Source organism: Gordonia sp. SL306 (genome assembly GCF_026625785.1).
In the GTDB taxonomy this organism is placed as follows: domain Bacteria; phylum Actinomycetota; class Actinomycetes; order Mycobacteriales; family Mycobacteriaceae; genus Gordonia.
In genome coordinates, this window is the sequence record NZ_CP113063.1 from 57672 (window position 1) to 115342 (window position 57671).

At 66.4% G+C, this 57671-nt stretch carries 54 protein-coding genes and 1 tRNA gene (1 of these 55 only partly in view); 10 read left to right on the top strand and 45 right to left on the bottom strand.

The window, feature by feature from the left end; genetic code table 11:
• Positions 1–20: 20 nt before the first annotated feature.
• The 6 genes from OVA31_RS00250 to OVA31_RS00275 form a co-directional block, all read right to left on the bottom strand.
• The gene (locus OVA31_RS00250; protein ID WP_267629168.1) at positions 21–800 is read right to left on the bottom strand and encodes an ABC transporter ATP-binding protein; all 780 of its coding nucleotides are present in this window, start codon (positions 798–800) and stop codon (positions 21–23) included.
• Complete coding sequence (locus OVA31_RS00255) at positions 784–1758, bottom strand: ABC transporter ATP-binding protein (RefSeq protein WP_267629169.1); 975 nt, start codon at positions 1756–1758, stop codon at positions 784–786. Before OVA31_RS00255 ends, OVA31_RS00250 begins: the two co-directional genes overlap by 17 nt.
• Positions 1755–2984: a branched-chain amino acid ABC transporter permease gene (locus tag OVA31_RS00260; RefSeq protein WP_267629170.1), complete on the bottom strand. Its 1230-nt coding sequence runs from the start codon at positions 2982–2984 to the stop codon at positions 1755–1757. The genes OVA31_RS00255 and OVA31_RS00260 overlap by 4 nt, the downstream gene beginning before the upstream one ends.
• Positions 2981–4021: a branched-chain amino acid ABC transporter permease gene (locus OVA31_RS00265; protein ID WP_267629171.1), complete on the bottom strand. Its 1041-nt coding sequence runs from the start codon at positions 4019–4021 to the stop codon at positions 2981–2983. Before OVA31_RS00265 ends, OVA31_RS00260 begins: the two co-directional genes overlap by 4 nt.
• An 83-nt stretch (positions 4022–4104) precedes the next feature.
• Positions 4105–5337 carry a branched-chain amino acid ABC transporter substrate-binding protein gene (locus tag OVA31_RS00270; RefSeq protein ID WP_267629172.1) on the bottom strand — a complete coding sequence of 411 codons (1233 nt, stop codon included), beginning with the start codon at positions 5335–5337 and terminating at the stop codon, positions 4105–4107.
• Positions 5338–5531: 194 nt separating this feature from the next.
• Complete coding sequence (locus OVA31_RS00275; RefSeq protein ID WP_267629173.1) at positions 5532–6158, bottom strand: ANTAR domain-containing response regulator; 627 nt, start codon at positions 6156–6158, stop codon at positions 5532–5534.
• A gap of 141 nt (positions 6159–6299) precedes the next feature.
• Here OVA31_RS00275 and OVA31_RS00280 point away from each other — a divergent pair.
• Both OVA31_RS00280 and OVA31_RS00285 read left to right on the top strand, forming a co-directional pair.
• Positions 6300–6376: transfer RNA gene (locus tag OVA31_RS00280), tRNA-Leu, on the top strand.
• Positions 6377–6738: 362 nt separating this feature from the next.
• A complete protein-coding gene (locus OVA31_RS00285) occupies positions 6739–7434 on the top strand; it encodes a M23 family metallopeptidase (protein WP_420714120.1) in 696 nt (231 codons plus the stop codon).
• A 162-nt stretch (positions 7435–7596) separates the two neighbouring features.
• Here OVA31_RS00285 and OVA31_RS00290 read toward each other — a convergent pair whose 3' ends face one another.
• From OVA31_RS00290 to OVA31_RS00310, 5 genes are all read right to left on the bottom strand, one after another.
• Positions 7597–8343: a succinate dehydrogenase/fumarate reductase iron-sulfur subunit gene (locus tag OVA31_RS00290; RefSeq protein WP_267629175.1), complete on the bottom strand. Its 747-nt coding sequence runs from the start codon at positions 8341–8343 to the stop codon at positions 7597–7599.
• Position 8344: 1 nt separating this feature from the next.
• Entirely contained in the window at positions 8345–10273 is a 1929-nt protein-coding gene (locus tag OVA31_RS00295; protein WP_267629176.1) for a fumarate reductase/succinate dehydrogenase flavoprotein subunit, read from the bottom strand.
• 61 nt (positions 10274–10334) lie between these two features.
• Complete coding sequence (locus OVA31_RS00300) at positions 10335–11159, bottom strand: hypothetical protein (protein WP_267629177.1); 825 nt, start codon at positions 11157–11159, stop codon at positions 10335–10337.
• A complete protein-coding gene (locus OVA31_RS00305) occupies positions 11156–11449 on the bottom strand; it encodes a hypothetical protein (RefSeq protein ID WP_267629178.1) in 294 nt (97 codons plus the stop codon). Before OVA31_RS00305 ends, OVA31_RS00300 begins: the two co-directional genes overlap by 4 nt.
• Before the next feature lie 167 nt (positions 11450–11616).
• A complete protein-coding gene (locus OVA31_RS00310; RefSeq protein ID WP_267629179.1) occupies positions 11617–12093 on the bottom strand; it encodes a MarR family winged helix-turn-helix transcriptional regulator in 477 nt (158 codons plus the stop codon).
• A 60-nt stretch (positions 12094–12153) separates the two neighbouring features.
• On the opposite strand from OVA31_RS00310, the gene OVA31_RS00315 reads away from it, so the two are divergent.
• Entirely contained in the window at positions 12154–12804 is a 651-nt protein-coding gene (locus OVA31_RS00315) for an MBL fold metallo-hydrolase (RefSeq protein ID WP_267629180.1), read from the top strand.
• 106 nt (positions 12805–12910) lie between these two features.
• Complete coding sequence (locus tag OVA31_RS00320) at positions 12911–13543, top strand: DUF2461 domain-containing protein (RefSeq protein WP_267629181.1); 633 nt, start codon at positions 12911–12913, stop codon at positions 13541–13543.
• Here the strand turns inward: OVA31_RS00320 and OVA31_RS00325 are convergent.
• The 4 genes from OVA31_RS00325 to OVA31_RS00340 form a co-directional block, all read right to left on the bottom strand.
• Positions 13540–15105 carry an HD domain-containing phosphohydrolase gene (locus OVA31_RS00325; protein ID WP_267629182.1) on the bottom strand — a complete coding sequence of 522 codons (1566 nt, stop codon included), beginning with the start codon at positions 15103–15105 and terminating at the stop codon, positions 13540–13542. The genes OVA31_RS00320 and OVA31_RS00325 overlap by 4 nt on opposite strands.
• Before the next feature lie 66 nt (positions 15106–15171).
• Positions 15172–15978, bottom strand: coding sequence for a methanethiol S-methyltransferase (gene mddA / locus OVA31_RS00330; RefSeq protein ID WP_267629183.1), 807 nt, complete (start codon positions 15976–15978; stop codon positions 15172–15174).
• Positions 15978–16718 (bottom strand): hypothetical protein, encoded by a 741-nt coding sequence (locus OVA31_RS00335; protein ID WP_267629184.1) that lies wholly within the window; start codon positions 16716–16718, stop codon positions 15978–15980. Before OVA31_RS00335 ends, mddA begins: the two co-directional genes overlap by 1 nt.
• A 90-nt stretch (positions 16719–16808) precedes the next feature.
• The gene (locus tag OVA31_RS00340) at positions 16809–17219 is read right to left on the bottom strand and encodes a YchJ family protein (protein ID WP_267629185.1); all 411 of its coding nucleotides are present in this window, start codon (positions 17217–17219) and stop codon (positions 16809–16811) included.
• An 86-nt stretch (positions 17220–17305) separates the two neighbouring features.
• On the opposite strand from OVA31_RS00340, the gene OVA31_RS00345 reads away from it, so the two are divergent.
• From OVA31_RS00345 to OVA31_RS00355, 3 genes are all read left to right on the top strand, one after another.
• On the top strand, positions 17306–17626 hold the full coding sequence (locus tag OVA31_RS00345) for a hypothetical protein (protein WP_267629186.1): 321 nt from the start codon (positions 17306–17308) through the stop codon (positions 17624–17626).
• 64 nt (positions 17627–17690) lie between these two features.
• Positions 17691–19082 carry a pyridoxal phosphate-dependent decarboxylase family protein gene (locus OVA31_RS00350; RefSeq protein WP_267629187.1) on the top strand — a complete coding sequence of 464 codons (1392 nt, stop codon included), beginning with the start codon at positions 17691–17693 and terminating at the stop codon, positions 19080–19082.
• Between the two features lie 263 nt (positions 19083–19345).
• Positions 19346–21430: a glucose PTS transporter subunit IIA gene (locus OVA31_RS00355; RefSeq protein WP_267629188.1), complete on the top strand. Its 2085-nt coding sequence runs from the start codon at positions 19346–19348 to the stop codon at positions 21428–21430.
• 24 nt (positions 21431–21454) lie between these two features.
• Here the strand turns inward: OVA31_RS00355 and OVA31_RS00360 are convergent, their stop codons facing one another.
• From OVA31_RS00360 to OVA31_RS00370, 3 genes are read right to left on the bottom strand one after another with little or no spacing between them, the layout of a single operon-like run.
• Positions 21455–22300: a sucrase ferredoxin gene (locus OVA31_RS00360; protein ID WP_267629189.1), complete on the bottom strand. Its 846-nt coding sequence runs from the start codon at positions 22298–22300 to the stop codon at positions 21455–21457.
• A 47-nt stretch (positions 22301–22347) separates the two neighbouring features.
• A complete protein-coding gene (locus OVA31_RS00365; protein WP_267631342.1) occupies positions 22348–23580 on the bottom strand; it encodes a cupin domain-containing protein in 1233 nt (410 codons plus the stop codon).
• 10 nt (positions 23581–23590) lie between these two features.
• Positions 23591–23842 (bottom strand): BatC protein, encoded by a 252-nt coding sequence (locus OVA31_RS00370; protein ID WP_267629190.1) that lies wholly within the window; start codon positions 23840–23842, stop codon positions 23591–23593.
• A 181-nt stretch (positions 23843–24023) separates the two neighbouring features.
• On the opposite strand from OVA31_RS00370, the gene OVA31_RS00375 reads away from it, so the two are divergent.
• Entirely contained in the window at positions 24024–25664 is a 1641-nt protein-coding gene (locus OVA31_RS00375; protein ID WP_267629191.1) for an MFS transporter, read from the top strand.
• A gap of 101 nt (positions 25665–25765) precedes the next feature.
• Here the strand turns inward: OVA31_RS00375 and OVA31_RS00380 are convergent, their stop codons facing one another.
• Both OVA31_RS00380 and OVA31_RS00385 read right to left on the bottom strand, forming a co-directional pair.
• On the bottom strand, positions 25766–26062 hold the full coding sequence (locus tag OVA31_RS00380; protein ID WP_267629192.1) for an SHOCT domain-containing protein: 297 nt from the start codon (positions 26060–26062) through the stop codon (positions 25766–25768).
• A 46-nt stretch (positions 26063–26108) separates the two neighbouring features.
• Entirely contained in the window at positions 26109–26537 is a 429-nt protein-coding gene (locus tag OVA31_RS00385) for a DUF6325 family protein (RefSeq protein ID WP_267629193.1), read from the bottom strand.
• Positions 26538–26726: 189 nt separating this feature from the next.
• On the opposite strand from OVA31_RS00385, the gene OVA31_RS00390 reads away from it, so the two are divergent.
• Positions 26727–27461 (top strand): DUF998 domain-containing protein, encoded by a 735-nt coding sequence (locus tag OVA31_RS00390; protein WP_267629194.1) that lies wholly within the window; start codon positions 26727–26729, stop codon positions 27459–27461.
• Here OVA31_RS00390 and OVA31_RS00395 read toward each other — a convergent pair.
• From OVA31_RS00395 to nadA, 25 genes are all read right to left on the bottom strand, one after another.
• Positions 27445–29280 (bottom strand): AMP-dependent synthetase/ligase, encoded by a 1836-nt coding sequence (locus OVA31_RS00395; protein ID WP_267629195.1) that lies wholly within the window; start codon positions 29278–29280, stop codon positions 27445–27447. The genes OVA31_RS00390 and OVA31_RS00395 overlap by 17 nt on opposite strands.
• A gap of 142 nt (positions 29281–29422) precedes the next feature.
• Positions 29423–31333, bottom strand: coding sequence for an ABC transporter ATP-binding protein/permease (locus tag OVA31_RS00400; RefSeq protein WP_324290160.1), 1911 nt, complete (start codon positions 31331–31333; stop codon positions 29423–29425).
• 118 nt (positions 31334–31451) lie between these two features.
• Positions 31452–31994 (bottom strand): hypothetical protein, encoded by a 543-nt coding sequence (locus tag OVA31_RS00405; RefSeq protein ID WP_267629196.1) that lies wholly within the window; start codon positions 31992–31994, stop codon positions 31452–31454.
• A 142-nt stretch (positions 31995–32136) separates the two neighbouring features.
• Positions 32137–33012, bottom strand: coding sequence for an acyl-CoA thioesterase (locus OVA31_RS00410; protein WP_267629197.1), 876 nt, complete (start codon positions 33010–33012; stop codon positions 32137–32139).
• 108 nt (positions 33013–33120) lie between these two features.
• Positions 33121–34554, bottom strand: a complete 1434-nt coding sequence (gene pyk, locus OVA31_RS00415; protein WP_164309484.1) for a pyruvate kinase — start codon at positions 34552–34554, stop codon at positions 33121–33123.
• A 174-nt stretch (positions 34555–34728) separates the two neighbouring features.
• On the bottom strand, positions 34729–36234 hold the full coding sequence (locus OVA31_RS00420) for a glutamate synthase subunit beta (protein ID WP_267629198.1): 1506 nt from the start codon (positions 36232–36234) through the stop codon (positions 34729–34731).
• A complete protein-coding gene (gene gltB / locus OVA31_RS00425; protein WP_267629199.1) occupies positions 36227–40798 on the bottom strand; it encodes a glutamate synthase large subunit in 4572 nt (1523 codons plus the stop codon). Before gltB ends, OVA31_RS00420 begins: the two co-directional genes overlap by 8 nt.
• A gap of 220 nt (positions 40799–41018) precedes the next feature.
• On the bottom strand, positions 41019–42464 hold the full coding sequence (lgt, locus tag OVA31_RS00430; protein ID WP_324290161.1) for a prolipoprotein diacylglyceryl transferase: 1446 nt from the start codon (positions 42462–42464) through the stop codon (positions 41019–41021).
• A gap of 53 nt (positions 42465–42517) precedes the next feature.
• Positions 42518–43366, bottom strand: coding sequence for a tryptophan synthase subunit alpha (gene trpA, locus OVA31_RS00435; protein WP_267629200.1), 849 nt, complete (start codon positions 43364–43366; stop codon positions 42518–42520).
• Positions 43363–44637 carry a tryptophan synthase subunit beta gene (trpB, locus tag OVA31_RS00440; RefSeq protein WP_267629201.1) on the bottom strand — a complete coding sequence of 425 codons (1275 nt, stop codon included), beginning with the start codon at positions 44635–44637 and terminating at the stop codon, positions 43363–43365. Before trpB ends, trpA begins: the two co-directional genes overlap by 4 nt.
• A gap of 87 nt (positions 44638–44724) precedes the next feature.
• A complete protein-coding gene (trpC, locus tag OVA31_RS00445) occupies positions 44725–45543 on the bottom strand; it encodes an indole-3-glycerol phosphate synthase TrpC (protein ID WP_164309489.1) in 819 nt (272 codons plus the stop codon).
• Between the two features lie 34 nt (positions 45544–45577).
• Positions 45578–46387, bottom strand: coding sequence for a TIGR02234 family membrane protein (locus OVA31_RS00450; protein WP_267629202.1), 810 nt, complete (start codon positions 46385–46387; stop codon positions 45578–45580).
• Positions 46384–47946 (bottom strand): anthranilate synthase component I, encoded by a 1563-nt coding sequence (locus OVA31_RS00455; RefSeq protein WP_267629203.1) that lies wholly within the window; start codon positions 47944–47946, stop codon positions 46384–46386. The genes OVA31_RS00450 and OVA31_RS00455 overlap by 4 nt, the downstream gene beginning before the upstream one ends.
• Positions 47943–48122 (bottom strand): tautomerase family protein, encoded by a 180-nt coding sequence (locus tag OVA31_RS00460; protein WP_161058808.1) that lies wholly within the window; start codon positions 48120–48122, stop codon positions 47943–47945. The genes OVA31_RS00455 and OVA31_RS00460 overlap by 4 nt, the downstream gene beginning before the upstream one ends.
• A gap of 38 nt (positions 48123–48160) precedes the next feature.
• Complete coding sequence (gene hisI / locus OVA31_RS00465; RefSeq protein ID WP_267629204.1) at positions 48161–48553, bottom strand: phosphoribosyl-AMP cyclohydrolase; 393 nt, start codon at positions 48551–48553, stop codon at positions 48161–48163.
• Positions 48554–48599: 46 nt separating this feature from the next.
• Positions 48600–49373, bottom strand: a complete 774-nt coding sequence (hisF, locus tag OVA31_RS00470; RefSeq protein WP_267629205.1) for an imidazole glycerol phosphate synthase subunit HisF — start codon at positions 49371–49373, stop codon at positions 48600–48602.
• A gap of 70 nt (positions 49374–49443) precedes the next feature.
• The gene (locus tag OVA31_RS00475; protein ID WP_267629206.1) at positions 49444–50292 is read right to left on the bottom strand and encodes an inositol monophosphatase family protein; all 849 of its coding nucleotides are present in this window, start codon (positions 50290–50292) and stop codon (positions 49444–49446) included.
• Entirely contained in the window at positions 50292–51035 is a 744-nt protein-coding gene (gene priA / locus OVA31_RS00480) for a bifunctional 1-(5-phosphoribosyl)-5-((5-phosphoribosylamino)methylideneamino)imidazole-4-carboxamide isomerase/phosphoribosylanthranilate isomerase PriA (protein WP_164309496.1), read from the bottom strand. Before priA ends, OVA31_RS00475 begins: the two co-directional genes overlap by 1 nt.
• Positions 51028–51315, bottom strand: coding sequence for a hypothetical protein (locus OVA31_RS00485; RefSeq protein WP_267629207.1), 288 nt, complete (start codon positions 51313–51315; stop codon positions 51028–51030). The genes priA and OVA31_RS00485 overlap by 8 nt, the downstream gene beginning before the upstream one ends.
• Positions 51312–51956 (bottom strand): imidazole glycerol phosphate synthase subunit HisH, encoded by a 645-nt coding sequence (hisH, locus tag OVA31_RS00490; protein ID WP_267629208.1) that lies wholly within the window; start codon positions 51954–51956, stop codon positions 51312–51314. Before hisH ends, OVA31_RS00485 begins: the two co-directional genes overlap by 4 nt.
• A gap of 13 nt (positions 51957–51969) precedes the next feature.
• The gene (gene hisB, locus OVA31_RS00495; protein ID WP_267629209.1) at positions 51970–52620 is read right to left on the bottom strand and encodes an imidazoleglycerol-phosphate dehydratase HisB; all 651 of its coding nucleotides are present in this window, start codon (positions 52618–52620) and stop codon (positions 51970–51972) included.
• On the bottom strand, positions 52621–53757 hold the full coding sequence (locus tag OVA31_RS00500; RefSeq protein ID WP_267629210.1) for a histidinol-phosphate transaminase: 1137 nt from the start codon (positions 53755–53757) through the stop codon (positions 52621–52623).
• Positions 53754–55094: a histidinol dehydrogenase gene (gene hisD, locus OVA31_RS00505; RefSeq protein WP_267631344.1), complete on the bottom strand. Its 1341-nt coding sequence runs from the start codon at positions 55092–55094 to the stop codon at positions 53754–53756. Before hisD ends, OVA31_RS00500 begins: the two co-directional genes overlap by 4 nt.
• Positions 55095–55226: 132 nt before the next feature.
• Entirely contained in the window at positions 55227–56129 is a 903-nt protein-coding gene (gene nadC / locus OVA31_RS00510; protein WP_267629211.1) for a carboxylating nicotinate-nucleotide diphosphorylase, read from the bottom strand.
• The gene (nadA, locus tag OVA31_RS00515) at positions 56122–57195 is read right to left on the bottom strand and encodes a quinolinate synthase NadA (RefSeq protein ID WP_267629212.1); all 1074 of its coding nucleotides are present in this window, start codon (positions 57193–57195) and stop codon (positions 56122–56124) included. Before nadA ends, nadC begins: the two co-directional genes overlap by 8 nt.
• Before the next feature lie 237 nt (positions 57196–57432).
• Here nadA and OVA31_RS00520 point away from each other — a divergent pair, with 237 nt between their 5' ends.
• On the top strand, positions 57433–57671 hold the start of the coding sequence (locus tag OVA31_RS00520) for a helix-turn-helix transcriptional regulator (RefSeq protein WP_267629213.1). It continues 364 nt past the right edge of the window; the window shows 239 of its 603 coding nt (coding positions 1–239); its start codon is at positions 57433–57435; its stop codon lies off the right edge, out of view.

The following is a 57671-nucleotide window of genomic DNA, read 5'->3' on the forward strand; positions in this document are numbered from 1 at the left end:
TGTCACGATCCCCGACAGTGTCAGGCGACACCCAGGTACGCCTCGCGCACCGCGTCGTCGACGAGGAGGTCCTTGCCCGCGCCCTCTTTGGTGATCACGCCGGTCTCCAGGATGTAACCGCGCGTCGACCGACTGAGGGCCTGCTGGGCGTTCTGCTCGACGAGCAGGATGGTGGTGCCCTCGGAGTTGATCTGCGCGATGATGCGGAAGATCTGTTGGATCACCATGGGCGCCAAACCCATCGACGGCTCGTCGAGCAGCAGCAGTTTGGGCCGGGCCATCAGCGCACGCCCGATCGCCAGCATCTGCTGCTCACCGCCGGACATGGTTCCGCCGAATTGCTTCCGACGCTCCCCGAGCCTCGGGAAGAGATCGAAGACGTGCTCGAGCGACTCCTGATAGGCGGCTTTGGAAGTGAACTTCCGGCCATAGCAACCCATGTCGAGGTTCTCCAGCACCGTCATCCCGGGGAAGATCCGACGTCCCTCGGGCACCTGGATGATGCCGCGCTTGACCCGCTGGTGTGCTGCGAGGCCGGCGATCGACTCACCGTCGAAGAGGATGTCGCCCTCGGTCAGTCGATTGAGTCCGGAGATGCCCCGCATCGTCGTCGACTTGCCTGCACCGTTGGCACCCAGCAACGTGACCAACTCCCCCGCACCCACCTGCAGCGAGATGCCGTGCAAGGCCCGGATCCGTCCGTAGTGGATCACCACGTCGCGCAGTTCGAGAACCGGGGTCGACGTCGACGGTGCGTCCGGGGTGTCCCCCGGCGCGGCGGACTCAGGCGGATTCGTCATCGGGAACTCCCAGGTAGGCGGCAACGACGGCCGGGTTGTCGCGGACATCTCGCGGTGACCCGTCGGCGATCTTGCGACCGAACTCCAAGACGACGATGCGGTCGGTCACGCCCATCACCAGACGCATGTCGTGCTCGATGAGGAGCACGGTGTACCCGTCGTCACGGATCTTCTGGATCAGCCTCATCAAGGCGGTCTTCTCGCTGGGGTTGAACCCCGCGGCCGGTTCGTCGAGGCACAGCAGTTTGGGTTCGGTCGCCATCGCGCGGGCGATCTCGAGGCGCCGCTGATCGCCGTAGGGCAGATTGGATGCCTTCTCCGCGGCCCGCGGTCCGATGCCGACGAACTCGAGCAGCGCCATGCCCCGGTCGACGGCGTCGCGTTCCTCCCGATAGTGGCGCGGGGTGCGGAAGATGCCACCGAACACCGACGTCTTGTGCCGTGCATCGGTGCCGACACAGACGTTCTCCAGAGCGGTCATCTCCCCCCACAGCCGCACGTTCTGGAAGGTGCGGGCGATGCCTCGCCGAGTGATCTTGTGCTGCTTGATCTTCCCGAGTGGCGCGCCGTCGAAGGTGACGGTGCCACGGGTCGGCCGATAGACCCCGGTGATGGCGTTGAAGCAGGTGGTCTTCCCGGCACCGTTCGGCCCGATCAGGCCCAGGATCTCACCGCGCTTGATGTCGAAGGTGACGTCGTCGAGGGCAGCGAGACCACCGAACTCGACGGTCAGACCGTTGACCTCGAGCAATGATTCGCCGGTCGCGGTGGCGATGTCACGTTGGGGCGCAACGGCCTCGGCGACCGCCTCCGGATCGGCGAGGTCGGGGTCGATGGCTGCCGGATCGACGATGGCGGTGGCCGACGGGTCGGCGACGGCCTCGGCGATCTGCTCGTCATGGCCCGGGACAGCGCCCGCGCCGGTCCCCGGGTCGTCGGGCTCACGATGCCTACTCACGCCTCCACCTCCTCACCGCGGGTCCGCCCACTGCTCGGCGCACGTTTCACCGCTCCGTAGATCCGTCTGCCGAACGTGATCAAGCGGGCTCTGGCCGGGAACAGGCCCTGCGGACGGAAGATCATCAACACCACGAGGGCGATCCCGAAGAACAGGTACTTGAACTCGCTGAGCGACTGGCCGCCGATCTCGACCCCCTGGACTCGTGCAGGGAGATAGACGATCAGGAAGGCCCCGGCGATCACGCCCAGTTTGTTGCCCTGCCCACCCAGCACGACCGCACACAGGAAGAGCATCGAGTTGATGACGGTGAACGCCTTGGGGTCGACGTACTGGACCTGGCCTGCATAGACGGCACCCGACAGGCCACCGATCCCCGCACCGATGACGAACGCCCAGAGCTTGTACTTGAAGGTCGGCACGCCCATGATCTCGGCGGCGTCCTCGTCCTCGCGAATCGCCACCCACGACCGGCCGACCCTGCTGCGTTCGAGATTGCCGATGATGATGAGGACCAGGATCACCAACGCGATACCGAGCCAGTACCACCACACCCCGTAGTTCAGGGTGCCGGCGTTGTTGGCGCTGGAGAACACTCCGTCGGGGTGTGCGTCGTTCTGTCCGACCTCGGGGAACAGCACACCCTGCAGGCCCGAGGCCCCATTGGTGACGTCACCGAGATTGTCGGCAAGGAGTCGGACGATCTCACCGAATCCGAGAGTGACGATGGCGAGATAGTCACCGCGGACCCGCAGGGTCGGGGTGCCCAGGATGACACCGGTGATCCCGGTGATGATGATGGCCAGCGGCACACACGCCAGCCATCCCCACGGCCCGGAGAAGACCCCGTGGTCGGTGCTGTTCCACAGCGGGCTCGCGGGACTGGTCATCAATGCCACGACGTAGGCACCGACCGCATAGAAGCCGACATATCCGAGATCGAGCAGGCCGGTTTGGCCGACCACCACGTTCAGCCCGATGGCGATCAGTGCGGTCATCGCGAAAGTCGCCATGACCACGCCGAAATCGGTTGCCGTGGTGGTGATCAGCGGTGGATTGACGACGGGGAGCAGGCCGACCACGATGATCGCGGGCACGCCCACGAGCCACTGCATCACGCGAGGTAAGCCGTTCCACCAGGTCCGGATCGCATCGCCGACGCCCCGAGGTGGGGGCGCATTCGGGTCGTCGGGTACCGCGGCGCCTGCGGGCTGCTGAGTCGTCATACCCGTGCCTTCCCGAGCTTCTCACCGAGGATGCCCGTCGGGCGGAACATCAGCACCAGGATGAGCAGGACGAAGGCGACGACGTCCCGCCACTGGTTGCCGAGCACCACCGATCCATAGTTTTCCATGACACCGAGCAGAAGTCCGCCGAGCAGCGCACCCCGAACGTTGCCGATGCCGCCGAGGACGGCGGCACAGAACGCTTTGATACCGAGGATGAAACCGCCGTAGTAGACGATGTTCGTCGGGACGCGCAGCGTGTAGAGCAACGCAGCCGCACCCGCGAGCAGGCCACCGATCAGGAAGGTCACCGTGATGATGCGTTCACGCGACACACCCATAAGCAATGCGGCGTCGGGGTCCTGCGCAACCGACTGGATTCCGCGGCCCAGTCGCGTGCGGTTGATCATGTAGTCGGTCCCGAGTGCCAACACCAACGCCGAGATGATGATGATCAGCGTCAGGTTGTAGACGGGCGCCCCGAAGAGGCTGAACTCTTTGACCGGCTGCACCAGCCGGATCGTCGGTTGCGCACTGGAACCGCCCAGCGGCGGGTCGATCGGCAGCTTCGGCAGCACATAGTGCACGAACTCCTGCAACACGAACGACATACCGATCGCCGTGATCAGAAAGGCGAGCGGTTTCGCTTTCCGTTTACGCAGCGGACGGTAGGCCACGAACTCCAAACCGACCGCGGCGCCACCCGATACGGCCATCCCGCAGAGCCCCGCCAACAGGAGGTAGAGGACGGTCATCACGGTGCCCTCGGAGTAGGTGTTCCCCGACGGTGTGAAGCCGAGCAGCAGCAGCCCGATGTACTGGCCGAACATACCCAGCATGAAGACTTCGGAATGTGCGAAGTTGATCAGCCGCAGCACACCGTAGACGAGGGTGTAACCCACCGCGACGAGCGCGTAGATCGCACCGTAGGTGAGCCCCTCGATCGTCAGTCCCCAGAAGCCGTTCTTGAGCGCGCCGAGATCGAAGTTGATGGTCGCTGCCACCGACGCCGTCTCGGCCATCGAGTACACGATCATGCGTGCCTTTCAGCCACGAGAATCCCCCACAGACCACGGTGCGTCCGGGCTGGTGTGCCCGGACGCACCGTGATGGTTGTGCCTTATTTGACGTCGTATACCCAGATCAGCGAGGAGGTCAGCTCGCCGGTGGGGCTCCACTGATACTCGCGCGCCAGGCCCGGACCCTTGTAGCTGCGGACGAACGACAGCAACTCGGGGCGGGTGCGCTTGCCCTCGTTGATCCCCTTCATCAGGATCGAGGCGAGGTCGTAGGCCTCGACCGAGTAGACGCCGGGTGCCTGGTTGAAGGCTGCCTGGTAGTCCTTCTTGAACTGCGACGGTGCCGGACCGCACGGGCACGAGAGGATGGCGCCCTTGGCGCTGTCTCCGGCCTGCGCGGTGAACTGCGGGTCGTTGGCGCCGTCGCCCGAGACGAAGGTGGCCTGTGAGCCCGCGGTCTTCAACTGTTGCGCCAGCGGAGCTGCCTCGGCGTAGTAGCCCGAGTAGAAGATCGCGTCCGGGTTGGCGGCGGTGACCTTCGAGATGATCGCCGAGAACTCACGATCACCCTTCTTGACGTCGCCGGAGCAGGAGGCGTCGGCGGCCGATCCGAGCGATTGGGTCATCGCCTTCGCCAGTCCGACACCGTAGTCGGTGTCGTCCTTGATGACACAGACCTTCTTCTTGCCCATCGTGCCGGTCAGGTACTTCGCGACCGCCGGGCCTTGCACATCGTCGTTGGCGAGACCGCGGAAGAAGGTCTTCCAGCCGTTGTCGGTCAGGGTCGGGTTGGTGGCAGAAGCGGTCACCGAGACCAGTCCGGCCTGGTTGAAGATACCGCCGGTCGCCTTGGTCTCACCGGAGAAGGCGGGACCGATCAGACCCACGATGGCGTCGTCATTGGCGATCTGAGGTGCGACCTGGGTGGCCTTCTGGGGGTCACCCTCGGTGTCGTAGGGCTTCAGAGTGATCTGGCAGTTGGGGTTCGCCTTGTTGTGCTCGTCGACCGCGAGTTGCGCACCGTTCTTGATGTTGATGCCCAGCGCGGCATCCGCGCCGGTCAGTGCGCCCGCCATCGCGATCGTCGTCTGAGGGCATTGAGCCTGGCCGTCACCGGCCGGATTGAGGGCCGCCGACTCCGCGGCGCCCTGGACCTCGTTGCCCTGGGTGTCGATCTGAGCCAGGGGCGCGATCTCGAGACCGGAACTCGCGGCAGCCGAACCGCTGGAACCGGATTCGGTCCCGGAGTCACTGGATTTGCTGCTACACGCTGACACGGCGAGCACGCTCACCATTGCCAGCGCGAGAGCACCTGTCGCCACTCGACGATGCATTCTCTTACCTCTTCACTTCCCACCCACCCGGCGTACGTCGATCTGTTGAGGACCGATCTGCGCCAAGAGGTCTGCTGAGGAGACCTTGAGAAAACATAGTCCGAAACAACGGCGCCCGCGATGGATTGGACCCAAACGCGCATGATGCCCCGCGGCGTGTTTTCACAGATTTAACGGCGCAGGCGCCGCGACCGTCAGCTGTCGGGGTCCAGAGTCTCGACGACCACCTGGGCGACAGCCTTCATCGTCGTGCGACGGTCCATCGCGGCGCGCTGAATCCACTTGAACGCCTCGGGCTCTGAGAGTGACTGCTTTTCCATCAGGAGTCCCTTGGCGCGTTCGACCAGTTTCCGGGTCTCCAGACGGTCGGATATCGTGGCGACCTCTTTCTCGAGCGCGGCCACCTCGTTGTAGCGGCTCACCGCCACCTCGATCGCCGGGACCAGATCGGCCTTGGTGAACGGTTTGACCAGATAGGCCATCGCACCGGCGTCACGCGCCTTCTCGATGAACTCGCGCTGGCTGAACGCGGTCAGCATCACCACGGCAGCCAACTTCTTCTGCGCGATCTCGGACGCCGCATCGATACCATCGCGAACCGGCATCTTCACGTCCATGATCACCAGGTCGGGTGTCAGGCTCTCGGTCAGCTCGACCGCGACCTGTCCGTTGGGGGCCTCTCCGACGACCTCGTAGCCCTCTTCGCGGAGCATCTCGATGAGATCCATCCGGATCAGCGAGTCGTCCTCGGCGACGAGCACCCGATGGGTAGTCGCCTGTTCGCCGGTCCGAGACGCAGCACTGTCTACCACCGTCACCATCCCCTCCTCCGCTTCGATTCAGCCGTGACCTGCACTGTCCCATCACCAGCTGATGGGTGCAGAGTACCGGTTGGCAGGTGTGTCGGCCGGTCATCTAATGTGGACTGTCGCAGCCGCCACACCAGTTGGCAGCTGCGGGACGCCCCCGTAGCCCAATTGGCAGAGGCAACGGATTCAAAACCCGTCCAGTGTCAGTTCGAGTCTGACCGGGGGCACCATCACACATTCCCTGACTCCGGTCCTGTCAACGACTCGCCCGGATGCGTCAGTTGCCGGCAGCCATCCTGGCCGAGCCATGCGGCCCAGACCGTCCGCACCTGATCATCGACGGCCTGACGAACCTACGGTTCGACGTCGCTTGCGACCGATATATCGGCACCCAGGTGCAGATGGATCCGCGCACTGAGCCTCGATCTGCTCACTGACCTGCTCTTTACGCTCGATCGTGACGCTCGTCGCCCCGCGTCGATGGTGGCCCTCCTCACTCGCAGCCCCTTTCTCAGCCTTCGTTTATGTCTCGTCGGTAACCTCGCCGTGTCCTTGACGATACCCAACTGTTACCAAACGAATGGACATAAACGTGCCGCGACATCGACCGAACGCACAGACATCGACACCCGTTGCCTGCGTCCTGCCCGACGCCGGGCCACGCACCGACCAGCGCGGCCGGCATCGCGCAATCATCCGCAGCGCCTGGACCACCAAGATGAAGGTCGGCGCGGTGGCAACCTTTGCCGGCGCCATCGGCCTGACGGTCGGCGGCACATCTCATGCGATGGCACAGCCCGCTCCACAGAAGCCCGCCCTCCCGGCGAATCTGACACTTCCGCCCCACCTCGATGACCTGGCGCGCGACATCCTTCCCCCGCACATGTTCGTGCCCGGTGCGGGCCGCGCAGTGGCGCCGGTCAGCGGCACCGTCACCTCGGGCTACGGCCACCGCTGGGGCGCCAACCACAACGGCGTCGACATCGCCAACAAGATCGGGACCCCGGTCTATGCGGTGACCGATGGAGTCGTCCTCGAGTCCGGCCCGGCATCAGGCTTCGGCCAGTGGATCCGTGTCCGGCAGGACGACGGTACGACCGGCGTCTTCGGCCATGTCGACCAGAGCTTCGTCCACGCCGGCCAGCAGGTCCGCGCCGGCCAGCAGATCGGCACCGTCGGCAACCGCGGCGAATCCACCGGCCCTCACCTGCACTACGAGGTCTGGGACAAGAATGATAAGAAGATCAACCCGCAGGCGTGGTTGAACAAGCGCAACGTCCACCCGTGACCTCCTGCCCCCGGGTGACTCAACTGGCGGGGCACCGCGGGCAGCATCAACCCGGGTGACCCGACTACATCCGCGCTTGGGTTGGTGACGGCCAGACCCGGACCGATCCCCGCCCGTCCGCTGAACGTCGGTGGGTCTGGTGGAGACCCGGACGGTTCACGGTCACCGCCGAAACAGTTTGTTGCCCAACCACACCAACGGGTCGTAATGACGATCCACCACCCGTTCCTTCATCGGGATCAGTGCGTTGTCGGTGATCTTGATGTTCTCGGGACACACATCCGTACAACACTTGGTGATGTTGCACAGCCCCAGACCGTGCTCGGACTGCGCAGAATCGCGGCGCTCGGCCACGTCGAGCGGATGCATGTCGAGTTCGGCGACACGCATCAGGAAACGCGGCCCGGCAAAGTTCTCCTTGTTCTCCTCGTGGTCGCGGACCACATGGCAGGTGTCCTGGCAGAGGAAGCACTCGATGCACTTGCGGAACTCCTGTGACCGCTGCACGTCGACCTGCTTCATCCGGTACTCCCCCGCCTTCAGACCTTCGGGCGGCGTGAACGACTGGATCTCTCGGGCCTTCTCGTAGTTGAACGAAACGTCGGCGACCAGGTCGCGGATGACCGGGAACGTCCGCATCGGCGTGACGGTGATGACCTCGTCTTCGGTGAATGTGGACATCCGGGTCATACACAGCAGCTTCGGGCGGCCGTTGACCTCTGCCGAGCACGACCCGCATTTGCCTGCCTTGCAGTTCCAGCGCACGGCCAGGTCGGGAGCCTGAGTCGCCTGGAGCCGGTGGATGATGTCGAGCACCACCTCGCCGTCGTTGACGAGCACGGTGTAGTCCTGCAGATCACCGCCATCGGTGTCTCCACGCCATACCCGGAACTTCGCGTCGTAGCCCATTTCAGCCCTCCTTCTCGCCCCCGGCGTCGGGATGACCGGCGATCTCACCGGCGGTGTAGTACTTCTCGATCTCGGAGAAATCGAAGAGTTCCAGCAACTCTGGACGCATCGGGATCTGTTCTTCCTTGACCACCGTCACCTCGGGGACCGGCGAATCGTCACCCGCATCGGCCGTGCAGACCAGCAGTGTGTTGCGCCAATTCGCATCCATCGCAGGATGATCGTCACGGGTGTGACCACCCCGGCTCTCGGTGCGCAGAAGGGCGGCCTTGGCCACACATTCGCAGACCAGCAGCATGTTTCGCAGGTCGACGGCGAGATGCCAGCCCGGGTTGAACTGCCGGTGGCCTTCCACCTGCATGCCGGGCAGACGGCTTCGGATCTGGTCGAGCACACTGATCGCCTCCTGCACCTCCGCCTCCTTCCGGATGATGCCGACCAGGTCGTTCATCGATTGCTGCAGGTCGGTGTGGAGGGTGTACGGATTTTCGGGCTTACCGGGGCTCTTCGACTCGAACGGCGCCAAGGCGAATGCCGCTGCCCGGTCGACGTCGGCGGCGGCGACGGTGGGCCGGGTCGAGAGTGACTCGATGTACGACGCCGCGCCTAGCCCGGCACGTCGTCCGAACACCAGCAGATCGGACAACGAGTTGCCGCCCAACCGATTCGATCCGTGCATGCCACCGGAGCATTCACCTGCCGCGAACAACCCGGGCACTCGTGCGGCACCGGTGTCCGGATCGACCTCGATCCCGCCCATCACGTAGTGACAGGTGGGACCCACCTCCATCGGCTCGGCCGTGATGTCGACGTCGGCAAGCTCTTTGAACTGGTGATGCATCGACGGCAGCCGGCGGACGATCTCGTCGGCAGGCATGCGCGAGGCGATGTCGAGATAGACACCGCCGTGCTCGGTGCCGCGACCCGCCTTGACCTCTTCGTTGATCGCCCGGGCGACCTCGTCGCGCGGCAGCAGATCGGGTGTGCGGCGGGCGCTGTCGTTGTCGGCGAGCCATTTGTCCGCTTCCTCTTCGGTCTCGGCGTATTGACCCTTGAAGACGGGAGGGATGTAGTCGAACATGAACCGCTTGCCGTCGGTGTTCTTGAGGACACCGCCGTCACCGCGAACGCCTTCGGTCACCAGGATGCCCTTGACGCTGGGTGGCCAGACCATGCCGGTCGGGTGGAACTGGACGAACTCCATGTTGATCAGGCTGGCACCGGCACGCAGCGCGAGTGCGTGACCGTCGCCGGTGTATTCCCACGAGTTGGACGTCACCTTGAAGGACTTGCCGATCCCACCGGTCGCCAGCACCACCGCCGGCGCCTCGAACAGCACGAATCGGCCGGATTCACGCCAATATCCGAACGCTCCCGCGATGGCGTCGCCGTCCTTGAGCAACTCGGTGATGGTGCACTCCGCGAACACCTTGATACGCGCTTCGTAGTCGCCGGTGGCCGCGTAGTCCTCCTGCTGCAGCGAGACGATCTTCTGCTGCATGGTCCTGATCAGTTCGAGACCAGTACGGTCTCCGACGTGCGCGAGCCTGGGATAGGTGTGACCACCGAAGTTGCGCTGGGCAATTCGTCCGTCAGCCGTCCGATCGAACAGCGCGCCATAGGTTTCCAACTCCCAGACCCGGTCCGGCGCTTCCTTGGCGTGTAGTTCCGCCATCCGCCAGTTGTTCAGGAACTTGCCACCACGCATGGTGTCCTTGAAATGCGTCTGCCAGCTGTCTTTGGAGTTGGCGTTGCCCATCGATGCGGCACAACCACCTTCGGCCATGACCGTGTGCGCCTTGCCGAACAATGACTTGCACACCACGGCGACGGAGTAGCCCTTCTCGCGGGCCTCGATGACTGCGCGCAGACCTGCGCCACCGGCACCGATCACAACTACGTCGTATTGGTGGCGTTCGGTTTCGGTCATCTAGCGATAGCTCCCAGCGTCGAATCGATTGCGCAACAATCGTTGCGCACATGGCAACGGGTCAACCCACGAATCGAAGGTCAGAGATCGTGTTACTGGCCACCAACATGACGTAGAAGTCGGTGAGCACCAACGTGCCGAGGGTGATCCAGGCGAACTGCATGTGTCGGGTGTTGAGCTTGGAGACCTGGCTCCACATCCAGTATCGGACCGGATGCGCCGAGAAGTGCTTGAGTCGACCACCCGTGACATGCCGACACGAATGACAGGACACCGTGTAGGTCCACAGCAGGACCACATTGACCACCAGGATCACGTTGCCCAATCCGAACCCGAAACCTCCGCCCTTGCCGTGGAATGCGGTGATGGCGTCGTAGGTGTTGATCAACGAAACGATCACCGCCGCATAGAAGAAGTAGCGGTGTGCGTTCTGGATGATCAATGGAAGACGGGTCTCTCCCGTGTACCGGGAGTGCGGTTCTGCCACCGCACAGGCCGGCGGCGAGAACCAGACCGAACGGTAGTAGGCCTTGCGGTAGTAGTAGCAGGTCACTCGAAAGCCGAGGAGGAACGGAAGGACGACGAACCCGAGTGGAATCCACATCGGGAGTTCGGGGAACGGGGTCCCGAAGTGGCTCGACCCCGGCACACACGACTCGCTCAGACATGGCGAGTAGAACGGCGTCAGGTAGTGGTAGTCGGCAACCCAATAGGCACTGCGCACGAATGACCGCACGGTGGCATAGATGATGAACGCCGACAGACCCAGCACGGTCAACAGTGGCGACAACCACCATCTGTCCACTCGAAGGGTTCGCGCCAGAATGCGCGCCCGTCCCGGAGAAAAAACCCCGGTTGCCTCCCGCTCAGCCGCGGGGGCGCTCACTTCGTTCGCTCACGCGAGTGGAAGCCCAGCCCTTCGTCTTGAGCACCGAGCCACGCTGCCTCGTCTGATTTGCTGTCGGGTACGTAGACCACTTCGTCCTTGCTCACGGCCGCCCGGACCACCGGTGGCGGCGCGTGTTCGAAGTCGTGCAGGTCGATCTCGAGCCGGTCGAGGTCGTTGGTCATCCGCCGGACGGCATCGACATCCCCGTAATGCGACTTCAGCGTCAGAATGTGATGGCGCAGCACTCCGATACTGCGATGGAGTTCCTTCATCTCGGCCGTTATCATGGCGATCCCTCCAAGACCCGTGTGATATGTAACACAGTACTGGCAGGGCACAGTCAGTCAACGGTTTTGACCGAACGTGTCGGGCGACGCGAGACAACTCGACAACGCGTCGCACGCAACCCGCGTGACCGCGAACGCTGACGCGTGCCGGTTCGAACAAGCGCAGGTCATCCAGCTTTTCGGTTCGCGCCCACGCGCACGGACGCCGCCATGAGGTCGAGGATCTCGGGCATCTGATCGAGCAACGCACGCTGACGTGAGTTGAGCGCGGTATCCGCGGCGACCGCAACGATCTCGCGCCGCCGAGTCCGATCTCGCTCCAGGACATCTCCTCCCCTGGCGGTCACGGAGACGAGCGCACTGCGCGCATCGTCGGGGTCGGCAGCACGCGAGACCAGACCCGCGGCCTCCAGGTCACGGACCGTGATCCGCATGCTCTGATGCCGGACTCCCCGCTTCCGCGCCAATGCTGCAACCGACTGCGGCCCGTCGCGGTCGAGTGCGCCGAGCACCTCGCCGTGGCCGGCCGGAAGCGAATCGCTGATCGACCGCACCGCGCGTACGAAGCTCCCCACCGCCCGGCGGAGATCCTCGGCAAGATCGAGTCCCGTTGCGCCGTCGGCATTGTCCGAGTCGACAACCATATCCCAAAGCGTACAGTCGAACTGTATTCATCGACAGCCCAACTGTGCGCCGGAGGTCCCATGCGTCTCACCAAATACACCCACGCCACCGTCACCCTGTCCAAGGATGACAACACGCTGCTGATCGACCCGGGAACGTTCACCCCCGATGCTGCGGAGTTGCTCGCCGCCGCCGACGCCGTCCTCATCACCCACGAGCACTTCGATCATTTCGACGCCGAGAAGATCGTGGCCGCCATGAAGGAGCGGGACGGGCTGCATCTGTACGGTCCCGCGTCTATCGCCGGCGCGCTGTCGGAGGTCGCGGACCGTGTGCATGCGGTCTCGACCGGGGAGTCCTTCGAGATCGCCGGGTTCACGGTCGAGACCTTCGTCGCCGACCACGCGGTGATCCATCCGGAGATCCCCCTGGTCGACAACGTCGGATTCCTGATCGATCACAGCGTCTTCCACCCCGGCGACGCGTACCTGAATCCGGGCCGCCCGATCGAGACGCTGTTGCTTCCCGTCAGCGGACCCTGGATCTCCACCGAACAGGCCATCGACTTCGTGCGGGCGGTAGCGCCGAAGCTCAGTATCGCCATCCACGACGTCATGCTCAGTGACACCGGAAAGGCGTCGACCGGTATGTTCCTCGGCGCGGATTCGCTGACCGGGACACCGTTGGAGGTGCTCGCCGTCGGCGAGGATCGGGAGCTGGCGGGCGCGTGAGTCTGGTCGGGGTCTCGATACGCCACTCACTCCGTTCGCGGCTACTCGACCGGCAGAGGGTAGGCGGGCCCCTCGACCGTCAGCAGGCCCGCGTAATCTCACCTGCATGACGTTCGAGGGCTTTCCCGAGGCCGCACTCGACTTCTACGACGACCTCGAGATGGACAACACCAAGACTTTCTGGGAGGCGAACAAGGAGGTCTATCGTTCGGCTGTCGCGGACCCGATGCGTGCCCTGACGGACGCCCTCGCCGACGAATTCGGCCCGGCCAAGATCTTTCGCCCCTACCGCGACGTGCGGTTCTCCAAGGACAAGACGCCGTACAAAACCCACCAGGGAGCATTCGTCGGGCTCGGTCCGGCGACCGGATATTACGTGCAGATCGGTGCACCGGGCGTACGCGTCGGTGCGGGCTTCTACGAGGCGTCCGGCGAGCGCCTCGCCGCACTGCGGGCCGCAATCGACCATGACCGCCACGGTCGCGACCTGGAACGGCTGCTGAAGAAGCTCGCGAAGGCCGGCTGGGAGGTCGGCGGCGACAAGCTCAAGACCTCCCCACGCGGGTGGGACGCCGACCACCCGCGCATCGACCTGCTGCGCCACAAATCACTCACCGTCGGCCGGGACTACGGATTCGAGAAGGTGATCCACACCGCCGCCCTGGTCGATCGCATCCGCACGGACTGGCGCGCCACGGCCCCGCTCGTCGACTGGGTCGTGCGGCACGGATCTCCTTAGCCGGAAAGGTCTTCGGCGGCCGGACCGACGAGCCCGTGTCGTAAGGCGTAGAGGCTCGCGCCCACCCGGTTGGCGGCGCCGATCTTGGTGTACGTCCGCTCGACGTGATTGCGTACGGTCTTCTCACTCAGTACGAGCCGAGTTGCGATCTCCCGGTTGGACATTCCGCGCGCCACCAGGCCGAGGATCTCGGTCTCGCGGGGAGTGAGCGCATCGTCGCGGCGGATCCGGACCCGCTTGTGTCCGGCGGCAGCCAGAACCGCCTCGACACAATCGCCGTCGAGCGCTCCACGGTCGGCACGTCGCTTGATCCGGGCGTCCGCCTCCTCGTCGGACAGCGCCGCACGGTACGGCCGGGGCTCGACCGCCGACCGGAAGGCGACCGCAGCAGCCACCAACCGCTGTCCGCGGCCGAGTGCGGCGCCGCCGATCCCGAGCGGATAGCCAGTGCCGTCGAGGTGTTCGTGATGCGAACGCGCGATTGCCGCGATGTCGTCAAAACCGGGAATCCGCATGAGGACTCGGTCGGTGAGGTACGGGTGCATCCTGACCCGCTCCCACTCGGCCCCGGTCAACTCTCCCGGTTTCGACCAGATCTGACTCGACACACCGATTCGGCCGACGTCGTGGAGGTACCCTGCGCGCCGCACGCTGTCGATCTCGACCGCGGACATCCCGAGATGTCCGGCAGCGGTGTCCACGATCTCGGCCACCACGCGCGAATGACCGAGCGCAAAGGGACATTTGAGGTCACCGAAGTCACCGATCGCCCTCACCAGCGCATCCAGGCCGGGCTCGTCGAGAGCGATCTCCGAGTCGGGGGCGAGGCTCATCGCACTACTCCACGGATCATCTCCGACCACCGACAGCACACCCTCGGGGTCGGTGACGAACGCGTCGACGACCGCGGGATCGAAATGACCGCCGCGGCGGCTGCGCGCCATCGCGACCGCACCGTCGACCCCGTACGTCCGGTGGTGCACCTCCACCATGTCGGCCAGTTGCGCCACGCGCATCTCGATCGGGATGCTCTCCGCCGACACGCCGTTCGGCAGTCCTCCGCCGTCGTACCGCTCATAGGTGAAGGCAATCGCATGCTCCACGTCCGAGCCCAGCCCGATGTGCCGTGCCAGGGCCGCCGCCGACATACAGTGCGAATGCACCAAGGTCGCGATCTGCCCGCGCGCGTCACGGAACAACGTCGCCATCGTCTTCACGCGGTAGCCGATCGGCTCCCCACGCGCCACATTGCCGAGCAGGAATCGGAAGTACGGAATCCCCGACCAGTCAACGAGATACGCGTCGCTTCGCACCGCGATGTCGTCGCCGAACCACCGTGCGTACTCCTGCGAATCCGCATGACACCCGATCCACATCAGCAGGGTCGCATAGTAGGTCGTGTCGCGCTGGGTCCGGTCCAGCCCGAGCCGATCGGACAACCGGCAGGCGATGACCGCCGAGCGCAACATGTGCTCGGCGGGCTGGCCGAGCCCGAGGTCGATGGCGACCGAGAGCCCGGCCAACACCTCCACGCGCCGCGGCAGCGGGGATCGCCCGGTCATGAGCCCATTGTCGACCTGTTGCCGGTGCGATGTCAGCCGTCTGCGGTGCATTGGGTGACCGGCCGATCAGGCACGGTGACGCAGGCCGGGGAGGAGCATGGGCACCCGCTTGCGGTACGCCAGGTAATCGGCACCGAACGCGCGGACCAGGTCCCGCTCCTCCAACTGGATACCGAGGAGGACGAATCCGGTGGTCGCGATGGCGAAGACGAGGTGTCCGACGGTCATCGTCGGTGCCACCCAGAACGCGATGAGGAAGCCGAGATAGATGGGATGGCGCACTATTCCGTACCAGAGCGGTGTGACGAACCGGTACGTCGGCGCCGGACGACCTCGCGCATCGGCGATCACCTGCCGCAGTCCGAAGAGATCGAAGTGGTCGATGAGGATTGTCGACGCCAAGACGAGTAGCCAACCCGCCAGCGACACCGCGACCAGGACGCTCGACAATCGCGTTCCGGACACGTCCCAGAGCTCGGCCGTCATCGGACACCACCACCACATCAGTGCGGCGAGGCACAACGAGGCGGCGAGCACATAGGTGCTGCGCTCTACCGTGGCCGGCACGATGCGCGTCCACCACCGTTTGAAGCCTGCGCGGGCCATCACGCTGTGCTGCGCGGCGAAGAGCGTCAGCAACAAGACATTCACCAGCAGCGCGATCTCCGCTGGGACGGTCGGGCCGCCACGATCGATGGTCCGGGGAACGAGATCAGTGTCGCCGATCGACATGCGGATGTCCTCGACGAAAGCGATGGCCCAGGAGAACACCAGCAGGAAAAGGACATACGCGGTTGCGCCGTATCCGACGGCGGCGATCCGCGCGGCAAACGCGCCGGCCCCGGGGGCCCGGCGACGCATCGTCGTCGTCATCACGCCATCTCCGATCGGGCCGCGACCACGTCGTCAGCCGAGGGGATCGGCGATGTGAAACTCGCCTGTCCGACAAAGAACAACCCGCGCTGGGGTAACCAGAAATCCCCGAGGGCCGCCTGGACGTCGAGCGGGCCGGGGGCGCCGAGATCCTGCCCCCGATGGGTGGCCTCGGCGGTCGCCACCCGCCAGACCTGAAGCGGGGTGGCCCGGAACCGATGCCCGTTCGGCGTCCGGCCACACAATCGCATGCGGCCGGCGCCCAGCACGGCCCCTGCCATCGGACCCATGGCAGTCAAGACCGACGGGCTGGTCAGTGCCCGCAGGGGCATCATGGCACCCATCGCGGTCAAGATCCTCGTGGCAGGAGACGACGCCAGACCGATCCGCCAGTGCAGGGCGTCGCCGAGAGTCACCTCGACATCGGACTCGCCGGTCCAGGCGATGTCGATGGAGGGAACCCGCCGAACGTCCGCGGCCGCGCCGAAGTAGCGGGGACAGCTCGCCTCCGGATCGGTTGTCGTGTGGATTGTCCACCTGCCCTGCGGGTCTCGGTGCCAGATCGTCCGGTAGGGAGCGCCGAGCGAACTGGCGACCATCTCGCGCAGCGCGAGATAGTGGCCTGATGCGAAGGGCATCCCCATGATGCCGTAACCGGCGAACCGTTCGTCGGTTCCACCCGGCAGTTCGGGACGTGCGCGCAGGGCGGTGACCGCCTCGTGAGGAGTGTGGGTGCTCATGGGGTTCAGTTTGTGCCGCACCCCGCCGTCGGCGCGTGGGGCAAATGCCTCAGATGCAGATCAGGAGCGCAGACGCATGAGCCGAATTCCCTAGGAGACAACTCCGTCGACGTACACCCACTGCCCGTCGAGACGTTCGAACCGGCTGCGCTCGTGAAGTGAGCCGCGGATCCCGCCCTGCCGATGGTGCGCGGTGAACACCACCTCGCCGGTGGTGTCGAACGGCGTTCCACCAGTAGTCGATTCGATGTCGAGTCGGTACCACTGCAAGGTGCCGTCGAGGTCGAGGATGCGGGGCCGCGTGCGCGGATGCCAGCTCGCCAGCAGGTGATCGCGGTCGCCGACCGCGAACGCCGTGAACCGTGACCGCATCAGCGCCTCGGCGGTTCCGGCCTGCCGCTCGCCGGCAAGGATCGGACCGCAGCATTCGTCGAGGGTCAGGCCCGACAGACACGGGCACCGCTCGCTTCCCGACCGGACGTTCCTCGAAATGCTCACCATCGTGAGCCTAGGCCCTCGAAACCGTCGACAGCGGATTGACAGCGTGCGCACACGCCGACCGCAGCACCGAACGGTGTGATGACATCATGATCACCACCGAAAACACCTCGACCGACACAGTTCTCGTCGTCATGGACGGCAGTACCCGCGCACACGCCATCGTTCACCAGGTCCTCCGATCGGGGCGCAACGTCGTTCTGACGGGCCCGTCGTCGCACGATGTCGTCCCGTTTGTCGATGCCGCCGTACGCGATCGCGTGTGGGCCGTCGTCTCCGATCCGTCGGATCCCGACCAGGTCGCCGCGGTCATCGAGCGCGCCATCGACATCGTCGGGCCGGTCATCATGATCGTCGACCCGAGCGGCCTGCTGTCCGACGTCCGATCCGCCGACCGACTGATCGCCTGACCCGACCGAACCGGTCGACGCTGAACCGCCGTACTGATTGCCGGGGTCGAGTAGCTTCTGATTCGTGTCCGGCAACGCCACCGACCCCGAGCCCACCGACGACGAGCTGGTCCTGCTCGCAGATGCCGACCGGCGTGCGCGGACATGGACCGCCGGTATCGGATCGTCGGCTCGCCGCGTCTTCCCGTCCGCAGAGTCGCTGGCCGGATTGAGCCGTCTCGACGAGCCGCTCACCGCAGCGGGCAGGCCGGCAGGCGAGACGATCGCGATGCTCGACGAGGTGGCCGGTGACTGCGTTGTCGCCTCCAACGATCCGCGCTACTTCGGGTTCGTCGTCGGGTCGACACTCCCGGTGGCCGCAGCGGCAGAACGCATCGCTCTCGCATGGGACCAGTGCGCGTCGTCGTTCGACAACTCCCCCGCCGCGCACGTCCTGGAGAAGCAGGCGGGCCGATGGGTACTCGATGCACTTGATCTACCGCGCTCGTCGGCCGTCGGCTTCACCACCAGCGCCACCGCAGGCGCCGTCACCGCAATAACCGCGGCGCGGCGGGCGCTCCTGCTCCGGCACGGATGGGACGTCGATCAGCGCGGTTTGCACGGTGCACCGACCGTCCGGGTCGTCATTGGCGAGTTGGCCCATATCACCGTCGTCCGGGCGCTGCGCATCCTCGGATTCGGGCTCGAGAACATCGAGCGAGCACCGGTCGACGAGTACGGGCGAGTCACCGCGGCGGCGGTGCCCGATCTGGACGACATGACCCTCGTGATCCTGCAGGCCGGGGAGGTGAACACCGGCGAGTTCGATCCGTTCGCCGACATCATCCCCGCGGCGCGCCGGGCAGGTGCCTGGGTCCACGTCGACGGCGCGTTCGGACTGTGGGCACGGGCGTCGGGGACGCATCGAGTTCTCACCACCGGGATCGACGCCGCCGACAGTTGGACGACCGACGGGCACAAGTGGCTCAACACGCCGTACGACAGCGCCATGGTGATCGTCCGGGACGCCGACGCGTTGTCGTCGGCGATGAACTCCGATGCCGTATATCTGGCCGGCCCGCCAGATGCGCAGAAGAACCTGACGCTCGAGTTCTCGCGTCGAGCGCGTGGGATACCGATCTGGGCCGTATTGCGCACACTGGGCGCCGGTGGTGTCGAGGAGCTGGTCGACCGCTGCGTCGCCCTGGCGGGGCATGCCGCGGAAGGACTGCGCGCCAACGGCTTCACGGTGCTCAACCGATGCGTGCTGAATCAGGTCCTGGTCCGGGCCGACACCCCGGACCGGACCCAGACTGTCCGGGAGCAACTGCAACAGAGTGGACGGGTGTGGTTCGGCCCGACAGTGTGGCAGGGCGAACCGGCATTTCGCATCTCGGTGTCGTCGTGGCGCACGCGACGGGAGCACATCGACGAACTCGTCGAGCTTCTCACCGCGGAGCTCGCGCGTTCGCGGTGAGTGCGGATCTCGATACGCCCCGGGCTCGCTACGCTCGCACGTGGCTACTCGATCAGCGGGAAGGGCAGCGGGATGAGCGCGCGACCACTCGCCGGGAAGGGCGTCGCGTCACGGTTGGCTACCGCCTTTGTCATCTCTCCGCGCCCGCGTCGTCGATCGATATAGCATCGCCAGACGCCGGGCACCTGTCGACCTCGTCGTGACGGGCTTGGGGCAACAACTCAATGGTCGAACCCAGGTACGGGCATTCTCAAGGGAGAGTCATGTCTACGAACTCGGCGAACCAGATCGTCCAGGGTGTCGGTGGACCCGGCAACATCGAGAGTCTCACCCACTGCGCCACCCGGTTGCGGTTCCAGCTCCACGATGCGTCGGGAGTCGAACAGTCCGCGCTCGAGGCGATCGACGGTGTGATGGGGGCCGTCCCGCAGGGCGGTGACCGCTACCAGGTGGTCATCGGCGGCGGTGTACAGACCGTCTACAACGAGATCATGGCGCTGCCCGGGATGGGTGGCGGTGGCGCCCCTGTGGACGCGGCCGCCATCAAGGCCGCGGAGCGCGCCAAGGGACCGCGAGGCAAGTCCGCCTGGCTCGACTCTCTTTTCGAGTACCTCTCCGACTCGTTCCGACCGATCCTCGGGGCTCTGCTCGGCGCCTCACTGTTCATCACGTTCATGTCCCTGATGAGCACGCTCGGAGTGATCGGCAACTGGGCCGATCCGCGAACCGAACTGTCGCCGTCGTGGCAGTTCGTCAACCTCTGCTGGCAGTGTGTGTTCGTCTTCCTGCCGCTGATGATCGCGTACAACGCCTCGAAGAAGCTCGACGCCGACCCGTGGGTGGGGTTCGCGATCATGGCCGTCCTGATGCTGCCGACCTATACGAGCTTCGGCGAGAACGCCCAACAGCACACCATTTTCGGATTCGACGTCCAGACGATCGACATCTTCGGCGTTCCGCTGACGGTCTTCGACTACAGCTCGCAGGTGTTCCCGCCGCTGCTGATGGCCGCCGTCCTCGGACCACTGTACAAATTGCTCAAGAAGGTCATCCCGGAGAACGTCCAACTGATCTTCGTGCCGTTCCTGGCGATGCTGATCATGATCCCGTTGACGGCGTTCCTCATCGGCCCCATCGGCGTCTACGTCGGCGCCGGCCTGGCCGACATCCTCAAGTCCATCAACGACTTCTCGCCCTTCATCTTCGCGATCGTGATCCCGCTCGCGTACCCGTTCATGGTGCCGTTGGGGCTGCACTGGCCGATCAACGCGATCATGCTCCTCAACATCCAGACCCTCGGGTACGACTTCATCCAAGGCCCGATGGGCGCATGGAACTTCGCCTGTTTCGGTGCCACCGCAGGCGTCCTTCTCATCGCCTGGCGCGAACGCGACGCACAGATGCGACAAACCGCGACCGGCGCTCTCGCCGCCGGTCTGCTCGGCGGCATCTCGGAGCCATCCCTGTACGGCATCCACCTCCGATTCAAACGGATCTATCCACGAATGCTCGTGGGCTGCTTCGTCGGCGGCCTCATCATCGGCATCGGCGGTGGCGTCACCACGAACGCGTTCGTCTTCACCTCGCTGCTGACCATCCCGGCGTTCGACAGTGTCATCCTGTACTCGATCGCGGTGGCCGCAGCATTCTTCACGGCGATGGTCCTGGTGGTCCTGTCCGGCTACCGCACACCCGAACAGCAAGCCGAGTTCGAGGCCGCGCGGGATGCCGGATTGGAATCCCCTGGCCCGATCCCCTTGGACGATTCGGCACACGGGGTCGCGACGGCGGCCGCCCTGGCGGATGCGGAGACCACCTCGGCGACGGCCGGTGGGGTCGCGGTCGCCGAGGCCCCGACCACCACGGGCACGGTTCGTGGCGCGATCACGAAGATTCCGTCCCCGCTCGACGGCACCGTGGTGCCGCTGAGCGAGGTCCCGGATCCGGTGTTCGCGAAAGGCACGATGGGTGGCGGCGTGGCAATCGTGCCGTCCGGCGACACCGTCTACGCCCCGGCGGTCGCGACGATCGTGGCGGCACAGCCGACCGGCCACGCCCTCGGTATGGTCCTCGACGGCGGCATCGAACTGTTGATCCACATCGGCATCGACACCGTCCAACTGAAGGGCGAAGGCTTCGACGTCAAGGTCAAGGCCGGTCAGAAGGTGGAGGTCGGGACCCCGTTGGTCACCTTCGATCGCAAGGTCATCGAGGCCGCAGGATATCCGCTGATAACACCGGTGGTCGTGATGAACACGAAGAAGTTCGCCTCGGTCGAGCAGATCGCCGAGGGTGAGACGACGGTGGGAACCCCGGTCATCGCCGTCGAGGCGAAACCCGCGACGTGATGGCCCCTTGGTCACGCCGGCTCGTCAGGGACCGGGCCGGAGGACGTTCATCGACACGAGGACGAACTGACGCACCCGGCCCGACACCTGCGAACCACACGTCGACAGCAGCGGGTCGGACATCTGCTCGGCGAGGATCACCTCGACCGGGCCGTCGTGGCCGTCGAGTACGACGCGGATCCGGTGATCGCCTCGCTGTACGTCCAGCGGTGCCAGCGCGTCGATCCGGTCCTCGCCGGTCTCCTGCCGCACGAAATGCTGGGCCGCCTGCACCGGATGCGGCAACGAGGTCCGTCCCCGCAGGTGTGCATCATCCAGTCTCCCCGCGTTGTACAACCGGATGAGGGCAGCGGGGTCGTCGCTCGAATCGACCCGCCCGTAGCTCAGGCCGTGCGGTAGCACGAGCATCGTCGCAGCGAATCGATCACCGCCCAGATGTGAACATTCCCAGGTCCATTCGGGGAACTCGGTGGCGATGGCGGTGGTCGCCGCCCGGCCGCGCACCGCGCAGCACTGGTCGTGTTTGCCGTGGGCGCAGATCGCGATCACCGGGTCCGGTGACGATGTGCCGTCGGAGCCGTCCAACGCGAGATCCAGATAGCCCGTCGGGTCGTCGACCTCTCCATGACGGATCGACTCCTCGCCCGGATTCGAGTGCACGACGAACCACCGCCAGCGCGGCGTCGGGGCACGCTTGCCCGGTCGGCGAATGGCGACTATGCGCATCCCGGTCGCCTCCACTCGACGAACGATGGATCGGCCGAGTGCGGGATCGATGATCTTGGGTGAGTTGAGGAACACCGACGGTCCCCATGGGCCTGAGAGCTCCAGGAGCAGCCAGGAGAATCCGGCCGAGGCCGTGCCGTACATCGGGTCACCGCGCTCCAGCGACTGATCGCTGCACGGGAGACCACCCGTCACACCGTCGCCCCGGGTGTCGGCGGCTCGGCGGGAACCACAACGGCCTCGCGCAGCAGCCGCCGTATCAGGACGAGGCCGTCGGCGGTATCGAGTCCGGGCAGTGCGTCCGCGTGCACCACGTCTCCGCGGGCCACCGTGTACAGGGCGTCAGCGCAGTACCCGGGAAAACCGATCGTCCGGCCGTGCAGTCGCAGCTCGACACGCTCCCCTGCCCGCGACACCGATCCCACCAGCCCGTGCCGCCAGCACACCGGCGTCGCGGCGTCCAGGTCGGCGATGATGCCGGCCGTGCGCAACGGTCGCACCGAGACCGGTCGAGTCTGTTCGGCGAACCGCGCGCGCAATCGCGTGGCGGTGGCGGCACCGAGATCGGCGCTCCGGTCCCGCAGCACGGCGACGAGGGCCGCCATCGTCTTCGCCGCCATCGCCTCGGTCTCGTCGGGGTCGGTCAGGTCGATGGCCATCGGTAGCGAGGAGCGGAACTCCTCGATGTGACCGAGTTCGTCGACGACCGCCCGTGCCAGGTCGACGACGGTGGTCGCGGACACCCCGATGGTGAGATGAATCGACGTCTCAGCCTGTGCCTGCGCGGAGTGAATCCACCCACGGGGCAGGTACAGCACGTCACCCGGGGTCAGCACCGTGTCGATGACCGGGTCGTCAGTCGTCCGCGCCTCGATGGCCGCGCGATGATCGGTCCACGGCTGTGAGGCGAGCGGATCCCGGTGCACCGGCTCATGGACCGTCCATCGCTTGCGCCCGCCGGTTTGCAGGATGAACACGTCGTGGACGTCGTAGTGCGCGTCGAAACCACGGTTGCTCGCCGGCGTGACGTACGCGTTGGCCTGCACCGGATGGCCGAGGTCGTCGACCATGGCCCGTCCGAAGTCGATCACCGGCGGCCACAGTCGGTGCAGCCCCTGCAGCACGATCGTCGCACCGGCCGCGAACTGGGCGAGCACCTGCGCGGAATCGACCTGGTCGGGCATCTCCGCACCGAACCCGGCCGGCCCCGTGTAGCAGTCGCGACCGACGAGGCCACCGTCCCTGGCCATCCGGATGAACGGTGCCCTAAGGCCGCGTTGGGAGATCAGTTCGTCGACATCCGATGCCGACAGCAGATCACCGAAATCGCTGGGCAGCGAGTCCGAACGGCTGAGCAGCGGCCGCCTGCCCCAGTATTCGCGCCCGAATGTCGCGGGATCGACCGAGATACAGCGACTGAGCATGGTGCGCCGGTCAGGCGGTTCCGTCGGCACCGCCGTCGTGGCCGTCCGGATTCGTGCCGCCGTCGGCCGGTCCCTCACCGGCACCAGCGGTTCCATCGGCACCGCCATCGTGGCCATCCGGATTCGAGCCGCCGTCGGCCGGTCCCTCACCGGCACCAGCAGTTCCATCGGCACCGCCATCGTGGCCGTCCGGATTCGAGCCGCCGTCGGCCACACCTTCGCCGCCTCCGGAGGTGGTGATGTCATCGTCGTCGAGTGCCATCGGATTCCTTTCGTCGTCGGAGCTGTACGTGGGCTCCTCTCCCACTATGAAGAGATCTCACGGCAGTGTCCCGTCATTGAGCGGATCGATCCGCGACCGCCGCTCATCCGATCCGAATGATTTCCTCTCACCAGGGACGACATCCGACGTCAGCAGGTGTTTGACGGCGTAATCTTGCCCGGTGCAACACTGGCGCGTCCTGATCATTCTGTGCGCTGCGCAGTTCATCATGGTGCTCGACACCACGGTCATGAATGTGTCCGTGTCCAGCGTCGTGGTCGACCTCGACACGACCATCACCCAGGTGCAGTTGGCGATCACGCTCTACACCCTGGTGATGGGTTCGTTCATGCTGTTCGGCGGTCGACTCGGCGACATGTTCGGACGTCGTCGGGTGTTCTCGATCGGCCTGATCGTCTACGGCATCGGGTCATTGATCACCGCGTTCAGCCCCAACATCGGAGTTCTGCTGTTCGGCTGGTCGTTTGTCGAGGGCGCCGGCGCGGTGTTGGTGATGCCGGCGATCATCTCGCTCACCGCAACCAATTACGACGGCAAGGACCGCGCCACCGCGTACAGCGCATTGGGTGGGATCGCCGCCGCCGGTGCGGCGGCCGGCCCGCTGATAGGCGGATGGGTCACCGAGGTACTGACGTGGCGGGTCGTCTTCGCAGCCGAGACAGTGGTGTGTCTGGCCGTGATCGCGTGTGTGCGGGTCATCTCGGACACCGACCGGTCGACCTCGCGTCGGATGGATTGGGGCGGCACTTTCCTCTCGGCTGCAGGTCTTGGCCTCATCGTGTTGGCGTTCCTGCAGTCCGGCACCTGGGGCTTCGTCCGGCCATCCGGGGCATTGACCATCGCGGGCAAGGAGATCACGCCGTTCGGGCTCTCGGTGGTGCCGTTCATGATCGCGGCCGGGGTGTTCGTCCTCATCGGATTCTTCCGCTGGGAACGTCACGTCATCTCGCGCGGTGAGACGCCCTTGATGCACCCCGACCTGCTGCGAAAACTCCAGTTGCGCAACGGGCTCGTCATGATGGTCGCGCAGCAGACGATCATCGGCGGGATCTTCTTCGTGATCCCGATCTACCTCCAGTACGTTCTGCTGAAGAATGCGTTCGAGACGGGTGTGAAGCTGGCTCCCATGTCGGTCGCCATGCTGGTCGCCGCCTTTGCGAGCCCGAAACTCGCTGCGACACAATCGCCACGGCGTATGGTCCGCCTCGGTCTGATACTCGTCATCGTCGGATCGTCCGTGCTGGTGACCACGATCGAGCCGCAACTCAACGGGGTGTTGTTCGCGATCGGGATGGCGATTTTCGGAGCCGGATTCGGGTTCATCGCCTCACAACTCGGCAACGTCATCATGTCATCGGTCGGCGACCGCGACCGAGGTGAGGCCGGCGGCCTCCAGGGCACGGCGCAGAACATCGGGACGTCTGTCGGGGTCGCCCTCCTCGGCGCGCTGCTCATCGCATCGCTCAGCAGCGGATTCAACAATGCCGCCCAAGCCGATCCGAATCTGTCCGAGCAGAGCAAGACCCGGGTCGCCGAGCTCTCCGCCGACGGGGTCGAGATCGTGACCGGAGATCAGCTCACCGAGGCGGCCGAGGCGAACGGCTTGTCGCCCCAGGACGTCGAGCAACTCTCGCAGCATTACGGGGAGGCTCAGATCCAGTCGATCAAGGACTCGATCCTGCTCGCCATCCTGCTTGCCGGGCTGGGTCTCGTCGTCGCACAGCGCCTCCCCCGACAACCTGGTGCGGAACTCGGTTCGACCGCGATGGTCGGCGCCGAACCCGAACCCGAGAATCCCTGACGGCCCGCGGCCGGACACAGGCCAGAGACGCAAAGACCTCACCTCTTGTCCGGGACCCTGCGCGCGCAATGTCGCTGACAAGAGGTGAGGTCTTTGGAGATTCAGCTGCCGAGGATCTTCGCCTTCTGAGCGGCGAACTCCTGCTCGGTCAGGATGCCTTGCTGATAGAGCGCACCGAGTTCCTTGAGCTGTTCGATGGTGTCCGGGGCAGGCGACGCGGCAGGCGGGGCCGGAGGTGCTGCTTGCGGCACCGGTTGGGGCTGCGCATAGCGCTGCTGATTGTCGTATTCCTGTTGCGCCCACCGGTTCGACTGACGGCGGGACACACGGTTGCTCACCGACGTCGCAGTTCCGGCGATGACGGCGGTACGCGCGGCCGCGCGGATGAGTCCGGGCATGATGATCTCCTTCTGAGGGTCGGACGTGATCGCCGAAACTGGGCCGTCAGGCCTCCGCGGCGTCCAGGGTTTCGAGGAATTCGTCCATCGGGATACGACCGGCGGACACCATCTGGCCACCGTTTCGTCGCAGTGCTGCAGCAAAGCCTGCAGCCCAGGCATTTTCGTACACGATGATCGCCGCCGCGGTCCCCGGCTGCAGCACCGATGCCGCTTCGGAGACGTCGTCGGTCGAGATCAGATCGGTGGAGACACCGTCGAAAACCTCGAAATCGGCGCCCAGCTGGTCGAGTTCGATCTGGGTGATCGAGCCGTCCTCGTCCTTCATCACGAAGGCGAGATCGATGATGCGGATGACTCCGCGATCCACCAGGTCGATCAGGTAGGGAATCGCCTCTCCGTTCGGCTGCTTGTCTGGCCATTCCAATACGACGTAGTCGATGGGTCCGAGCTCTTGGGCGGCTTCTTCGGTCATGAAAACCTCGCTGCATCGCGATTGACAGGTGGTGATCGCCCCTCCCGCATCGCGCGGAAACGACGACCCTGCGACCGATCCTAGTGCGAAGAGGCCGCTGTGCCGCTGCGTTCGACCGCATTTTCACCCCGGCCGGGTGAGACGTGGATCCACCACGGGATCGGGGCAGGTCATCGCTAGGCTGTCTGGGTGACGTCCGCCGCGCCCCGAACTCGGCCGGGGCGTGTCGTCGCGGCGGGACTCCTGGTGGCGCTCGCCGGCGTCTGCTATTCGTCCTGGGTTCTGGAGTTCCTGTGGCCCAGTCCGCTCGATCCGTTCCGCAGTTTCCTGAGCGAACTGGACGCCGCCCACCGCCCTCATCGTGAGGTGTACGTCGCGGGCGACATCACCACCGCGTGTTGCGCGATGCTCGCCGCCGTCGTACTGCTCGTGCCGCGACCCGTGTTCCACGGGTTTCCGGCGATCACCGCGGTGGTGGCGCTCGGCACATTCGGGATGTCGACGATTGCCGACGCACTCATGCCGATCGAGTGCATTCCCGGGGTCGACGCCGGCTGCCCGAGCCAGCCAAGCGGAATCCTCCCGCAGTTACACCACATTCACGCCCTGACGAGCACGCTGGCGGTCTTCTCGATCTTCACCGCGATGATCGCGGCGACGGTCGCCGCCTACCGGTCGGGCACGTGGCCCGAACTGCGGGTGGTCGGGAGCATCGTGCTGTTCGTGGTCGTGGTCTCGACGGTGTGGATGCTGGCCGCCGACAACCTGTCGGGCGATTTTCGTCTCGGTCTCGCCCAGCGCATCCAGGTCGGCGGGATGACGGTGTGGTTGATGATCTGGGGCTGGGCGATCGTCGCGGCGCGGCACGGCCGTGGAGGAGCCACACACGAATGTCGGACGGGTGACGTCAACGCAGATCGATGACGTCGCTCCCCGGCGACTCCCCGTACATCCCGCCGATTCGATCCGCGTATTTCGTCGCAATCGGCTTACGCCGCAACTTCATCGTCGGCGTCAATTCGTCACCACCCGGGTCCCAGGCGGCCGGCACCATGGTGAACCGCTTGACCTGTTCGACCCTCGACAGTTTGCCGTTCCCCTCCCGGATGGCGGCGGTGACCTCCTCGATCACCTCGCGCCGACGTGACAGCGTGGCGACGTCCGCATCCGGGATGTTCAGGTTCTTCGCTCGTGCCGCGGCCGCGTCGGGATCCAGGACGACGAGCGCGGCGATGTACGGCTTGCCGTCCCCGATCGCCACCACCTGTCCGATCAGTGACGACGCCGCCTTCATCGCGTTCTCGATGTTCGTGGGCGACATGTTCTTGCCGGCCTCGTTGATGATCAGTTCCTTCTTGCGATCGACGATGGTCACGTTGCCCTGGTCGTCGATGGTGGCGATGTCGCCGGTCGCGAGCCAGCCGTCCGCATCGATGGTGTCCGCGGTCTTCTCCGGTTCCTTGCGATAGCCGCGCATCACCACCGGACCACGGATGAGGAGCTCACCGTCAGCGGCGAGTTTCGTCTCCACACCGGCGACCGGCTTGCCGACGGTACCGATCTTGAGATTCTCCGCAGTGGTCATCGTGGACACCCCGGTGGTCTCCGACATCCCCCAGACCTCCAACACCGGAACACCGAGACCGAGGAAGAACTGCAGCACCTCGGGCGGAATCGCCGCCGCGCCGGAACCGGCGAACGTGACCTGGTCCATCCCGATGGCGGCACGGATCTTGTGCAACACCAGCTTGTCGGCGAGCCCGTGCTGGACGCCACCGACCAATCCGTCGCCTCGTCCCTCGAGATGCGCCTTCGCGGAGGCGGCTCCGGCCCCGAGTGCCCAGGCCGCCAGGTTCTTCTTCACGGGGCTCGATTCCTCGGCCATCTTCGCCTCGATCCCCGCACGGATCTTCTGCCACACCCGCGGCACACCGAAGAAGAACGTTGGCCGCACCTCCGGTAGTGCAGCGGCGATCTCGCGCGGGTCCGGAACGGTCGTCACCTGGATTCCGCGGACCATGTTCGCCGCATGCGAGGACACGCGGTCGGCGATGTGGGCAGCAGGCAGGTACGAGATGACCCGATCGTCGAAACCCGCGTCGACGTGTTCCTCGAGGGCGGCGAGCTCGGCGATGATGTTGCGGTGGGTGATCTCCACGCCCTTCGGTGGGCCGGTGGTACCCGAGGTGTAGATGAGGGTCGCCAGATCATCCGGTCGCACGGCGCGCCACGATGCCTCGAAATCGAAGTCATCCGGCGCCTCGGTCTGCTCCAGTTCGGCGAGCGTGATCGCGCCACTCGCGGCCCCGTCCACCACGATCGTCGTCGTGACCGCGGTGTCGGCGGCACGAACCGCCGGCAGGAAGACCTGCTCGGTGACCACCACGGCGTTCTCGGCATTGTCGAACAGGTACTCGATCTGATCCGGCGAACTCGTGTTGTAGATGGAGAACGGGATCGCCCCGAGGTGCAAGGCCGCGGTGTCGACCAAGTGGAACTCGGGCCGGTTGGTCAGCATGATGCCGACGGTGTCCCCACGTCGGACGCCGACTGCGGCGAGCCCGCGTGCGATCGCCTCGACGCGGGCGGCGTACTGCGCCCAGGTGATCTCCTGGATTCCGCCGACGGTCCGGATCGCCACGCCGTCCGGGCGCATCGTCGTCGTCAGTTGAAAGGCCTCCGGGAGGGTGGCCACCGCGGTGCCGCTCTCGTGAGGAAATGTGATTCGCTCTGCGTCCGCCATGACAGATGTCCTCGTTCCGCCCGACTGTGTGGTCGGCATCACAGTACCCAGTGATCACGCAGCCGGAAGAGAATCCACCACATTGGTAATGAGACAGTAAAACCCAGACGTCAGCGCCGCAGTTTCTGCCGTGGGCGCTCGATCAGGCGCCGACCGGACGAACCTCCCACGAACCTCCGCCGGTCAGCTCGAGAACATTGGTGTGGTGCTGATCGGTGGTGCTGCGGTGGCTGACGGACACCAGGATCGTCTCGGGTAGTTCCGCCCGGATCAGCGAATACAGCGAGTACTCCAGACCTTCGTCGACGGCGGAGGTCGCCTCGTCCATGAACACCACTTCGGGGCGGGTCAGCAGGATGCGCGCGAATGCCACGCGCTGCTGCTCCCCCGGCGACAGCACCTTCGACCAGTCTTCCTCCTCGTCGAGGCGATCGACGAGGTGAGGGAGGAACACCCGCTCCAACGCGGCCCGGATCGCGTCGTCCCCCAAGTCGTCCGGCAGGGCCGGATAGGCGACCGCGGTGCGTAGATCTCCGAGCGGAATGTAGGGGATCTGCGACAGGAACAGCGTGCGGTCGCCCGGCGGGCGGGCGAACTCGCCGTCGGCGAACGGCCAGAGCCCGGCCAGTCCGCGCAGCAGGGTCGTCTTGCCCGAACCCGACCGGCCTTTCACGACGAGGGCGTCGCCCGGGTCGAGAGAGAGGCTGAGGTCGCGGACGAGTTCGTTGCCATCCGGAGTGGTGATGTCGACATCGGTGAGTCGGACGGCACGGTCGCGGTCGGTGGTCGCGAGCACCGGCAACTCGCGTGACTCCTCGTTGGCGTCTTCGAGGCCGTTGAGCCGGATGAGTGCCGCACGGAAATCGGCGAACGAGTCGTAGGCCTCGCGGAAGAACGACAGCGAGTCGTGGACATTGCCGAATGCCGACGCCGTCTGATTCATGTCGCCGAGGGTGATCGTGCCTGCGAAGAACCGCGGCGCCTGGATCATGTAGGCGAACACCACCGACAACTGATTGACGACGAAGTTCCAGCCGGTGAACTTCAGGGTCCGGAAGACGATCTGCCAGAAGTTGCCGACCACGGCTCCGAATCGTTCGAGCAGACCGGCACGTTCGACGCCCTCACCGTGATAGAGGGCGACGTTCTCGGCGCCATCACGAACTCGGACGAGTGCATAACGGAAGTTCGCAGTCAGACGCTCTCGGAGGAAGTACAGGCGGATCAGCGGTCGCCCGATCCAGAACGCGATGACAGTGGTGATCAGGACGAACATATAGACGAACCAGACCATCGCGCGCGGCACTTCCGCGCCGAACACGGACATCGGACCAGACAGGTCCCACAAGATCTTCGTGAACGACACGATGGTGATGATCGCCGGGATCACACCGTTCGTCGATGATCCGTTGTACCCGAAGACGAGCTGGCGACTCGACGTCGCGACCGTCGTGATGTCTGTCTCGATGCGCTGATCGGGGTTGTCGACCCCGGGCTGGATCGCCGAATCCGGCCCCTGCGGACGGGCCGCCTCGACGAACCTGTTCCGGTAGAAGGCCTTTCCACCAAGCCAGTCCGTGGTGTTGCGCGTTGTCATGTATTCGCGCAGCTTGATCTCGAAGGCGCTGCCCAGATACAGCTCGATAAGGGTTCGGACGATGTGGATCGCGGCGAGGACGCCGAAGATCCACATGGCCTTCCAGAAGGCCGACTTTCCGGCGTCCAGAGCATCTTGATTCCCCTGCGCAAGACCCTGGGCTGCGGTCTGGAGCGCCGTGAACATGTCGTTGCCCTGATACGAGAACAGGACAGTGAGTCTCACTCCGGCAACCGCCAGCAGCAGCAGAACCCCGACCAGGCTCCACGCGAGCAGTCGCGTGTCGGAGTCGGTGAAGAAGCCACCGGCGGTCCGCCAGTACTGACGACCCCAGTTGCTGAACCGCGCCAACAGATAGCCGACGACCAGCACCCCGACGAGAGCGATCACGAACACGATGCCGATCCACCGGAGCGAAGCCAATACCTCGCTGCCCCAGTCGATGCTGTCAGTCACCCTCTCCCCCATCCATCCGAAGGTCACGTGTGGATCCTGCCCGGAAACCGGCCAGGGGTTCACAGAGATCGCCGCAGTCTAACCCGCGCCTTCGCTTACCACCCGTTAAGGCCGATGGTCAGGGAACAGGGCGCAGTACGACTCCCGACGAAAGCGCCGATTCGGACACCGTCTCCTGGAGGACGTCGCCGATGCGGACCACATATCCGTCGCGCCCCGACGCGACGTCACCGGCACGGAACGGCATCTCGCATTGATTGTCATCCCCGCTCTCGCGCTGACCGAGTGTGGTCGTCGACAATTCATCGCCGGTCTCGTCGTAGATCTGGACGGGCGCACCTGGAGCGATCCGCAGCGTCTGACCCTGGGCCGTCGGACAGACCACCACACCGCGGGCCGTGAACGATGTTCGATTCACCGTGCCCACGAGCAGTGCCGCCACGGCGACCGCGGCCAGCGCCATGGCGGCGAGTGAACTGATGATGATGATCGGCGATCGTGTGCTGCGCTGCCAGGTGCGCTGCGGCAGCATCGGTCCCGACCGCAGCCAGAACTGAGGAGGTTCGGCGGGTCCGGTGTGGGGACCAACCGGGCGGCCGGCGCCGGGGTGTTCCTGCGCCTGCGGCGCCACGTCGCGTCGAGGAGGCTGGGCGGAGGTCATGGCATCAGTCTGCCAGCACGTGGGTGTGGTCTCGATACGCCGACTCGCCTGGCAGCTCGTCGGCTGCTCGACCAGCGCTGGGCACCCAACTCCTTGACCGGCGGTCGGGACGCGCACCCTCGACCAGCGATTGGGCCTGGGCTCAGTTCTTCGGCGGGAAGTACTTGATCAGAGCCTCTTGGACGACCGAGGTCGCCAGGGTGCCGTCACGCTTCCAGAACCGCCCTGATCCCATGCCGCGACTTCCGGTCGCGACGGGCGACCGAGTGGCGTACAGCAACCAATCGTCGAAGCGGAATTCGCGGTGGAACCACATCGAATGGTTGACGGTGGCGGCGAAGAGTCGGTCGATCCCCCACGAGAGACCGTGTGTGGTGATGATCGAGTCGAGCACCGTGGTGTCCGACGCGTAGCACATCGCGGCGACGTGCATGATCGGATCGTCGGGCAGCGCACCGTCGGTCTTCATCCACACCCGGTTGTCGGTGAGGGTGGCGCCGGCGTCGCGCATCTTCCAGGTCGGATCGTTGGCGAACCGGATGTCGATGGGGTGCAACGCATTGACGAACGTGGCGATGCGATCCTCGTAGCCCTTGAAATGCTCGCCGAGCGGCGGCAGGTCCTCCGGGTAGGGCACCTGCGGGATCTCCACCGCGTGCTCGAGGCCTGCCGTGTTGTCCTGGAAGGCGACCAGCATGGTGAACACCTCGGAGCCGTCCTGCATCGCGGTCACCTGCCGGTTCGCGAACGACTTTCCGTCGCGAAAACGTGCGACGTGGTACTCCATTGGCTTGCTGACATCGCCACCCCTGATGAAGTGGGCATGCAGCGCGTGGATCGGCGGGTTCCCCCGGGTGATGGTGCGTCCCGCCGACACCACTCCCTGCGCCAGCAGCTGCCCACCGAACGTGCGCGCCGTCTTCTGCTCCGGGTGCTGGCCGATGAACAGGTCGTCGTCGCGTCGCTCGACGTCGAGCAACGCGAGCAGTTTGCCGAGATCCTCGGATTGGTCGGTCATGAGAGCACACCCTATTCCCTCGGGGAGGGTGGTCTCGATACGACTCCTCGCTGCGCTCGTCGTCTACTCGACCGACGGGAAGATGCGACTCCAACGACAGGGACCGGGTCAGTGGTCCTGCTCGCCGATTCGGTGGACGTGAATCATGTTGGTGGAGCCCACTGTTCCGGGCGGAGCACCCGCGACGATCACCACCACGTCGCCTTCCTTGAGCCGCCCGATACGCAGGAGTTGCAGGTCGACCTGATCGATCATGTGATCGGTGGTGTCGACGTGATCGACGATGAACGTCTCGGTGCCCCAGCTCAGCGCCAGCTGGCTGCGCACCTCCTGGGTCGGTGTGAAGGCCAGCAGCGGAAGCCGCGAGTGCAAACGCGCGAGCCGGCGGACCGTGTCGCCCGACTGTGTGAACGCCACGAGCGCCTTCACCTCCAGTCGCTCACCGATGTCGCGAGCGGCGTAAGAGATGATGCCGCGCTTGGTACGCGGCACGTGTGACAGCGGCGGGACGTCGCGGGAACCACCCTCGACCGCACGCGCGATCTTGTCCATCGTCAGCACCGAATCGATCGGCCACTTGCCCACCGAGGTCTCACCGGACAGCATCACCGCGTCGGCACCATCGAGGACCGCGTTGGCGACGTCGGAGGCCTCGGCGCGGGTGGGTCGCGAGTTCTCGATCATCGAGTCCAGCATCTGGGTTGCGACGATGACCGGTTTGGCGTTCTCCCGGGCCATCTGGATCGCCCGCTTCTGGACCAGCGGAACCTCTTCGAGCGGCAACTCGACGCCGAGGTCACCGCGGGCGACCATGATGGCGTCGAACGCGAGCACGATGGCCTCGAGGTTGTCGATGGCCTCGGGCTTCTCCAGCTTCGCGATCACCGGCACGCGCCGCCCCACACGATCCATGACCTCGTGGACCAGCTCGATGTCGGCCGGACTACGGACAAAGGACAGGGCGATCATGTCGACACCCAGTTCCAATGCGAACTCCAGGTCGGCGATGTCCTTCTCGGACATCGCGGGCACCGACACGTTCACGCCCGGCAGTGACAGGCCCTTGTTGTTGCTGACCGGTCCGCCCTCGGTCACCGTGCACACCACGTCGTTGCCGTCGACGGCTGTCGCGACCAGGCCGACCTTGCCGTCGTCGACGAGCAGCCGGTCACCGGGTTTGGCGTCGGCGGCCAGGTGCTTGTAGGTGGTCGACACGCGATCGTGGGTGCCGACGATGTCGTCGACGGTGACCCGCACTTCTTCACCCGTCGCCCACAGCACCTCGCCGTTCGGCGCGCCGGTGTCCTCGAACTTTCCCAGGCGGATCTTCGGGCCCTGCAGGTCGGCGAGGATGCCGACGGCCTTCTCAGTGGCATCACTCGCCTTTCGCACCCTGGCGTACACCTCGCGGTGCACGTCATGGGTGCCGTGGCTCATGTTCATCCGGGCCACATCCATCCCGGCCTCGACGAGCTCTTTGAGCTTCTCGTCGCTGCTGGTCGCCGGGCCGAGGGTGCAGACAATCTTTGTTCGCCGTGTCACTGTGTTCACCTTAGTCCCGTTGGATCGCCATCTCTATCCCGGCGCGGATTGGTCACCTGCCGGACAACCGCAGTTCGAGCAGGTCAGCGCGGCGACCGAGGTGGTCGCGAACACAATGAAACCAACGCTGCCCGCGCGAGTTGCGGGTCGTTGCCGACCTGCTCGGTGGTCCCGTCACCGCACCGACAGCGGGAGGGTCGCCGGCCGCACCGGCGACGGCAGGTCGGACTCGCCCATCAAGAGCTCGTCGACCGCATGCGCGGTCGATCGCCCCTCGGCAATCGCCCAGACCACGAGGGAGGCGCCGCGGTGGGCGTCTCCGCACACGAAGACACCGGGCGCGTCGGTCTGCCAGTCACTGCCGCACGACAGCGCACCGCGGCCGTTGGGCTCGAGTTCGAGATCGGCCAGCAGCGGGCCTCGCGTGACGCCGGCGAACCCGATGGCGAACAGGGCCATCTCGCACGGGATCTCGAACTCGTCGCCGACCGGGGTGACCACCCGTCGCCCGTCCGGCTCGCGGACCACCTCGACTTCGGCGAGCACCAGCGTCGTCACGTTTCCGTCCTCGTCGCCGACGAACCGCTGGACGGCGACCTGATACTTCCGCTCGCCGCCCTCGGCGTGTGCCGATGATGTCCGCATGACCAACGGCCATGTGGGCCATGGTGACCGGCTCTCGTCGCGGTCGCTGGGCAGTTCGGGGTTGTAGTCGAGCTGCACCACCGATGCCGCCCCCTGGCGATGGGCGGTGCCGAGGCAGTCGGCACCGGTGTCGCCACCGCCGATGATGACGACATGCTTGCCCGCAGCAGAGATCGGCGACGGACCGTCGCCCTCGCATTCGCGATTGGCGGGTACGAGATGTTCCATCGCGAGATGCACGCCGCTCAGCTCACGACCCGGCACCGGGTTGTCGCGGGCCTCCATCGCGCCGATCGCCAGCACGACGGCATCATGACGCGAGCGCAGCTCATCCACCGACATGTCGGTACCGACATCGCAGCTGGTGACGAACTCGGTTCCCTCGGCGCGCATCTGGGCGATCCGCCGATCGATGTCGGACTTCTGCAGCTTGTACTCGGGGATGCCGTAGCGCAGCAGCCCGCCGAGCCGATCATCGCGCTCGTAAACGGTCACCTCGTGACCGGCTCGCGTGAGTTGCTGTGCGGCAGCAAGTCCCGCGGGTCCCGAGCCCACGACCCCCACCGACTTTCCCGATCGCGCGGCGGGCGGCTCGGGTCCGATGATGCCCTCCGCCCACGATTCGTAGGCGATGGTCTTCTCGACACGTTTGATGGTGACGCTGCCACCGGTGGTGGCCTCCGAGATCGACAACACGCAGGCCGCCTCGCAGGGCGCCGGGCACACCATCCCGGTGAACTCGGGAAAGTTGTTTGTGGCGTGCAGCCGACTACTCGCCGCGTCCCATCGTCCGCGGCGGACCAGGTCGTTCCATTCCGGGATCAGATTTCCCAGCGGACATCCCGCGGTTCCGGAATGGCAGAACGGGATGCCGCAGTCCATGCAGCGGGTGGCCTGTTCGGACACCTCGGCCATCTCCTGCAACGGGTTCTCGCCGTGGTGGTAGACGTCGTGCCAGTCCTTTACCCGCTCGGCGATCGGACGGTACTTCGATTCTCTCTTGGGGATCTCCAGGAACCCGCGCGGATCAGCCACGTGCCGCCTCCATGATCGCTGAATCGACGTCGCGCCCTTCGGCCTCGGCCATCCGGGCCGCGTCGAGCACGCGCTTGTAGTCACTGGGCATGACCTTGGTGAAGCCCAGGCATCGCCGTGGCCAGTCGGCCAGCATCGACGCCCCGATCGCCGAACCCGTGAGCTCGGTGTGCTTGGTGATCGTGTCGCGCAGGAATCGCAGGTCGTCGGGGTCGGGGCGCAACAACTCCACCATCGCCATGTTCACCTTGGCGGTGTCGAGGTCGTAGACGAACGCGATACCCCCGGACATCCCGGCGGCCAGGTTGCGCCCGGTGGGCCCGAGGATCACCACCCGTCCGCCGGTCATGTACTCGCAGGCGTGATCGCCCACGCCTTCGACCACCGCCGTGGCGCCCGAGTTGCGTACCGAGAACCGTTCGCCGACCTTGCCGCGCAGGAACACCTCCCCCGACGTCGCGCCGTACAGGATGGTGTTGCCCGCGATGACCTGGTCCTCGGCGACGAACCAGGCTTCCGGATCGGGCGCGACGACGATCTTCCCGCCGCACAACCCTTTTCCGACGTAGTCGTTGGTGTCACCCGACAGCCGGATCGTCACGCCTGGCGGCAGGAAGGCCCCGAGCGATTGTCCGGCCGAGCCGGTCAGCTTCACCACGATGGTGTCCTCGGCGAGCCCTTCGGCTCCGTACCGGCGAGTGACCTCCGACCCCAGCAGGGTGCCGACCGTCCGGTTCACGTTGCGCACCGGCAGCTCCAGCGTCACCGGATGTGCATCCTCGAGCGCACCTTCGGCGAGCTGGATGAAGGTCTGGTCGAGCGCCCGATCGAGCCCGTGGTCCTGGCCGCGCATCCGGCGGGTCGGCCCCTTGTCCTCGTGGGTGCGGAAGATCGGCGTCAGGTCGAGACCCTTGCTCTTCCAATGCGCCACCGCCTCGGCGGTGTGCAGACGCTGCGACTGTCCGATCGCCTCGTCGAGCGTGCGGTAGCCCAGCTGCGCCAAGTGCTTTCGCACGTCCTCCGCAATGAACCGGAAGAAGTTGACGATGTGCTCGGCCCGCCCGGTGAACCGCGCACGCAGCTGAGGATTCTGCGTCGCGACGCCGACCGGGCAGGTGTCGAGATGGCAGACCCGCATCATGATGCACCCGGTGACGATGAGCGGGGCCGTCGAGAAGCCGTACTCCTCGGCACCGAGAAGAGCCGCCATGATCACGTCGCGGCCGGTCCGCAACGCGCCGTCGCACTGCACGGTGATGCGATCGCGTAAACCGTTGAGCATCAACGTCTGCTGCGCGTCGGCGAGCCCGATCTCCCAGGGCGTGCCTGCGTGTTTGAGTGATGTCAGCGGCGAGGCGCCGGTGCCTCCGTCGTGGCCGGAGATCAGGACGACGTCGGCATGCGCCTTGGACACGCCGGTCGCCACGGTCCCGACTCCGACGGCACTGACCAGCTTCACGTGGATACGTGCATCGGAGTTGGCGTTCTTCAGGTCGTGGATCAGCTGCGCGAGATCCTCGATCGAATAGATGTCGTGGTGCGGCGGGGGCGAGATCAGGGCGACCCCGGGTGTGGAATGCCGCGTCTTGGCGATCCACGGGTACACCTTGTAGGCCGGGAGCTGACCTCCTTCACCGGGCTTCGCCCCTTGCGCCATCTTGATCTGGATGTCGGTTGCGTTGATCAGGTAGTCACTGGTGACCCCGAATCGGCCAGACGCCACCTGTTTGACCGCGCTGCGCCGTTCCGGATCGTAGAGTCGATCGACATCTTCGCCGCCCTCACCGGAATTGGAGCGGCCGCCGATCCGGTTCATCGCGATGGCGATGGTCTCGTGGGCCTCGGCCGAGATCGACCCGTAGCTCATCGCGCCCGTGTTGAACCGCGTCATGATCGTCTCGACCGGTTCCACCTCGTCGAGCGGGATGGGATCGCGTGCGGCCAGGTCGAAATCGAACAGTCCACGCAGCGTGCCGCCCTCGCGGGACAGCTTGTCGACCTCGTCGGAGTACTTCTGAAACACCTCGGACTGACCGGTTCTCGTCGCGTGCTGGAGCAAGAAGATCGTCTCGGGGGTGAACAGATGCAGTTCGCCCTCCCTGCGGTACTGGTACTCCCCGCCGACTTCGAGACGCCGATACACCTGTTCCGTCGGGTTCTCCGGGAATGCCCGATGGTGACGGATCCGGACCTCCTCCGCGAGCTCGTCGAGCCCGACACCTTCGATCCGGGAGACGGTCCGCGTGAAGTACTCCTTGACGACCTCCGACGACAGTCCGACGGCCTCGAATGCCTGCGCGCCGGTGTACGAGCTGATCGTCGAGATACCCATCTTGCTCATGACCTTGAGCACACCCTTGCCCAGCGCCTCGAGGTAGTTCCGACTGGCCTTGGACGACGGGACGCCGGTGAGTTCGCCCTCCGCGATCAGGTCGTCGATCGACTCGAGCGCAAGGTACGGGTTGACGGCCGCCGCACCGAAACCGATCAGCAGGGCGATGTGGTGTACCTCGCGGGCGTCACCCGACTCCACCACCAGCGCGACCTTGGTACGTTCCTTGGTCCGGACGAGGTGATGGTGCACCGCCGACGTCGCGAGCAGCGACGGGATCGGCGCATGATCACGGTCGGTCCGCCGGTCGGAGATCACCAGCGTGGTGTGACCCTCGGCGATCGCCTGGCTCGCCCGCAACCGGAGATCATCCAGGGCGGCCGCGAGACCCGTGCCGCCGTCGGCCACCTCATAGAGACCGTGCAGCACCTTCGCCGACAACCCCGGATTGTCGCCGTCGTCGTTGATGTGGACGAGCTTGGCGAGGTCGTCGTTGTCGATGACCGGCCAATGCAGCAGGATCTGGCGACATGACGCAGCGGTGGGGTTCAGGAGATTCTGTTCGGGACCCATCACGCGCGCCATCGATGTGACGATCTCTTCGCGGATCGCGTCCAGCGGCGGATTGGTGACCTGGGCGAACAGTTCGACGAAGTAGTCGTAGAGCAGGCGGGACCGCTTGGACAGCACGGCAACCGGGGTGTCGGTGCCCATCGAGCCGAGTGGTTCGTAGCCCGACGCGGCCATCGGCGTGAGGAGTACGCGCATGTCCTCCTCGGTGTAGCCGAACGAGACCTGGCGTCGGACGACGGTGTCGTGGTTCGGTTTGTAGACCGGCCGGTTCGGCAGGGTCGCGATGTCGAGCAGACCGGCATGGAGCCACTCGTCGTAGGGCTCGGCACCGATCAGGTCGCCCTTGATCTCCTCGTCCGGGATGACCCGGCCCTGTTTGGTGTCCACCAGGAACATCCGCCCTGGTTCGAGCCGGCCCTTCGAGATGACGTCGTCGACGGAGACGTCGAGCACCCCGGCCTCCGACGCGAGGATCACGCGGCCGTCGCGGGTCTGCCACCAGCGTCCCGGCCGCAGCCCGTTGCGGTCGAGCACGGCTCCGACGACGGTGCCGTCGGTGAAGGTGACGCAGGCCGGTCCGTCCCAGGCCTCCATCAGCGATCCGTTGAACTGGAGGAACGCGTGCCGCTTCGGATCCATGTCCGGCACGTTCTCCCACGCCTCGGGCACCATCATCATCACCGCGTGCGGGACGCTGCGGCCGCCGAGGTGCAAGAGTTCGAGGACTTCGTCGAGCGAGGCGGAATCCGATGCCTCCGGTGTGCAGATCGGGAATGCTCGTTTCAGGTCCCCGGGGATGAGGTCGGTCTCGAGAAGTGCCTCACGTGCGCGCATCCTGTTGCGATTGCCGCGGACGGTGTTGATCTCGCCGTTGTGGGCGACGAATCGGAAGGGGTGGGCCAGCGGCCATGACGGGAACGTGTTGGTCGAGAACCGGGAGTGCACGATGGCGATCGCGCTGTGGCACCGATCATCGCGCAGGTCGTCGTAGTACAGCGGCAGCTGCATCGTGGTGAGCATGCCCTTGTAGACCATCGTGCGACTCGACAACGACGGGAAGTAGATGCCCGTCCCCACCTCCTCGATCTCCGGGGTGACCCGCTCGGCCTGCTTGCGGAACGGGTAGATGACGCGATCGAGTTCGAGGCCGCCGATCCGCTTCGCGCCGGCAGACGGGTCGACAGTGACGAAGAGCTGCATCATGTAGGGCATACAGCCGAGCGCTGTCTCACCGATGTCCGCGCGTTCGGCATCGACCGGCAACTCACGCCATCCCAGGATCGTGACTCCCTCGGCGTCGGCCAACGCACCCACCCGTTCGATGGCGCGCTCGCGCAGGACGGGATCGACGGGCAGGAAGCAGATACCGGCCGCGTAGGTGTTCTCACCATCCGTGGTCGGCGCGGGAAGGTCGAAACCCGCCACCGCGCGGAGCAATTCGTCGGGGAGCTGGATGAGGATGCCTGCACCGTCACCGCTGTTGACCTCGGCGCCTGCGGCCCCGCGATGTTCGAGGTTCTCCAGCGCGAGCAAGCCGTCGGCCACGATCGAGTGGGAACGTCGGCCGTAGACGTCGGTCACCATCGCGACACCGCACGAATCGACTTCGGCCTCTGGGTCGTACAGGCCCTGCTTGGCCGGGAGCGCGGAAAACAACATCTCGAACCTCCACTCGACTCGGTGACGAATCGCAATGCTCGATGTCCTCAGGGACAGCGCTGGCCCGTGGAGCAGTTATATCCGGTGACCGAGTTCGGTGGGCTGATCCCGATCATCGTGAAGCTTCACTCTATCGGACCGAATCCGAGGGTGCCGCGTACTCGGCTGTGATCAGCACCGGAACCGGCGTGATCCGCGTGACGGGAGCGTCGATGCCCGGCTAGGTGTGTTCGGGGTGATCGTCGGCGTCGTCGGGGGTGCCGTCGGCGACATCGGGGGTGCCGTCGGCGACATCCGTGGTGCCGTCGGCGACGTCGGGGGTGCTGTCGGCGTCATCCGTGGTGCTCTCGGCGACATCGGGGGTGCTGTCGGCGACGTCGGGGTTGCTGTCGGCGACATCGGGGTTGCTGTCGGCGACATCGGGGTTGCTGTCGGCGACATCGGAGGTGCCGTCGGCGACATCGGGGTTGCTGTCGGCGGTGTCGTCGATCTCCGACTCGAGCACCCAGTCGTCGGTGGAGGATTCCGCGGTCAGCGGCTCCCCGTCGTCGGCCCGGGGTGTGTGGCGCGCGATCGCGGCCGCGAGTGCGGCCTCGGCGGGACTGTCGCCGGGCTCCTCGGCCGCACGTCGGGCCCGGCCACGTCTCGTGCCCGCGTCGGTGTCGCGATCGTCATCGGCGTCTGCGTCGTAGCGGTCGTCGACGTAACCGGCGACCCCGAGCTCTTCGAGTTCTTCGGCCCGCTGCGGGTGATAGATCTCCAGCCCGTGCTCACGACCACGTGGTGCGAGGACGAAGTAGGCTGCCGCACAGGCGAACACCAATACCGCGGTGAACACGTTGATCCTGGTTCCGAAGATGTGGGTGGCCGGATCGGAACGCATCAGTTCCACGCCGAAACGGCCGACGCAATAGCCGGCCACATACAGCGCGAACAGACGTCCGTGGCCGATCCGGAATTGCCGGTCGACGACGACGAGCAGGATCACCACAAGGACGTTCCACAGCAGCTCGTAGAGGAAAGTCGGATGCACGATGGCAACCACATGGCCGTTGGAGGTACCGCTGATCAGGCCGGGGTCGGCGACCCCGTTCGCATCGACGCGCTCGTAGATCTTCAAGCCCCACGGCACGGTCGTCTCGCGACCGTAGAGCTCCTGGTTGAAGTAGTTCCCGAGGCGGCCGATGGCCTGGGCCAGCAGGATCGCCGGTGCGAGCGCGTCACCGAACGGGGGCAACCTGATGCCGTGTCGTCGCGCACCGATCCAGGCGCCGAGCGCTCCGAGCAGTACGGCACCCCAGATGCCGAGGCCGCCATCCCAGATCTTCAGTGCGTCGATCGGCTCCTTCGGGCCGTCGCCGAAGTAGGTCTGCCAGTCGGTGGCCACGTGGTACAGCCGCCCGCCGACGAGGCCGAAGGGCACCGCCCAGATCGCGACGTCGAGGACCTCGCCATCTTGCCCGCCTCGGGCCTTCCAGCGGCGATTGCCCCACCAGACCGCGACGATGATGCCGACGATGATGCAGAGGGCGTATGCGCGGAGCGGAAACGGCCCCAGGTGCCAGACGCCCTCCGGCGGGCTCGGAAGGTAGGCCAGGACCATCGATCCTGCGGATCCAGTCCCGTCGAGAGTTGTCGGCCCAGCAAGGGGTGTCGGCACCGTCACGCTGCCACCCTAACCGACCGACCGATCCGGACCGTGGACCGGCGGTGGGACGCTTACGCTCCGCGTGGAGCCGAGCCGGCAGGGGTCGCCGCACGGACGCCCTCGGCGAGTTCGCCGACCAGCGCCGCGAGCTCGCTCGTGCCGACCTTGGCCGCCGACACGAGGGCCGAGCCCACGATCACGCCGTCGGCGTAACTCGCGATCTCGGCAGCCTGCGCTCCGCTGCGAACGCCCAGACCGACACCGATCGGGATGTCCGAGTGTGCCCGCACCCGCGCACAGAGTTCCGGCGCGGCGTCGGACACCGCGTCACGGGCGCCCGTGACACCCATCGTCGAGGCGGCGTAGACGAACCCGCGCGACGCATCGACGGTGAGGGCCAATCGTTCGGTTGTCGATGACGGCGCGACGAGATAGATGCGGTCGAGGTCGTGTGCGTCGGACGCGGCCTCCCAGGCGGCGCCCTCCTCGGGAATGAGGTTCGGGGTGATCAGGCCGGCACCGCCTGCGCTCGCCAGATCGTGGGCGAACCGGTCCACGCCGTACTGCAGCACCGGATTCCAGTAGCTCATGACGACGGCCTGGCCGCCGGCCGCGGAGATGGCCTCCACGGCCGTGAAGACGTCGCGGACCCGCACGCCGTTGGCGAGCGCCAGGTCGGCGGCCTCCTGGATGGTCGGTCCATCCATCACCGGATCGGAGTACGGCACGCCGACCTCGATGATGTCGCAGCCGGCCTCGACCATCGTCCGGAAGTACTCCACCGACTTCTCGACCGTGGGATAGCCCACGGGCAGGTATCCGATCAGCGCGCTGCGACCCTCGTCACGGCATCGGGCGAAGGTCGGGCCGAGCTTCGAGCGCGCTGTGTGGGTCACGGCGGCAGATTCCTGGGCACTCATACCGTCTCCCCTGTCTGTTCGCCGCCTGCCGCCGCCTCGTCCTGTGATGGGGGCTTGTCGAACAGGTGGAACCATTCCGCTGCGGTGTCGACGTCCTTGTCACCACGACCGGACAGGCTCACGACGATGATCGCGCCGTCACCGAGTTCCCGGCCGAGCTTGAGCGCGCCGGCAACCGCGTGCGCGGACTCGATGGCCGGGATGATGCCCTCGCGCCGGCTCAGCAACGCGAGCGCGTCCATCGCCTCCGTGTCGGTGATCGGCCGGTAATCGGCGCGGCCGATGTCTTTCAGATACGCGTGCTCCGGTCCGACGCCGGGATAGTCGAGACCTGCAGAGATCGAATGCGATTCGATGGTCTGCCCGTCCTCGTCCTGCAACAGGTAGGAGTAGGCCCCCTGGAATGCGCCCGGTGTTCCGCCCGTGAAGGTCGCGGCATGCCGGCCCGTCTCGACACCGTCGCCCGCAGCCTCGTAACCGATGAGCCGCACGCCCGCATCGTCGATGAACGGATGGAAGATCCCGATCGCGTTGGAGCCGCCACCGACACACGCGACCACGGCGTCGGGCAGGCGCCCGACCTGCTCCTGGATCTGCGCGCGTGCCTCCAACCCGACGACACGCTGAAAATCGCGCACCATCGCAGGGAACGGATGTGGACCGGCGGCCGTGCCGAAGCAGTAATAAGTGTTGTGCGCGTTGGTCACCCAGTCGCGCATCGCCTCGTTGATGGCATCCTTGAGAGTCGCCGAACCGTTGTCGACAGCGATCACTTCGGCGCCGAGGAGCCGCATCCGGGCCACGTTCAGGGCCTGCCGATCGGTGTCGACCCGGCCCATGTAGACGACGCATTCGAGACCGAGCAAGGCACAGGCGGTCGCGGTGGCGACACCGTGCTGACCGGCGCCGGTCTCGGCGATCACCCGCGACTTGCCCATGCGCTGCGCCAGCAATGCCTGTCCGAGCACATTGTTGATCTTGTGCGAGCCGGTGTGGTTCAGATCCTCACGCTTGAGGAAAAGCCTTGCGCCGCCTGCATCTTCACGAAGTCGCGCCGCTTCGTACAGCGGCGACGGCCGTCCGGTGTAGTCCCGCTGCAACCGGTCGAGCTCGGCGAGGTAGTCATCATCGCTACGCAGTTTCTGGTACGTCGTGGTGACCTCGTCGATCACCGCCATCAACGCCTCGGGGACGTGCCGTCCGCCGTAGACACCGAAATGGCCGCTCTCGTCGGGTTCGATCGATGTACGCGTGGTGAGCCCGACACTCATGGCCGGGTAGGGAACGTTGGGAGAATCGGTATTCGCGCTCACGGTCTCTTGTCGTCGGCTATCGGGGTCAGCGGGCGGAAATTGCCGTCAGCGAACCGGTTTCGGGCAGGAAGGGTGAGTCCCGGCGGTGACCAGCTCGGAGACGGCGGCCCGCGGGTTGCCACTGGTGACGAGTCCCTCACCGACGAGCACCGCATCTGCACCCGCACCTGCATAGGCCAGCAGGTCGGCGGTGCCGCGCACGCCGGATTCGGCAACCCGGATCACCCGGGTCGGCAGTCCGGGGGCGATGCGGGCAAAGGAGTCGCGGTCGACTTCGAGGGTCTTCAGATTGCGTGCGTTGACACCCACCACCGAAGCACCGGCCTCGAGCGCGCGATCGGCCTCTTCCTCGGTGTGCACCTCGACGAGTGCGGTCATGCCGAGGCTCTCGGTGCGGTCGAGCAACGATGCCAGGACGTTCTGCTCGAGTGCCGCGACGATCAACAGGATCACGTCGGCACCGTGGGCCCGGGCCTCATGGATCTGATAGGGCCCGACGATGAAGTCCTTGCGCAGCACCGGGATGTTCACCGCTGCGCGCACACTGTCGAGATCGGCGAGCGACCCGCGGAAGCGTCGCTGCTCGGTCAACACGCTGATGATGCGAGCGCCGCCGGCCTCATAGGCGGCGGCGAGTTCGGCGGGATCGGCGATGGTCGCCAGATCACCCTTGGATGGGCTGGCGCGCTTCACCTCGGCGATGACCCCGATGCCCGGCTTGTTGAACGCGGCCATGGCATCGATGGGTTCGGGAGCCTGCACGGACGCCGCCTTGATCGCCGCGTAATCGACCACGGCTTCGCGCGCGGCGACGTCAGCTTTCACTCCCTCGAGGATGGAGTCGAGGACAGTCGGCGTACTCACGACGTGTGGGCCCCCTTTCGATGTTCGTGTGTTCTCAGGGTAGACCGGTGCCCGAATCGTCCTGTGGCCGGGTTGGCCGCTCACGGCCGTCGTCCGCAGGGGTCTCCGGGACATCGGTGGGATCGATCCCGGTGTCGAGTGCGTCCCACATCATGCGTTCGTTCGCGGCGGGTCCTTCGTTACGCTCGTCCGCCCGCGCGGCGTCCTCGGACGCCGTGTCACCGGTGGTCGCGGTGCCGGTTGTGGCACCGGTGGTGCGCTCGTGCTCGGCGAAGATCTGACGCTCCAGTTCGGCTCGTCGCGCGCCCGGACTCTTGTACTTCGACGACATCCCGGCCCCACCGGCCACCCGGAGCAGGAGCACGCCTGCCAGGACCGCGCACACGGTGCCGGCGAGCGCGACCACCGCCGCCCAGGAATTGGTGGTGATCAGGAGTACCTGGAAACGGCCGGGGAGATTGGCGGCTTCGGCGGCGTAGCCGGAGTCGGCACCACCGGTCATCAGTGAGATCGCGGGGATGGCGGCGAGGACACCGCCCGCCGCGACGAGTATCGCGATCACGCGTAGACCCCAGCCACGCACCGAGAACGCTGCGAGGATGGCCGCGAGCAGAACCAGCGCCAGGGGTGTGAGCCACGGACTCCAGTCCGAACCCTTGACGTCGAAATCCCGTGCCGGGGCCAGACCGTCCGCGGCGAGTACCCGGCACCACACCAGCCGCGACGCCGACCAGAAGGCCAGCGCCGCGAGCGCCAGCAGGATCGCGGCGAGCATCTGACGTCGCCGCATGAACGACTTCGCGGCGGCCGCCGGATCGGTGCTCGAGGGAGTCGGCGCGTTCATCGGGTCCCGCTCTCCACCGTGACCCCGTCGGCGGCGTCCGATCCGACGCGGCGCATGGTGCCGGCCGCGGCCACCGCGTTGAGTACTGCGGTCGCCTTGTTGCGCGCCTCGTTGTACTCGTATTCGGGTTCGCTGTCGGCGACCACGCCGCCGCCTGCCTGCACGAAGGCACGCCCGCCCGACATCAGCGCCGTGCGGATCGCGATCGCGGTGTCCGCGTTGCCGGCGAAATCCAGATACCCGACGATCCCGCCGTAGAGGCCGCGTCGCGTGAGCTCGTGCTCGTCGATGAGTTCCATGGCACGCACCTTCGGCGCGCCGGTGAGTGTGCCCGCCGGGAAACACGCGGTGACCGCGTCGAGCGCGTGCTTGTCGTCGCGTAGCGTCCCGGACACCGTCGAGACGAGGTGCATGACATGGCTGTACCGCTCGACGTGGCGGTAATCGCTGACCTTGACCGTGCCGGGGCGGCAGACCCGACCGAGGTCGTTACGGCCGAGATCGACAAGCATCAGATGCTCGGCGTTCTCCTTCTCGTCTTCCACCAGGCCCTTGGCGAGGAGCTGATCCTCTTCCTCGGTGGCACCGCGCCAGCGCGTGCCCGCGATGGGATGGGTGGTTGCCACTCCGTCGGACACGGTGACGAGGGCTTCGGGGCTGCTGCCGACGATGGTGAACGGACCACTGCCTGCACCTTGGTGACCGGGCATCCGAAGGAGATACATGTACGGACTCGGATTGGACGCGCGCAGCACCCGATAGACGTCGACCGGATCGGCCTCGGTCTCCATCTCGAATCGCTGCGACGGGACCACCTGGAACGCCTCGCCCGCTTCGATCTCGCCGACCAGGGTCGTGACGATCTCGCTGTACTCCGCGAGCGTCCGCTGTGACCGGTACTCCGGCATCGGACGGTCGAAATGCGACACCGTGGACGGTGACGGGGCGGCCAGGGCCTCGGTCATGCGGTCGAGCCGTGCGACCGCGTCGTGGTAGGCCTGCTCGACCCGCTCGGATGAGCCGTCCCAGTTCACCGCGTTCGCGATCAGGGTGATGGTGCCTTCGTGGTGATCGACAGCGGCGAGGTCGGTCGCCAGCAGCATCATCATGTCGGGCAGTCCCAGATCGTCGGTCGTGGTCTCCGGGAGCCGCTCGAGCCGGCGCACCATGTCGTAGGCGAAGAATCCGACGAAGCCACCGGTCAGCGGCGGCATGTCGGGGAACGGGTCGGTGGCCAGCAGGCGCAACGACTCGGCCAACGCCTCGACCGGGTCGCCCCCGTCGGGCGCGCCGGTGGGGACCTCTCCCCACCAGCGGGCCTCACCGTCGACAACGGTGAGCGCCGACGGCGACTGCACGCCGATGAACGACCAGCGCGACCAGGAACGGCCGTTCTCCGCCGACTCCAGCAGGAAGGTGCCCTCCCGGTCGCCGGCGAGTTTCCGGTACGCCGACAACGGTGTCTCGGAGTCGGCGAGCACCTTGCGGGTGACGGGGACGACGCGGTGATCGGCCGCGAGGTCGAGGAACTCCGCGAGGGTGGTCGTGTCGGGGCTCATCCCAGCGGCTCGCCGCCGACGCCCCACTGCTGACGCGGGATCTCGGTGATGGTCACCCACACCGAGTCGGGATTCTTGCCGGTCGCCTTCGCGTAGGCATCGGTCACCGCCGCGATGGTCTCCCGTTTGACCCGGTCGGACAGGCCCGGGGTCTGCGAGATCTGGATCATTGGCATTCGGCGCCGTCACCGCCTTTCTTCTCGGGTGGTCGCGTTCATTCTCCCCCGCCGACGGGAGACGCCCCGTCGGCCGGGGGTGCGTCAGATGCCGCGAGCGGCAGCGACGGGGTGTCGAAACAACTGTGATTGCCGGTGTGGCAGGCGGCGCCGACCTGGTCGACCACCAACAACACGGTGTCGCCGTCACAGTCGAGCCGGACGTCGTGCACGAATTGGGTGTGGCCGCTGGTCTCACCCTTCACCCAGTACTGCTGACGGGAGCGTGAATAGTAGGTCGCCCGTCGGGTTGCCAGAGTCTGTTCGAGCGCGGCGTCGTCCATCCACGCCATCATCAGGACGGTGCCGGTCTCGCGTTCCTGGGCGACCGCTGCGAACAACCCGTCGTCGTTGCGTTTCAGGCGGGCGGCGATGTCGTGGTCGAGAGCCATCTTCGGGGTCCTGTCGTGTTGTCGAGTGCGTACGGGGAACGTCGCGTCAACGGACGATGATTCCCTCGGCCGCCATCGCGGCCTTCACGTCGGGGATGGTCAGCTCGCCGAAGTGGAACACCGACGCAGCCAGAACCGCGTCGGCGCCGGCCGCCACGGCTGGTGCGAAGTCGGCGACCGCGCCCGCGCCGCCACTCGCGATCACCGGGACGTCGACCTCCGCGCGGACCGCGGCCAGCATGCGCAGATCGAAGCCACGCTTGGTGCCGTCGGCATCCATCGAGTTGAGCAGGATCTCACCGACGCCGAGTTCCTGCCCGCGCCGGGCCCACTCGACGGCGTCGATACCGGTTCCGCGGCGGCCTCCGTGGGTGGTGACCTCCCACCCCGACGGTGTGGGTTCGTCGCCGTCTGGAACGGTTCGCGCATCCACCGACAGCACGATGCACTGCGATCCGAACCGACGGCTCATCTCGGCGAGCACCTCGGGACGCGCGATCGCCGCGGTGTTGACGCTGACCTTGTCGGCTCCTGCCCGCAGCATGGTGTCGACGTCGTCGACCGTGCGGATACCGCCCCCCACGGTCAGCGGGATGAAGATCTGATCAGCCGTCCGTTTGACGACCTCGATCATCGTCGACCGGCCCGAACTCGACGCCGTGACGTCCAGGAAGGTCAGTTCGTCGGCCCCCTCGCCGTCATAGCGGGCCGCGAGTTCGACGGGATCACCTGCGTCGCGCAGGTTCTGGAAGTTGACTCCCTTGACGACCCGTCCGTCGTCCACGTCGAGACAAGGGATCACTCGCACCGCAACGGTCATCGAACAGTCCTCCCGATCGAGACGTCCCCGACAACACCGTCGAGACAAGGGATCACGCGCACAGCGACGGTCATGGCCGACCTCCGGAGTTCTCTGGGTGGCCTGCGCTCGGGGGCTGCGAAGCCCATTCGTCGCCGACCACGCCGTCGATGACGGCCATCAGTTCCTCGTGCAGCCCCGGGGCCGCACACACCAACGACGGTGACGCCGCCGTCCACGGCTCGCCTGCGAGATCGGTCGCAACCCCGCCGGCGGCGCGCACCAGTGCCGCACCCGCCGCGTTGTCCCACGCGTGGCGGCCGAAAGCAATTGCGCCGCCGAAGATCCCCGCGGCGGTGTAGGCCATGTCGACGCCCGTGCTGCCCGTCATCCGCAACCGGGCGACCCGAGAACTCAACGCCCGGATGACATCGACACGGCGCGTACCGGGATAACGACCCTTCGCCCGTTCGTTGAACGGACCGTAGGCGATGGCCGAGGTCTGCAGGTCGATCGGGCTCAGCGGTGGCACGGGCTCGCCGTCGACGAGGAGCGGACCGTCGACATGACCGGCGTAGCGACGTCCCAGCAGCGGCAGCCAGGTCAGCCCGAGGACCGGGTCGCCGTCGACGAGCAGCCCGAGCAGGATGCCCGCCAGTGGGACACCTGTCGAGTAGTTGTAGGTGCCGTCGACCGGATCGAGCACCCAGACGGCTCCCTCGGTGACCGACGGCCCGCCGAATTCCTCACCGTGAACCGGGATCTGGGTGCGCTCGGCGAGTTCACCGGCGATCCGTCGTTCCAGATCGAGGTCGACCTGTGTGGCGAAGTCCGTGGGGCCCTTGGTGACTGCGCTCGGAGCGCCGAGTCCGGCCACGAACTCGGCGGCCACCGAGTCGAGGATGGTGCTCGCCGTGTCGAGCAGTCGTGAGTGGTCCATCACTTCCCGGCTACGGCGGACAGGGCCTGAGGCAGCGTGAACCGGCCCGCGTAGAGGGCCTTGCCGACAATCGCGCCTTCCACGCCACGGTCGACGAGTCCGGCTATCGCGACCAGGTCGTCGAGGGCCGATACCCCGCCAGAGGCGACGACCGGCGCCGACGTGGCCGCGGCGACTTCGCCCAGCAGCTCCAGATTCGGCCCGGCCAGTGTGCCGTCCTTGGAGACATCGGTGACGACGTACCGAGCACAACCGTCGCGGTCGAGCCGCTCGAGAACCTCCCACAGGTCGCCGCCGTCGGTGACCCAGCCGCGACCGCGCAGACGGTAGGACTCCCCTTCTCGGATGACGTCGAGCCCGACCGCGATCCGGTCGCCGTACCGTTCGATCGCCCGTGCGCACCACTCCGGGTTCTCCAGCGCAGCCGTGCCGAGATTCACGCGGGTACAACCGGTCCCGAGCGCGGCGGCGAGGGAGTCGTCGTCGCGGATACCGCCGGAGAGTTCGACCTTCACGTCGAGTTCGCCGACGACGTCGGCGAGTAGTTCGCGGTTGTTACCGCGTCCGAACGCGGCGTCGAGATCGACCAGATGGATCCACTCGGCCCCGTCGGTCTGCCAGGCCAGCGCGGCCTCCCGCGGCGACCCGTATGAGGTCTCGGTGCCTGCCGCGCCTTGGACGAGTCGGACGGCCTGCCCGTCGGCGACGTCGACGGCGGGGAGGAGTTCAAGGGTGTTACCCATCGGTGGATGTGTTCCTGTCTGTCGGATCGGGGGTATCGGGCCGGTCAGAGCGCGCGGCCAGGATCTCATGCTCGGCGCGGGCGATCATGCGCCGGGAGACGCCGCCGATCACCCAGATCATCGCCAGCACCGCGATCAGTGCGATGACCAGGCCTGCGATGGGTGACCATTGCGCCACCAGCAGGATCACCGGGATGGACACCAGCAGTACGACGACACCCGCGCCAAGCGAGTAAAGAACCAGCTTGCCGTAGGAGAATCGGGTGTCGTCGATGTTCATGCCAGGGACCGGACCCAGTTGCGGAGCAGGTGCGCACCGGCATCCCCGGACTTCTCCGGGTGGAACTGGGTCGCGGCGAGTGCGCCGTTCTCGACGGCCGCCAGGAACGGCCCGCCATGTGTCGCCCAGGTCAGCTTGGGCGGATCGATCCGCGAACCGTCGGTGTCCATGCTCCAGTCCTGAACGGCGTAGGAGTGCACGAAGTAGAAGCGGGTATCGGCATCCAGACCGTCGAACAGCATCGTGCCGGCCGCCGCGTCCACCGTGTTCCAGCCCATGTGCGGGAGCACCTCGGCGGGGAGCCGGCTGACGGTACCGGGCCACTCGCCGCAACCCTGCGCCTCGACACCGAACTCGACACCGCGCTCGAACAGGATCTGCATGCCGACGCAGATGCCGAGCACCGGTCTCCCACCGGCCAGACGCTGGTCGATGATGCGGTGGCCCTTGACCGCGTTCAGCCCCTCCATGCAGGCGGCGAAGGCGCCGACCCCGGGGACAACCAGCCCGTCGCAGTTGGTTGCGATGTCGCGATCGTCGGTGACCGTGACGTCGGCCCCGGCCCGCTCGAGCGCACGCTGCGCCGATCGCAGATTGCCCGATCCGTAGTCGAGGATGGCGACTGCGGGTGCACCGCTCATCGGGTGCGCCCCATCAGAGCGCGCCCTTGGTGGACGGCACACCACTCACCCGCGGATCGTTCTCGGTCGCGGCACGCAACGCGCGGGCCACCGCCTTGAACTCGGCCTCGGTGATGTGGTGCTGATCGCGTCCGTACAGCACTCGCACATGCAGAGCGATGCGTGCGTTGAGGGCGATCGCCTCGAAGACGTGACGGTTGATCACGGTCGAATACGGCACGCCCGGATATCCGCCGATGACCGCGGTCAACAGGTGCTCGGGTTCACCGGTGTGCACGCAGTAGGGTCGCCCCGACACGTCGACCGCCGCGTGCGCGAGCGACTCGTCCATCGGTATCCAGGCGTCGCCGAACCGCCGGATGCCCTTCTTGTCGCCGAGTGCCTGGCCCAACGCCTGACCGAGCACGATCGAGGTGTCCTCGATCGTGTGGTGCCCCTCGACCTCGACGTCGCCTTTCGCCTCGACGGTGAGGTCGAAGCTGCCGTGCTGGCCGAACGCGGTGAGCATGTGGTCGAAGAACGCGATACCGGTGGAGATGTTCGTGACGCCGGTGCCGTCGAGGTTCAGATCGACGGTGATCGACGACTCCCTGGTGGTTCGTTCGACGCGTGCCGTGCGAGCGGAGCGGCGGGGTTCTTCTTCGGGCGGCGGTGCGGTGGTCACTTACCCATTCTCCAGATCTGTAGACGCGAGCGTTCGGCTGACGTCGAGGAACGCGTCGTTCTCGGCTGCCAGCCCGATGGTGACACGCAGATGGCCGGTGATCCCGACGTCGCGGATCAACACGCCGTGGTCGAGATAGCGTCGCCAGCTCGCCGGTGCGTCGGCGAAATGGCCGAACAGCAGGAAGTTGGCATCGGAATCCACGACCCGGAAGCCGGCGGCGGACAGTTCCTGCGCGACGCGTCTGCGTTCGGCGATGATCGCGGCGACACCCGCGAGCGTGTCGTCGCGATGCCGCAGCGCGGCGCGGGCCGCGGCCTGGGTGAGCACCGACAGGTGGTACGGCAGGCGGACCAGGAGCAGCGCCTCGACGATCGCGGGCGCGGCGGCCAGGTAGCCCAGGCGCCCGCCGGCGAACGCGAACGCCTTGCTCATGGTGCGGCTGACGACGACCTTGGCCGGGAACTCGTCGATGAGTTCGACCGCGCTCGGCCGGTCGGAGAACTCGCCGTACGCTTCGTCGACGATCACGATGCCGGGCGCCGCCTCGACGATCCGTCGGAGATCGTCGGGTGTCACCGAGCCGCCGGTCGGGTTGTTGGGCGACGTCACGAACACCACGTCGGGTCGCCGTGCCTCGACCTCGGCGACCGCGTAGTCGATGTCGAGGCCGAAATCGGCGGCGCGATGCGCGGCGAGCCATGTGGTGTCGGTGCCGTCCGAGATGATCGGGTGCATCGAGTACGAGGGCACGAATCCGAGCGAACTGCGCCCGGGGCCTGCGAAGGCCTGCAGCAGCTGCTGCAGGATCTCGTTGGAACCGTTGGCCGCCCACAGGTTCTCGACGCCGAGGGACACACCGGTCGCGGTCGAGAGATAGTCCGCGAGATCGCTCCGCAGGGCGACGGCGTCGCGGTCCGGATACCGGTGCAGCGCTGCCGCCACGGCACGCGTCGACTCCGCGACGTCATCGATCAGCGCAGCCGACGGCGGGTGCGGGTTCTCGTTGGTGTTGAGGACCACCGGGACCTCGAGTTGCGGTGCGCCATAAGCACTCTTGCCGCGGAGGTTGTCGCGCAGCGGCAGATCGTCGACGGTGATGCCGGAGCCGGGGATGAGCTTGTCGGGCGCACTCATCGCCCACCTCCGGCAAACCGCTGCTTCACCGCATCGCCGTGGCCCGGCAGGTCTTCCGCCTCGGCGAGGGTCACCACCTGATCCGCGACGTCACGCAGGGCGGCCTCGTCGTAGTCGATGACGTGCACGCCCTTGAGGAAGGTCTGTACCGAGAGGCCCGAGGCGAACCGTGCCGAACCCGACGTCGGGAGAACGTGATTGGACCCGGCGCAGTAGTCGCCCAGACTGACCGGCGCATAGGGGCCGACAAAGATCGCGCCGGCGTTGTGCACACGGTCGGCGACCGCCGCCGCGTCGCGGGTCTGGATCTCGAGGTGCTCGGCGGCGTACGCGTCGACTACGGCCAGACCGGCCTCGAGATCGTCCACCAGCACGATGCCGGACTGCTTGCCGGTCAGGGCGGTGGTCACGCGCTCGCGATGCTTGGTGGTCGCGACCTGCGCATCGAGTGCGGTGTCCACGGCGTCGGCGAGATCGGCGCTGTCGGTCACGAGCACCGAGGCAGCGAGGACGTCGTGCTCGGCCTGACTGATCAGGTCGGACGCCAGGATGCCCGCGTCGGCGCTGTCGTCGGCGAGAATGGCGATCTCGGTCGGTCCGGCCTCGGAGTCGATGCCGACGACGCCGCGACAGAGTCGCTTGGCGGCGGTCACGTAGATGTTGCCCGGTCCGGTGATGAGGTCGACCGGGTCCAGGACGGCGCCCGGGTCGTCGGCTGCGTCGGTGTCGGTCCCGCCGTAGGTGAGCAGGGCCACGCCCTGTGCACCGCCGACCGCCCACACCTCCTCGACGTCGAGCAGCGCACACGCGGCGAGGATGGTCGGGTGCGGCCATCCGCCGAAGTCTTTCTGCGGCGGCGAGGCGATCACCAGCGAACCGACACCCGCCTCCTGGGCGGGCACCACGTTCATGATCACCGACGACGGGTAGACCGCGTTGCCGCCGGGCACGTACAGGCCGACGCGCCGCACCGGGATCCACTTCTCGCTGACCACCCCGCCGTCGACCACCTGCGTGCGGGAGGTCTCGCGACGCTGATCGGCGTGGACCTTGCGGGCCCGGGTGATCGATTCGCGCAGTGCGTCGGCGACCGTCGGGTCGAGTCGCGCCAGTGCGTCGGCGATCACCGCGGCGGGGACACGGACCGAGGCCGGCTTCACACCGTCGAACCTGGCGCCGAACTCAAGGGCGGCGTCGACCCCGCGTTCGGCGATCTCGTGAACCACCGGCGCCACCGTGTCGAGGACGGCATTGACGTCGGTGCCCCCGCGCGGCAGCGCACGACGCAATTCGGCGAGCGTCGGGGTGGCACCGCGCAGGTCGGTTCGGGCGAGCATCGGGTTCTCCTGTGAGCTGGGGAGGGTGCGCACCATGCGCACACGTCACGACCAGTTTATGGGGTCGGGAGAAGCGGTTTCCGATCGGTAGCACGAATCCGAAGACAGCGCGGATTATTGCTACCGATTCGCTCAGGGAGCGGGGATGTCGAGCCCGAGGTCGAGCACGGTGACCGAATGGGTCAGCGCACCCACGGCGAGATAGTCGACACCGGTGCGTGCATAGTCGCCGGCCATGTCGAGCGAGAGCCCACCGGAACTCTCGAGTTTCGTGTGCGGCGACCGCGTGTTGCGACGCTGCACCGCCATCTGTGTCTCCCACAGCGCGAAGTTGTCGAGCAGCACCAGCTGCGGTTCCAGCGGCAGCACTTCGTCGAGTTGCGCCAGTGAGTCGACCTCCACCTCGACGGGGAGGTCGGGGGCCGCCGCCCGCACCGCGCTCAACGCCGCGCTCACCGAGCCGGCGGCGACCACATGGTTGTCCTTGATGAGCGCGGCATCGCCGAGGCCCATCCGGTGATTGACGCCGCCGCCTGCGCGTACTGCGTACTTCTGCAGATACCGCATGCCCGGCAACGTCTTCCGCGAATCGCGCACCTTGGCGTCGGTGCCCTCGACCGCCGCCACCCAGCGGGCCGTCGCGGTGGCGATGCCGGAGAGGTGCGACACCAGATTGAGCGCCGTCCGCTCGGCGGTGAGGAGTGCGCCGGTGGGCGCATGCACGCGGAGCACCACGTCGCCGGGGCCAACCGTGGCACCGTCGGGCACGGCGGCCGTCACCTCGTAGGCACCTGCACCGATCACCTCGTCGAACACCGCGAGGACCACCGGGACCCCCGCGATCACGCCGTCGGCCCTGCTGACGACGGCCGCGTCGGTCCGGGCGTCGTCGGGGACGGTCGCCGATGTCGTCACGTCGGGGCCGTGGCGCAGGTCCTCGTCGAGAGCGGTCCTGATCAACGCCCGGACCTCGTCGGTGATGGTCAGGTCCAGGTCCGCAGCGGCCCGGACCTGACCGACGAATGCCTCACTCACCGGAACCGGGATTCCCGATCGAGATCATCCGCTCGACACTCTTGCGCGCACGTTCGGCGACGTCGGGCGCGACATGGACCTCGTCGCGGCCCTCACGCAGCGAACGAAGCAGCGCGGCCGGGGTGATCATCTTCATGTACGGGCACGACGCCCGGTCGTTGACGGCTTGGAAATCGACTGTCGGCGCAGCCTTGCGGAGCTGGTGCAGCATGCCGATCTCGGTGGCCACCAGGACCTGCTTGGCGCCCGTCTCGCGCGCGGCATCGAGCATTCCGCCGGTGGAGAGGATCTTGACCTTGTCCTCGGGCACGAAACCCTCACCGGCGAGGTAGAGCGCCGACGTGGCGCACCCGCACTCGGGATGGATGAAGAGATCGGCGTCCGGGTGTGAACTCGCCTGCTGGGCCAGTTCGTCGCCGTTGATCCCGGCGTGGACGTGGCATTCGCCCGCCCAGATGTGGATGTTGTCGCGGCCGGTCTCCCGCTTCACGTGCGCCCCGAGGAACTGGTCCGGGAGGAACAGCACGTCACGGTCGGGATCGATCGATGCGACGACGTCCACGGCGTTCGACGACGTGCAGCAGATGTCGGTGAGACCCTTCACCTCCGCGGTCGTGTTCACGTAGGAGACCACCACCGCATCGGGGAACTCGGATTTCCATTCGCGCAGCTCGTCGGCGGTGATGGAGTCCGCGAGAGAACATCCGGCGCGGGCGTCCGGGATCAGCACCCGCTTGTCGGGACTGAGGATCTTCGCGGTCTCGGCCATGAAGTGCACACCGCAGAAGATGATCTCGTCGGCGTCGACCTCGGCGGCGATCCGCGACAAGGCCAGCGAGTCGCCGACGTGATCGGCGACATCCTGGATCGCGGGAAGCTGGTAATTGTGCGCGAGCAGCGTCGCGTTGCGGGCACGGGCAAGCCGTCGAACCTCGTCGGCCCATTCGGGTGTCGGCTCCACGCCGGTGTACCCACCGGGTCCGTCGGTCCACACGGCATCCATCAGCCCCAGGTCGACGCTCGCCACTCCTGGCGCCGCGGCCGGACGATCGCTGGTGATGCTCATCTGCCACTCCTCTACCGGTCACGCTCGGTGCACGGGTCATGCGGCCGAGCAGGGTTTTCGACTGGTGATCGAAAACGCTGTTCATCGTAACACCGGTCACATCTGCGGCATTCCCTGCCGCAATTCGAGTAGTCCACTACGCGTTCGCTCGCGGGCGCCGAACCATAGCGTCGGCGGTGTACAGACCTCATCCGGCCAGTCCAGACCGCGGCCCCGGACCAGATTGCGAGCAACGTGATGACCGTCTCCCCCTCCGAGAGCATCAGCCCTGCCCCCGTATCGACCGGCCCCCGACCGATTCCGCCTGGCACCGGCCGCGCGGATGCGGCCGCACAGCGTCGCGAAGCCGCCCTCGCCCGTCTGGCCGCCCGGCGGATGCCACTCCCCGGCCAACCCGTCGCGATGCCGGTCACATCGTCACCGGCCCACCTGATGCCCAGCGCGCACTCGGCGCAACGAACCCATCCGACCGACGG

Excerpts from the sequence above, each read along its gene's own strand:
- OVA31_RS00250 (WP_267629168.1), bottom strand. The coding sequence starts at position 800 with ATGACGAATCCGCCTGAGTCCGCCGCGCCGGGGGACACCCCGGACGCA.
- OVA31_RS00260 (WP_267629170.1), bottom strand. The coding sequence starts at position 2,984 with ATGACGACTCAGCAGCCCGCAGGCGCCGCGGTACCCGACGACCCGAAT.
- OVA31_RS00265 (WP_267629171.1), bottom strand. The coding sequence starts at position 4,021 with ATGATCGTGTACTCGATGGCCGAGACGGCGTCGGTGGCAGCGACCATC.
- OVA31_RS00270 (WP_267629172.1), bottom strand. The coding sequence starts at position 5,337 with ATGCATCGTCGAGTGGCGACAGGTGCTCTCGCGCTGGCAATGGTGAGC.
- OVA31_RS00275 (WP_267629173.1), bottom strand. The coding sequence starts at position 6,158 with ATGGTGACGGTGGTAGACAGTGCTGCGTCTCGGACCGGCGAACAGGCG.
- OVA31_RS00290 (WP_267629175.1), bottom strand. The coding sequence starts at position 8,343 with ATGGGCTACGACGCGAAGTTCCGGGTATGGCGTGGAGACACCGATGGC.
- OVA31_RS00295 (WP_267629176.1), bottom strand. The coding sequence starts at position 10,273 with ATGACCGAAACCGAACGCCACCAATACGACGTAGTTGTGATCGGTGCC.
- OVA31_RS00305 (WP_267629178.1), bottom strand. The coding sequence starts at position 11,449 with ATGATAACGGCCGAGATGAAGGAACTCCATCGCAGTATCGGAGTGCTG.
- OVA31_RS00310 (WP_267629179.1), bottom strand. The coding sequence starts at position 12,093 with ATGGTTGTCGACTCGGACAATGCCGACGGCGCAACGGGACTCGATCTT.
- OVA31_RS00315 (WP_267629180.1), top strand. The coding sequence starts at position 12,154 with ATGCGTCTCACCAAATACACCCACGCCACCGTCACCCTGTCCAAGGAT.
- OVA31_RS00320 (WP_267629181.1), top strand. The coding sequence starts at position 12,911 with ATGACGTTCGAGGGCTTTCCCGAGGCCGCACTCGACTTCTACGACGAC.
- OVA31_RS00325 (WP_267629182.1), bottom strand. The coding sequence starts at position 15,105 with ATGACCGGGCGATCCCCGCTGCCGCGGCGCGTGGAGGTGTTGGCCGGG.
- mddA (WP_267629183.1), bottom strand. The coding sequence starts at position 15,978 with ATGACGACGACGATGCGTCGCCGGGCCCCCGGGGCCGGCGCGTTTGCC.
- OVA31_RS00335 (WP_267629184.1), bottom strand. The coding sequence starts at position 16,718 with ATGAGCACCCACACTCCTCACGAGGCGGTCACCGCCCTGCGCGCACGT.
- OVA31_RS00340 (WP_267629185.1), bottom strand. The coding sequence starts at position 17,219 with ATGGTGAGCATTTCGAGGAACGTCCGGTCGGGAAGCGAGCGGTGCCCG.
- OVA31_RS00345 (WP_267629186.1), top strand. The coding sequence starts at position 17,306 with ATGATCACCACCGAAAACACCTCGACCGACACAGTTCTCGTCGTCATG.
- OVA31_RS00355 (WP_267629188.1), top strand. The coding sequence starts at position 19,346 with ATGTCTACGAACTCGGCGAACCAGATCGTCCAGGGTGTCGGTGGACCC.
- OVA31_RS00360 (WP_267629189.1), bottom strand. The coding sequence starts at position 22,300 with ATGTACGGCACGGCCTCGGCCGGATTCTCCTGGCTGCTCCTGGAGCTC.
- OVA31_RS00365 (WP_267631342.1), bottom strand. The coding sequence starts at position 23,580 with ATGCTCAGTCGCTGTATCTCGGTCGATCCCGCGACATTCGGGCGCGAA.
- OVA31_RS00370 (WP_267629190.1), bottom strand. The coding sequence starts at position 23,842 with ATGGCACTCGACGACGATGACATCACCACCTCCGGAGGCGGCGAAGGT.
- OVA31_RS00380 (WP_267629192.1), bottom strand. The coding sequence starts at position 26,062 with ATGCCCGGACTCATCCGCGCGGCCGCGCGTACCGCCGTCATCGCCGGA.
- OVA31_RS00385 (WP_267629193.1), bottom strand. The coding sequence starts at position 26,537 with ATGACCGAAGAAGCCGCCCAAGAGCTCGGACCCATCGACTACGTCGTA.
- OVA31_RS00395 (WP_267629195.1), bottom strand. The coding sequence starts at position 29,280 with ATGGCGGACGCAGAGCGAATCACATTTCCTCACGAGAGCGGCACCGCG.
- OVA31_RS00405 (WP_267629196.1), bottom strand. The coding sequence starts at position 31,994 with ATGACCTCCGCCCAGCCTCCTCGACGCGACGTGGCGCCGCAGGCGCAG.
- OVA31_RS00410 (WP_267629197.1), bottom strand. The coding sequence starts at position 33,012 with ATGACCGACCAATCCGAGGATCTCGGCAAACTGCTCGCGTTGCTCGAC.
- gltB (WP_267629199.1), bottom strand. The coding sequence starts at position 40,798 with ATGTTGTTTTCCGCGCTCCCGGCCAAGCAGGGCCTGTACGACCCAGAG.
- trpA (WP_267629200.1), bottom strand. The coding sequence starts at position 43,366 with ATGAGTGCCCAGGAATCTGCCGCCGTGACCCACACAGCGCGCTCGAAG.
- trpB (WP_267629201.1), bottom strand. The coding sequence starts at position 44,637 with ATGAGTGTCGGGCTCACCACGCGTACATCGATCGAACCCGACGAGAGC.
- OVA31_RS00450 (WP_267629202.1), bottom strand. The coding sequence starts at position 46,387 with ATGAACGCGCCGACTCCCTCGAGCACCGATCCGGCGGCCGCCGCGAAG.
- OVA31_RS00455 (WP_267629203.1), bottom strand. The coding sequence starts at position 47,946 with ATGAGCCCCGACACGACCACCCTCGCGGAGTTCCTCGACCTCGCGGCC.
- OVA31_RS00460 (WP_161058808.1), bottom strand. The coding sequence starts at position 48,122 with ATGCCAATGATCCAGATCTCGCAGACCCCGGGCCTGTCCGACCGGGTC.
- hisI (WP_267629204.1), bottom strand. The coding sequence starts at position 48,553 with ATGGCTCTCGACCACGACATCGCCGCCCGCCTGAAACGCAACGACGAC.
- hisF (WP_267629205.1), bottom strand. The coding sequence starts at position 49,373 with ATGACCGTTGCGGTGCGAGTGATCCCTTGTCTCGACGTGGACGACGGA.
- OVA31_RS00475 (WP_267629206.1), bottom strand. The coding sequence starts at position 50,292 with ATGGACCACTCACGACTGCTCGACACGGCGAGCACCATCCTCGACTCG.
- priA (WP_164309496.1), bottom strand. The coding sequence starts at position 51,035 with ATGGGTAACACCCTTGAACTCCTCCCCGCCGTCGACGTCGCCGACGGG.
- OVA31_RS00485 (WP_267629207.1), bottom strand. The coding sequence starts at position 51,315 with ATGAACATCGACGACACCCGATTCTCCTACGGCAAGCTGGTTCTTTAC.
- hisH (WP_267629208.1), bottom strand. The coding sequence starts at position 51,956 with ATGAGCGGTGCACCCGCAGTCGCCATCCTCGACTACGGATCGGGCAAT.
- OVA31_RS00500 (WP_267629210.1), bottom strand. The coding sequence starts at position 53,757 with ATGAGTGCGCCCGACAAGCTCATCCCCGGCTCCGGCATCACCGTCGAC.
- hisD (WP_267631344.1), bottom strand. The coding sequence starts at position 55,094 with ATGCTCGCCCGAACCGACCTGCGCGGTGCCACCCCGACGCTCGCCGAA.
- nadA (WP_267629212.1), bottom strand. The coding sequence starts at position 57,195 with ATGAGCATCACCAGCGATCGTCCGGCCGCGGCGCCAGGAGTGGCGAGC.